Below are 49,030 nucleotides of genomic sequence, written 5' to 3' on the forward strand. Positions count from 1 at the left end.
GGATATCAAACTCATCCCCAAGCGCCTTCTCGGCCTTCGCCCGCAACTCCCGAATCTTGATCTCCCCCATCTTGTAAGACAGCGCCTGGCCCGGCCAGGAGATGTAGCGGTCTACCTCGGCGCGCACGTTGGCTTTTGACAGGGAGGTGTTGTCGGCGAGGAAGTCCAGTGCCTGCTGGCGGGTCCAGCCCTGGGAGTGGATGCCGGTGTCGATTACCAGGCGGGCGGCGCGCCACATTTCGTAGCTCAGGCGGCCGAAGTGCTCGTAGGGTGTGGTGTAGATGCCGTCCATCTCCTTGCCGAGGCGCTCGGAGTAGAGCGCCCAGCCCTCGCCGAAGGCGCTCAGGTACAGGCCCTTGCGGAATTCCGGCACGTTTTCCAGTTCCTGGCTGAGCGCGCCCTGCAGGTGGTGGCCGGGCACGGCCTCGTGCAGGGTCAGGGCCGGCAGTTCGTACAGCGGGCGCTGGTCCAGGGCGTAGGTGTTGACCCAGTAGGCACCGCCGCGGGTACCGCCGATGGCGGCGGGATTGTATGAGGCGGTGGTGTAGTTGGGGGCGATGGCGTCCGGTACCGGCAGCACGCCGTAGGGCAGGCGCGGCAGCTTGCCGAACAGGGCCGGCAGGCGGTAATCGATCTTCTTGGAGATATAGGCCGCTTCCTTCAGCAGCTGTTCCGGGGTCTCGGCATAAAACTGCTTGTCGGTGCGCAGGAATTCGGTGAACTCCTCGAAGCTGCCGTCGAAGCCGCTCTGCTCGATCAGTTCATCCATTTCCGTGCGGATGCGCTTTACTTCCGCCAGGCCGATCTTGTGGATCTCGGCCGGGTCCATATCCAGGGTGACGTAGGTCTTGATGCCGTGGCGGTAGTAGTCCTTGCCGCCGGGCAGCTGCTCGGCGCCGATGCTGTCGGTGGCGGCCTGCATATAGTCGCCCTCCAGCAGGTCGGCCAGGCGGGCGAAGGCCGGGGTGGCCACTTCGTCGATAGCTTCTTTGCCCTCGGCGCGCAGGCGCTTCTGTTCCGCGGCCGGAATGGAGGCCGGCATTTTCTCGAAAGGTTTGTACAGGCGGCTCTCGGTGGGGTCGTCGTACACCTGGGCGCGCACGGTGGGGGCAATGCCCTGCACCACGATCTTGGGCTGCACGAAGCCGTCCTCAATGCCCTGGCGCATATTGGCGATGTTCTCGTCAAAGTAGCGGCCGAAATCGCGGATGCGGGCGATGTAATCCTCGTAGGCTTTGACATCGTTCATGGCCAGGCCATCGTTGGCCTCCACGGCGGAGTTGTAAAAACCGTAAAAGGTATTGAAGGGGATGCGGTCGAGGAACAGCTGGTTGCCCTCGATGGAGTTTTCCAGCACCCAGGCCAGCAGGTCGCGGTTGATGCGCTGGTCCTGGCTGAGTTCGTCGCCTTCAATCTGCTGCAGGCGCTTGAGGAAGTCCTGCTCGGCCTTCAGGCGGCGGGCGCGGTCCTTTGCGGTGACGCCGGGCAGGCGGTCGTTGTAATCCGGCACGCCCATGCGCCCGGCCATGATCGGGTCTTCCCGCAGGCTGTACTGCCAGTGCTCGTCGATGATCGCCTGCAGCTGCTCGCCGGCGTCGGCGGCGCGGGCGCTGGTGGCTGTGGCCAGGAAGAAGGTGGATGCCAGCAGGATGGGCAGGAAGTGCTTCAGACGCGCCCCCAGGATGCTCGCCATAATACGCTCCGCGATTTTTATGCATTGTTGTTATCGAGCCGGCGCCCTTTATTGTGATGCTGCTTTTAAATGCAGCTTTGTGACGCAAGCCACGAAACTCTACCACGTGTGTCGCAGGAGTGAACCGTTGGTCGGCAGTTTTCGATTACACGACATTGCACCGGCGTGCCGGTTTAATGACGCGCCATTGGGCGGCAACGCCGGCGGGGCCGTTGGCGCGTAACTCTCTATTTGCGAGCAACCCCACGCCGGCAATGCCGCAGTTCGCGGTTGGCACACGGGTACGAACTAGACTTTCCTGAGTATCTCGCCACGGTATGTGGGTCAGTGCCCACATACCGGCGGTGAAAGAAACGACGGGCAAGGAAGTCGGGGAAAGTGGTATGCAGGGAATTAGCGGTAAAGCTTGTGCGTTGGTTGCCGGCACCCGCCGGGGCGCGGTTTTGTGGCGCCTGTGGGCGGCGCTGGCATTGCTGTTGGCGTCCGGCGCCGGCCACGCCACCGAGGGCGGTATCGGTTACTACGTGCCCGGCTCCATGGCCACCATGATCGACCGGGCGCCGGTGCAGGAGGGCTGGGTGATCAAGCCGCAGTACATGCACTACAGCGGCGATTTCGCCGCCGGGGCGGAAACCCCCATCGCCGGCCTGGTGGCGCTGGGGCTGGATGTGGAACTCGATGCCTTTGTGCCGGGCCTGCTGTATACCTTCGAGAAGAAAGTGCTGGGTGCCGACTACACCCTGGGCGCCTTCCCCTCCTGGGTGGATGTCACCGTCACCGGTACGGTGGAGACCCCGCTGGGCAATTTCAGCCGGCGGGATTCCGTGTCCGGGCTGGGCGACACCACCCTGGTGCCGGCGCTGATGGCCTGGGAGGACGACTGCTGGCAATACAATTTTGCCGCCTTTGCCCACGCGCCCACCGGCGACTACGAGGCCGGCCGGCTGGCGAACGAGGGGCTGAACTACTGGGCGCTGGACCTGGTGGGCGGCGCCGCCTACACCAACCCCGCCGCGGGCTTTAATTTCTCGGCGTTTGCCGGGGTGATGTTCAACGAGGAGAACGACGATACCAATTACCGCAGCGGCCGGCTGTTCCACCTGGACGCCAGTATCCAGCAGATGATCAAGGCCGGCAGCGGTTTCCTGACCCTGGGCCTGAACGGTTTCTGGGCCGACCAGATCAGCGACGACCGCAAGCCGGGCATCATTATCCAGGGGGACTTCAAGCAGCGCACGGCGGGCATCGGCCCGGTGATTGGTTATATGGTGCCCAAGGGCAGCGAGAATTTCCTGGTGGAACTCAGCTGGCTGCCGGAACTGGATACCGAGAACACCCCGGAGGGGGATTATTTCTGGCTGAAGGTGGTGTACCAGTTCCAGCCGGGGGCAAACCGTTGAGGATGCGGGCACAATAGGCGCAGTGCCCAATCCATCAACGGGGAATGAATAAAAGCATGAAGAATATCTGTGTTTACTGCGGTTCCAGCCCCGGGCGCCTGCCCGAATACCGCCAGGCGGCCGAGGCGCTGGCGGCGGAGCTGGTGGCGCGGGATATCGGGCTGGTGTACGGCGGGGCCAGTATCGGCGTGATGGGCGCGGTGGCCGATGCGGTGCTGGCCGGCGGCGGCCGCGTGACCGGCGTGATCCCCGAGGCCCTGGCGGTGCGCGAGGTGCCCCACCCCAATGTCACCCAGATGCATGTGGTGGGCTCCATGCACGAGCGCAAGGCGATGATGGAGCAGCTCTCCGATGGCTTTATCGCCCTGCCCGGCGGCCTGGGCACCTTGGAAGAACTGTTCGAGATCCTCACCTGGGCGCAACTGGGCTTCCACCGCAAACCCTGCGGCCTGCTGGATGTGGCCGGCTACTTCCAGCACCTGGCCAGTTTCCTGGATCACTGCGTCAATGAACAGCTGCTGCAGCCCCAGTACCGCAATATGCTGCTGGAGGCGGACACCCCCGCGGGCCTGCTGGCGAGGATGAACGACTACCAGCCGCCGGCGATGGACCAGCGCCTGACCCGCGACGAACTCTAGCCTGTGTTTAAAATTCCCGGGCGGCCGCAACAGCGGGGCATGCCCGGGAAAATTCCCGCTCGCTGGTAGCCCCGCTTATACACAGCTTTATGTGGGAGGGATTTTTACGCCCCAACTGCCTTGTGGTGTGGCAGGTTAGAAAGCACTTACTTCACAATCCCCCACAGGCCCCGCCGGCCCGGCAACCATGAAGGTTCGGTTACTAACACATTCGTTGGATAGATCTGTGAATAAGTTTTGAGTATCCCCCCGGAACCGCGTGGTTACTGGGCCGGGAAAAAACGTGTGAAAAAACAACGATTTGCGGGTGACCCACGACAAGCACACCTACACAGCTAGCCGAACGAATGGACAAGAAAAGACCTTATAGCTCTGCTTGCAACATTCTTGCAGCGCTCAAAATTTGACCGGAAAATCAAAATCGAATCTAGCTATGTGTGCGGAAGCAACTGATTGTAAGCGCGGAGCCGAGCTCTATGTAGATCAATAGTCACTCCGCCTGCCCTCCCTAGTGATACGCCCCCTAGACTAACTTCAATAAGTTACTTATATAAGAGTGAAGTACAGTGCCAAGTCACTCAACCGATAAGCAAGCAATCTATTAATCTGGAAACTTGTCCGGGGCTCAGGCCCAGGAGTAGATAAAAACCTGCAGCGTGTACATCCAGTCCAACAGCTAATTAAAGGTTCAAGATTCATTTTCATAGCATCTTCTCAGCCTACCGCCGCTAACACAAACACCCTCGCTTGACCCGAAAATTTCAAATTATCTCCAAGATAAATTCATGATTATCTTAAACGAAGAAAAGAATTTTTACTTAAGAAATAAACTTACATTTTTTCGCGCCAACTTCTAGTCAAAGTAGTTTGCAGGCATTGCCTGGAAAAGTTTCGATTGATAATTTCCAATCACCATCGGAGGTATTTATTAGTAACAACTAAAGCAAGGATGCTACATGTTTTACTTAAAAATATTTTTCACCTACAGGTTAAAAAATTCCAAAATACACTATCTAACCACATCTTCCGAAAGATTCCGCTTGCCTCTATCCGCCTGCATAATTTTATCAATTTTTTCCTTTCCCTCTGAGTCACTGGCCAACAATCATGAATGTGCTCCGCCAAAAATTATGGAGTGCATCAATGTTACCGGTTATCCCTTGCCTGCCTACGCACCACCAGCTTATTCTCCACCAGCTGGACCGATCGCCCCCTTCCCCAGACCACCGGCACGACCTATCTATCCTAAAAATAAAGATCAAAAAAACAAAAATAAAACCCGCAAGAAGGAGTGTATAAAAAAATATAGGAAGGCCGAAAGGAATTGCAAAAGAACTTATAAAGTATATGGTACAGGGTTGTGCCTTTATCCTTTTATTCAATTTGGAATCGGCGCATCCGGGAGACTACCAAAAGCATTTGTTGGAAGTGCAGAGACCGCATCAGGGGTCGGCGCAGCAGCATTCTGCACGACGCTATATGATAAAGCAGCTAATTGGTGCCAGAGACAAGCTAAACTTGCTATTAAGAGATGCAAGTAATCACTGAAGGAGTAGCAAATTGAGAGATCAGCAAGTTGATTTTACCGAATTTCCAGCTGGCAAAGTCGGGAGTGAATCAGGCTCAAAGCAAACTGGCAGAAAAAAGGGGTATTACCTATTTATTATCCTATGGATAATAACGGTGCTTAGCTGGCTAATAATTGACCACTATATCGCAAGCAGTGAAACTTTCAAATCTGAGGACAATTTTTTCCGCTATTTAAATGCTGCAATACACCTTATAACTCTTGGTTTTAATTTACGCGCTCAGCTATCGAGTTTGGATTAATGGATCCGACATCAGGGAATCGAAGCCCACGGGCATTTTAGTAATCTTATAGATAAACGTTCATAAGTAAGCTAAATAGGGAAGAGCCAGGAAGGCTATGCTTTTTAATAGAATCGAGTTACTCAAGAAACGTGATTACGCACGTTATTTATCTCTTTTAGCTCTTCTTTTGGCACTGCTGTACACCATTAGTGCTACCTATTTAAAGCGACCCCACATTAATAGCACCCCTGAGAAAGCAGTCGAAGCCAATCATGTCCGCTCCGGTTTGGAACCTAGCCGCTCCTTAGACAACAAGACTATTGACGAAAGAAAGCATTCCCCTATCGAAATTCTTGATGCGCAAGAGTTATCAGTTCTAGAAGCCGACTCGCAGCAGTGGAGGAGAAAACGGGGATACTTCAGCGAAGAGGAGCTGGGTCCCTATATGAGTTATGACCGGAAGACCCTTTGGAAACTCGCGAATCAGGGAGATTTAATCGCACTGGATCTTTGGGCGGAGACCCTTGACAGGGAGGGGTACGAAGAAGAAGCGATAGAAACCCGGCTTTTATCTGCCGCTTATGGAGCGACTGAACCACTGACAGAAATGGTCTCTATCTTCCGTACAAACCTCTGGTCCAATGACTTAAATGAAGATGATAGGGTGGTCAACCTTAAGTCAATGCTTGTCTACTCTGAAGTTGCCGCTATGCGAGGGGATCCGGAGGGAATTCTAGTGAGCCTGCATGAACTCCATAGAAGTGGCATTTCTCTTAGTGAGTCAGAGAAAAGGAATATTTCTTCTTCCGCGAAAGAAATTTACGACAGCCTTACCAAACAGAGAGAAGCGATTGGCCTCCCATCATTCGATAATTACACCGACCCTTTTGTTGAGCTTCAGTTTAGCTTTATGGTCCACCCGATACCGAACCCGAGTCAGTGGGCATCTAGCTATATCAATGAGGCCCCCCAGATGGTAATTACCAATCCGGGGGAGTGATTCACTGGGGGAAAACCTACTACCAGATAACACGTCGTGGTAGCTGTTCAGTTAACAATATTTGTCAATCTGCTTTTTCGGCTTTCCTTTCACTGTCCCCAGCATCATTATCTGTTGCCGTTTCATACGGCATCTGATCCGCATAGACATCCCAGTTATCCACCAGGGTGTTCACCACGCGGCTGCCCACGCGGTAGGCGCTTTCCAGCGCGATAGGCAGGCCGGCGTAGTCCTCGCCCTCGCTCAGCAGGCTCTCGGCGGCGGACATGCCCGGGTGCGGCACGGTGAAGTTGCTGGCGGTGCGCAGCACCATCAGGCGGTCGTAGTCGGCCTTGCCGGCGCGGTCCAGATAGAACAGGCTCTGCGCGGTGCCGGTGTCTTCCATGGCGGAGGAGACGAAGCTGCCCTGCCCCTCGGTCCAGTAGTCCACCCACTTGTTCGCCCACTGGTTCAGGTGCTCGCCGTGCCAGAAGGTCATGCCGGCCAGGTTGTCCCCTTTCATGACGAACGGCTTGCGCTGTGCCGCGGGGTACTCGTCCAGGTGCTCGCGGTTGGCGGCGATGGTGGGGTCGTCAGGCAGCTCGACGTCCCTGGTGAGCTGGTAGGCCCACTCGGTGAGTTCACCGTTGATATGGAATACCTCGCCCTGGTTGGGGGGACGCTTTTCCGGGTAGGGGCCCTTGCTGAAGAGCGGGAAGATGCCGGTGCTCCAGTCGGCCGGGATTTCGCGGCTGTCGATCTCGTGCATCAGGTCGCCGTCTACCAGCCACTCGGCCCAGGCGGCGGAGCCGATGGAGCCGTCGGCCGGGTCAAAGCCGGAAATGCCGGCCACCAACCAGTAGGCCTTGGTCAGGTCGAAGCGCGGGTCCAGGCCCAGCGCCATCACCGCCGAGGAGGCGCGGTTGGTGCCCATGCCGGTCACCATGCCCAGCACGCCGGTCTCCGGGTTCAGGTACAGGTCGTGGTGCGACTGCGGGAAGGGGAAGCGCTGGGTCAGTTGCTGGCGCTCTTTCCACAGCTGGAACTCGCCGGCGGTATCGCCCTGGTCCTCGCCGATCTCGAACATGTTCACCACCACCACCTTGACCGGGATGGGTTCCTGCGCACTGGCGTCAGCAACCGAGCCGGCATCGCGCTGTTCGCAGGCGGCCAGGAACAGCAGGCCCAGCAGCAGCGGGATCAGTACCAGGGGTGATCGGATCGCCGTGTGGGCGAAACGGGCCGGGGAAAACTTTTTCAACATCTTTTTCTCTTCTTGTGGTTGCATGCCGGGATCAGGATGCATAGGGGCTCTCTATTCAGCAGTTCAGTTGGCGGCGGTGACCGGGGTGGTGAATTCACACAGGCCATACCGTTTGCAGGTGAAGCTGTGGCTGCGGGGCACGACATCGCTGAGCGCGTGCACGCCGCGCTGCTCGAAGCGCTTGCGGAAGGCGTCGATGCGCACTTCGTAGTCCCGCAGCAGGCGGTCCCTGGTCTCCTTGTCCACGAAGCTGTGGGCGAGGGAATTGCGGCCCAGGGCGACCAGCTCTTCCCAGGACAGGTTGAACTCCTTCACGGCGACGAAGTATTCGTCGGTCATGTTGGAATCCCACATGCCGCGGTCGTCGGTGGACAGCGCCACCGGGATGCCGGTGCGCAGGTACTCAGGAAACGGGTGCTGGCTGTAGTCGTCGACGTAATCCAGCAGCAGGTTGCTGATCAGGTTGATTTCCACCAGGTAGTCGCTGTTGCGCATCAGCAGCATGGTGTCCGGGTCGCTGATCAGGTTGACGCCGTGGCCGATGCGGCTGGCGCCCAGCAGCAGGGTGTCGCGCACGTGCTGGTTGGGCTCGTCCACCTCGCCGGCGTGGATGGCCAGCGGGATACCGGGAATCTCGCGGCGCAGCTTGCGCAGGGTGGGCAGGAAGCGCAGCGGGTGGCCCTTGTCGTTATCCTCGCGGCCGACAAAGTTGATGCCCACGAACAGGTCGCGGTGGCGGTCGACGAATTTGTAGATCCACTCCAGGTCCTGCTCGGCGTTGTCGGTAAAGCGCAGCAGGTAGTACTGCATGCGCACGGTGACGCCGGTGGCGCGGGCATCCGGTTCCGCCAGCCGCGCGCGGAAGATATCGGCCACCGCGTCCGGCGCGTAGCTGCTGCCGTCGGGTTTCTGGTAATAGCGCGTGCCTTCCATGGTCTCCAGGTAGGCCAGGCCCTCGCGGGCGAAGGCCTGCATGTTGCGCACCAGCATCTCGGCGTTGATATGCGGGTTGCGGCCCAGGTCGTTGAGGCGCTGCCAGTGGGTCTGGAAGAATTCCTCGCGGCCCTCGTGCGCCTTGTCCAGGCGGATGCTGTCCAGCCAGGCGGCCTTCTCTTTCGCGTCGAGCGCTTCCAGCTTCTTGTACTCGCCCTGCTCGCACTCGGACAGCTGCCGGTAGCTGGACTCCTGCAGGTTGCGGAAGTACATCAGGTAGGGCGCCATGCCGAACATGTTGCTGCCGTAACCGGCGCAATTGTCGATACGCACGCGGGTGTAGTACTGGTAGCCGCCGTTCAGCTTCTGGTTGGTGGCCAGTTCATACCACCATTCGCTGAAGTTGGAGCCGGTGAGGTGGTTGTGCAGGTCGCCGCCCTTGGGCAGCGCATACAGGAAGCGGTAGAGGTCGGCATCGCTGGCCTCGGCCTTGAATTGCTCGAACCAGGTGTCGCTGGCACTGGCGGGCTGCCAGCAGAGGCACAGCAACAGGCTGGCCATCCAGGTCATGGCCGGCTTGCCGCGGCGTGTGGGAAGTTGGCGCTTGGGACTGGTCTTGGGTCGGATCATTCTCGGCCTTTATCGTTCGGGATTGGTCCGGTGCTTACCGGTTGCCACACCCCGCGCACGGCAACTGCCGTGCGGGGGCGTAGCCGGGCCCGCAGTGGATCAGAAATTCTTACTGAATTCCACGCCCAGTACCCGCGGGTCATTGACGAAGCCGGTCAGGTTGTTGAAGTCGATCTGGCCCTTGATGTTCTCCTCGTCGGTGATGTTGCGGCCGAAGAACGCCACTTCATAGTCGTCGGCAAAGCTGCTGTAGCCGATGCGCAGGCCGCCCTCGAACTGGCCGTCGATGGTGTACTCCTTCGCCTCGTACAGCGCCAGGCTGGTCTCACCCTGGTAGGCCCAGTCGGTGTAGAAGAACACCTCGCCGGTGGTGCCCACGGGCTGGCTGTAGCGCAGGGTGAAGTTGTAGATGGTCTCCGGTGCCGACTGGAACGGGTTGCCGTCGATCAGCGCCAGGCCGTCGGCGGTCAGCGGGTCGGTGACGGTGCACTGGCCGGAGCCGCAGGGCGCGGTGGTGAGGTCCGCATCGCGGATCTCGGTATCGGCGAAGCCGGCACCGGCGGTGAGCAGCAGGTTGTCGGTGGCCACCCACTCCAGGTCCACCTCGAAGCCCTGGCCCACACCCTGTTCGGCGTTCAGCAGGCGGTTGAAGTTGCCACCGCCACCCACGGCGGTCAGCTGGATGTCGTCGATCTGGTAGTAGAACACCGAGCTGTTCAGGCGCAGGGTGTTTTCCAGCAGGTCGGCCTTGTAGCCGATCTCGAACGAGGTGATGGTCTCGGAGTCCGCCACCGAGGGGCTGCCCTCGAAGGCCACGTCGCGGGCCTGGATCGACTGCGCGCGGAAGCCTTCGGCCAGGCGCACGTACAGGCTGGAGAAATCGTCCAGCTGGTAGTTCACGCTGGTCTCCCAGCTCAGCTGGCCATCGTCGATCTCCACCGGGTCGTAGTCCTGCACGCTGGCGGCGCCGATCACCAGGGCGAAGCCGTCCACGTTCTGCTGGCCAACCACCAGGCTTTTCTCGTCGTAGGTGTAGCGCAGGCCCACGGTACCGGTCAGCGCGTCGGTGAAGTCGTAGGACGTCTGGCCGAACAGGGACCAGGAGGTGTTGGCGTGGCTGACAGTGGTGGCACCGAAGAAGCCATCGATGCTGGTGACGTCCAGCTCGGAATCGAAATAGAAACCGCCGGCCTGCCACTGCAGCGGGCTGGCGGTGTTGCTGGCCAGGCGCACTTCCTGGGTCAGCTGGGATACGTCCGCCTGGTCTTCGGTAACCGCGTCGAAGGGAATAAAGCCGGGGCCGTCGCCGGCCACACCGCCGTCGATGTCGCCCTTGCTCAGGCCGTCGGCGCCCTCGTAGGCGGAGATGCTGGTGAAGATCACGTCGCCCAGGTCCCACTCCAGTTTCAGGGAGGAGCCGGCGCTCTCGTATTGCTGCGGGTTGTTGTCGCCCTGGTTGTAGTAGACGGAATCCCGGTCGAAGTTATCGCTCAGCTTGCCCTCGGCGCCCTGCTCGAGGATGTTGGCGCGGAAGATGCTGGCGGTGCCGTCGAGGTCGCGCTGGTGCACGTTCAGCAGCGCGGAGAAATCATCGGTGGGAGTCCACAGCAGCTGGGCGCGCCCGGCCAGCTCGGTGAAACCGCCCAGGGCCTCCTCCTCGCCGGTGCCGCTGGGGCCACCTGAATAGGTATTGTCGATCCAGTCGCCGCGCTCCTGGCGCAGGAAGGAAACGCGGGCTGCCAGCTTATCGTCCACCAGGCTGCCGCCCACGGCACCTTCAATATTGGCGGTGCCCAGTTCACCGGCGGCCACCTTGGTGTAGCCCTCGGTCTCCCAGGTGGGCTTGCGGCTGTCGAACTTGACGATACCGGCGGTGGTGTTGCGCCCGAACAGCGTGCCCTGCGGGCCGCGCACCACTTCCACCTGTTCCACGTCGAAAATCGGGAAGCTCTTCAGCACCACGTTTTCCTGCACCACCTCGTCGAAGATGATGGATACCGGCTGGGAGGCGGCCAGGTCGAAATCGGAGTTACCCAGGCCGCGGATATAGAAGCGCGGCGCCGCGCGGCCGTTGGAGGATTCCGCGTAAAGGTTGGGCACCCGCGCTGCCAGCGCGAGGATATCGTCGCCCGCGGAGAAGATGCTGTCGAAACGCTCACCGGACAGGGCCGCCACGGAAATAGGCACGTCCTGCAGGGACTCCGCGCGCTTCTGCGCGGTGACGGTGACTTCTTCCAGGCGCTTGCCGTCGGCGGCCAGCGCCACTGCGGGTACGGTTGCCGCAATGGCAGTGGCCAGCAGGGCCGGACTAAACAGGGCGGCGGTGCGCGAGGAGAGGTTGGTTACCTTGTTCATTGGTGTTTTTCCTTTACGCGACCGCCGGCCGTCCCACAGGGGGCGGCCGGCGGCCATGGGTACTCGTGGTTGGACTGCAGTGTCCCGGTATCCGGTTGCCGCTCTGCTGGCGACTTTCCTGGCGGTGGCGTTGGGGAAGCGCTGCTCCCGGCCACCAATCGGTAACACGATTAAATTCGCATAGGCATGAGCAACGGGCGTGCCAATTTTTGGGGCACAGCAGCGATTATCCCGCTTCGGTGCCTCGCGCCCGTATTCTGTTGTGAATTGCCTGTTTTCCAGTGCCTTCCAGGCCGCGCAGTACCGCCGCTACAGAAACAGCCATGCATTAATGCACACAAAAAGTGCACTGGGGTAAAACGAACAGCAATTAAGCCCCAATATGGGGCGCCGTACAACAGCGACAGCAACGGGATCACCCCGCGCCTGTGACGCAAAACAAAAAGGCCACCCGGAGGTGGCCTTTCTGAAACAACGGGAAGGGGCGGTTACGCCTGCTCCACCGCCTGCTCGATGCGTCCGAAGATGGACTTGCCCTCGCCGTCGAACATCTCGATGGCAATCCTGTCACCGAAGTCCATAAACGAAGTCGCCGGCTTGCCGTCCTGGATCGTCTCGATCATGCGGATCTCGGCGATACAGCTGTAGCCGACACCGCCGGCTGCCACCGGTTTGCCCGGGCCGCCGTCGAGTTTGTTCGACACAGTACCGGAACCGATGATGGTGCCGGCACCCAGCGCGCGGGTCTTGGCCGCATGGGCGATCAGCTGGCCGAAGTGGAAGGTCATGTCCACACCGGCATTCGGCTCACCGAACTTGCTGCCATTCAGTTCAGACACCAGCGGCAGGTGCAGCTTGCCCTCTTTCCAGCTGTCACCCAGCTGGTCCGGGGTGACGCACACCGGCGAGAAGGCGCTGGACGGCTTGGACTGGTAGAACCCGAAGCCCTTGCCCAGTTCACCCGGGATCAGGCCGCGCAGGGACACGTCATTGACCAGCATCACCAGCTTGATGTGCTTGAGCGCATCTTCCGGGGACACCCCCATGGGCACGTCGTCGGTGATGACGGCGATCTCGGCCTCGAAGTCGATTCCGAAACCCTCGCTCTGCGGCATCTTCACCGGCTCGCGCGGGGCCAGGAAGGTGTCGGAACCGCCCTGGTACATCAGCGGGTCGGTCCAGAAGCTCTCGGGCATTTCCGCACCGCGGGCCTTGCGCACCAGTTCCACATGGTTGACGTAGGCACTGCCGTCGGCCCAGTGGTAGGCGCGGGGCAGCGGCGAGTGGCACTGGGCCTGGTCGAAGGCTTCGCCCGCGACCTCACCGCTTTCCAGTTGCGCGTGCAGTTTTTCCAGCTTGCCGGAAACCTGCTCCCAGTTATCCAGCGCGCTCTGCAGGGTCGGTGCGATGTCACCGGCCGGCGCCATGCGGGACAGGTCATCGGAGACCACGACCAACTTGCCGTCGCGGCCGGATTTAAGGCTGGCTAACTTCACTGTGCCTCCCCATTCTTGTTCGGATTGAATTCCCCTTCGCCGTGCATCCACGCGGCGTGGCGGGGCGCTTTCTTGGTGCGCGACCACTCCTCGAGCATGTCTTCGGCCACCCGCTTGAGCTCCTCGTGCATGCCGGGCTCGGCGGTGTTGGCCGCCAGCTCGATACGGTGCCCGTTCGGGTCGAAGAAGTAAATGGACTTGAAGATGGTGTGGTCGGTGGGGCCGAGCACGTCGAGGCCCGCATCTTCCAGCTTCTGCTTCATGGCCAGCAGCTCGTCCATGCTCTCCACTTCCAGCGCGATGTGCTGCACCCACTGCGGGGTGTTCTGGTCGCGGCCCATATCCGGGGAATTGGGCAGCTCGAAGAACGCCAGCACGTTGCCCTGCCCCGCATCCATGAAGATGTGCATGTACGGGTCGGGTTCCCCGGTGGAGGGAACCTTGTTCTCGGCGATGGCCAGCTGGAAGTCCATGCCCAGGAGATCGCGGTAGAATTCCACGGTCTCCTTGGCATCGCGGCAGCGGTAGGCCACGTGGTGAATACGCTTGATGCCCATGGGATCAGCCTTCTTTTGCCTTGTCACCGATCACGCCGCGCTTCAGCTGGTCGCGCTCGATGGATTCAAACAGTGCCTTGAAGTTGCCCTCGCCGAAGCCTTCGTCTTCCTTGCGCTGGATAAACTCGAAGAACACCGGGCCGAGCATGTTGGCGGAGAAGATCTGCAGCAGCAGGCGCGGCTGGCCGCCCTCGGTGGTGCCGTCCAGCAGCAGGCCGCGGGCCTTCAGCTCGTCGGTGGGCTCGCCGTGGCCCGGCAGGCGCTCTTCCAGCATCTCGTAATAGGTTTCCGGGGGCGGGGTCATGAATTCCATGCCCTGCTCTTTCAGACGGTCCCAGCAGGCGATCAGGTCGTCACAGGCAAAGGCGATGTGCTGGATGCCCTCGCCGTTGTACTTCATCAGGAACTCTTCGATCTGGCCGCCGCCACCGGCAGCCTCTTCGTTCAGCGGGATGCGGATCTTGCCGTCCGGCGCGGTCATGGCCTTGGACAGCAGGCCGGTGTACTCGCCCTTGATGTCGAAGTAGCGGATCTCGCGGAAGTTGAACAGGTCCTCGTAGTACTTGGCCCAGTAGTCCATGCGGCCGCGATAGACGTTGTGGGTCAGGTGGTCCAGGGTGTGGAAGCCACAGCCTTCCGGATGCTTGTCCACGCCCTCGATCCACTCGAAGTCGATGTCGTAGATGGACTCGCCTTCCTTATAGCGGTCGATCAGGTACAGGGTGGCACCGCCGATACCCTTGATGGCCGGCAGGCGCAGTTCCATCGGGCCGGTTTCCACTTCCACCGGCTGGGCGCCCTTCTTGATCGCCTCTTCATAGGCGAACTTGGCGTCTTTCACGCGGAAGGCCAGGCCGCAGGCGGACGGGCCGTGCTCGCGGGCGTAGTAGTCGGCGTGGCTGCCCGGCTCGTAGTTGGTGATGAAGTTGATATCGCCCTGGCGCCACAGTTCGACGTCCTTGGAGCGGTGGCGGGCGACTTTCGAGAAGCCCATGGCGGTGAAGACATTCTCGAGAATGCCTTTCTCGGGCGCGGTAAATTCGACGAATTCAAAGCCGTCGAGGCCCATCGGGTTTTCAAACAAATCGGCCATGCGGTCCTCCGTTATCTCTCACTACAGCGCCACCGAGCGGGTGCGGCGGCGGACTCATTAGTTTCAGGTGCAACGAACTTAGTTGCACGTGTAACTAATGTCAAGCCGTGTGTCCGGTGCGATGCTGACGCACAGGGGGCTCGCGGTCACCGGCAGGCAGGATGTCCGCGTGGTTGATGCAAATCGCCCCAGTATCGCCGACTTTAGGCGCCAACTGCCCTGGCGAGCACAGCCGACCACCCTGTTTCCAACCACCTTGTTTCCAATGTGCGACTGGCGATGCCGGGAGGGTGTACAGCCGCTGTGGCGCACTGACCCGCGGGTCCCGGCCCAATGGGACCAGCGCCCGGCGGGCGCAGGGGCTAGAATCGCGGAATCCGTATTTTTACCCTGCCCCGGCTCCGCTGCTGCCGGGGCCGCTGAAACCGGGAGCGCAAGATAATAATGAAGAAGTTCAGCCTGTTCCTGGTGGGCGGTGCCAGCGCCCTGCTGCTGGCGGTCACCCTGCTCGCCCCGCGCCTCCTCGGCTTCTCCGTCACCCAGCTCGGCGACGCGGTGCGCGTGGCCACCGGCATGGGAGCAAAACTTGCCTGTTCGGGGCGATTTGTCTCCGGCTTCGACCGGGCACGGATTATGGGCGACCTGGCTTCCTATTCCCCCGCCACTCACCTGCTGCAACTGGACTACGGCGACAAGCGGGTGACGGCGACGCTGCTGGGACTGGGGCGCACCAGCGCCACCTATCGCGAGGGGCTGGGCTGCACACTGGATATCGGTGACACCGGGCCGCTCGATCGCGTCCGGATAACGCCGGTGGAAACCAGCGGGGAGGAATGGCCGCAGGGCTCTTCGGTCTCCTCTATCGACCCGGCCCTGCAGAAGCGGGTGGAGGCGATGCTGGCCGCGGACAACCGGGCCGGTCTGCAGACACGCGCGTTGCTGGTGGTCCAGGGCGGCAAGCTGGTGGCGGAGGCCTATGGTCCCGGCATTGACACACAGACGCCGCTGCTGGGCTGGTCCATGGGCAAGAGCCTGACCGCGATCATGCTGGGCCGGCTGGAGCACCTGGGCGTGGCGGACACCGGTGCGACCCCGGTATTCAGCCAGTGGCAGGAAGACGAGCGGGCCGGGATCGCCATGGAGGATTTGTTGCAGATGACCTCGGGCCTGGATTTCGACGAGACCTACGCACCGGGCAGCGATGCGACCGAGATGCTGTTCAGCGCGCACAGCGCTTCAGACCTGCCCATGGCCAGCCCGGCGAGGCTCGACCCCGGCAGCCATTTCTCATACTCGTCCGGCACCACCAACCTGGTGGCCCGCTGGATACACGAGCGCCTCGGCGGTACCCAGGCAAGCCTGGATTTTTTCCGCGAGGAAATCCTGCAGCCACTGGGCATGGCACATACGGTGTTCGAAATGGATCCGAGCGGCGTGTTTGTGGGCAGCTCTTATATCTACGCCTCTGCACGGGACTGGGCGCGGCTGGGCCAGCTGATGCTGGACCGGGGCGAGCTGAACGGCCAGCGGTTGCTCAGCGAGGACTGGGTCGAGCGCGCGGCAATGCCAAACAGCAGTGACAACGAGCCGCGCTACGGTTACCAGTTCTGGCTGAACCGCGGCGGCACCTCACCCCGCTACCCGCAACTTCCGGATGACGTTTTCCTGATGCAGGGCAACCGCCGGCAGCGGGTGCTGATTTCGCCGTCCACCGACACGGTGGTGGTGCGGCTGGGCTGGTCGGCCAGCCGCTATCCTACCGGGGAGAATTTCGCCCGGTTGCTGCCGGGCGGCTGATTTCCGGGCCGGGAACTCTCAGGCGGGCACCGGGTGTGGCCGGCCGGGAAATCGCGCCGGCGCCGCGGGCCGCGCCCGGGCCTGGCCGTAAGAAAGGATTTTGGCCGGATTGTCGTACACCAGCAGTCGTGCCTGTTCAGCACCCACCAGCTTTTCCGCGACGACCCGCCCCTCCTCCAGCAGCGGCGGGCGCCGTACCGGGTGGTGGGCATCGGTCGCCAGCACGGTCACCGCCCCGCGCTTCAACAGCTGGCGCGCGCGGCGTTCGGCGCGTTCGCCAAAACGCCCGCACAGGGAACCGGCGGTGACCTGCAGCAGGCAGCCGGCCTCCAGCAGCGGGTCGATTTTTTCCAGTTTCCGCAGGATATCCCGGTTGCGTTCCGGGTGGGCAATCATCGGCCGGACGCCGCCGCGGCGCAGCCACCGCAGCAGGGCCTCGGTGCCCGGGGGGATATGGCTGTGCGGCAGTTCCAGTAACAGCACGCGCTCCCCGTCCCAGCGCCCCAGGTAGGGCACCTGCCGGTTGCGTATCTGTGCCGGCAGTTCATCGGTGAGGCGCACTTCCGCCGCGAGCCCCAGGCGCAAGGGGATACCGGTCCGGCGCACGGCGCTACTGAACTGGCGGAACACCGCCGTCAGCATGTGAATATCGTGGTGGTAGCGGCCGGGGTGGATATGGGGCGTGAGCATGGCAAAGCCGATGCCATCGTCCGCGGCCGCCCGGGCCAGCGCCAGCGCTTCGAGCGTATCCCCAGCGCCGTCATCCACCCCGGGCAGCAGGTGGCAATGCAGGTCGATCAGGCGGCCGGTCGTCATGCCGCCGGCACCCCGGTGGCCGCGCCGTAGTAGCCGCCGTAATAACCCTCGCCATAGGAGGTGAGCCTGCTGGTGTCGAGCTGGTTGAGCACCACGCCGTCCACCGCCAGGCCCAGGGACTGGAGCCTGGCCAGCCCCTGCCGCACCACCCGCGCATGGGTCGCGTCGGCCTTCACCACGTAAAGCACGGCATCGGCCAGCCTGGAAACAACCAGCGGATCGCTTACCGCCAGTACCGGCGGTGTGTCCAGGATCACCCGGTCGTAGCGGTTGGCGAGTTCCGCCAGCAGGGCGCCGAATTGCCGTGAGCCGAGCAGCCGCAACGGGTCATCCGGGAGCTTGCCCGCACCAATCATGGCCAGGCCGGTTTCGCGGTCGGTGGCAATACACTCGTCCAGGGCGAAGCTGCCGCCGAGAATGTCCGCCAGGCCGGGCTTGTTCGGCGGCAGGCCGAAGTGGGCGGACAGGGAGGCACGGCGCAGGTCGGTGTCGACCAGCACCACACGCTCCACCTGGCTCAGGGCCAGCGCCAGGTTTTCGGCCACGGTGCTTTTGCCCTCGGCCGGCGCCGAGGAGGTAATGCTGACAATTTTGGCCGGCTGCGACTCCCGCCCCAGCAGCAGGCCGGTGCGCAATGTGCGAATGGCCTCGGTAAACCCCCGCTGCTCCGGGTTAAAGAACAGCCGGCCCGGCAGGGACCCGTCGTCCCGGGGTTTCACCAGGGGCAGCTGGCCAATCAGGGTCTGCCCCAGTTTTTGCTCGACATCATCGGCGGTGCGGACACCCGCGCGGAAAAACTCCAGGGCCAGGATCGCCAGGGCGGCGAAACCGCCACTCAGGACGAAGGCCGCCAGCACCACCAGGCGTTTCCTGGATTTTACCGGGTACTCCGGCGGCAGCGCCGGCTCCACCAGCTGTGCCGCCGGGGATTCGAAGCCGGTGGCCTCACTGGCCTCGCGAAAGCGGGTGAGGAAAGTGTTGTAGAGCTGGCGGTTTACCTCGACGTCACGCTTCAGTTCGTCGTATTTGATTTCCTTGCCGGCAACGCTCTGGATATCCACCTTGTTTTCCGAGAGGTCCCGTTCCAGCTCCGCGACCTTGCGCTGTGCGGCCCGGTAATCGCCCTCGATACCCTGTACCAGGCTGGAGACTTCCTGCCGGAGCTGGGCCCGGGCGGACTTCAGTTCATCCCGGGCGGCGATCATGCGCGGATGTTTCGGGCCGTAGCGCTGGGCCAGCTCGGAGACACCCAGCGCCGCCGAGATCTCCACACTCTTCACGTTCTGGATCAACGGGTGATTCATCACCTCGGGCAGGTTTTTCAGCGACTCGAAGTCGCCGCCGTTTGCGCGGATATTGCGATAGAGACTGCCCAGCCGCTTGGCCTCGCGCCGCGCTTCCAGCAGTTGGTCCAGGTTGTCATTGAGTTCCTGCTCGGCCAGGCCACGCACCCCCTGCACATCCACCAGCCCTTCCTGCCGCTGGAACGCCTGCAGTCGTCGCTCGGAGTCCTCCAGTTTTTCCCGCAGGCCGGAAAGGCGATCATTGAGCCAGCTGGTGGCCCGCTCGGTCACATCCAGTTTCGCCTCCATCTGCCGCTCGACATAGGCACGGGCCACCGCATTGGGTACCGCTGCGGCCAGCTCGGGCGAAACGGCCTGGTAGCCGATTTCCACCAGCTGGGTATTGCGGATCGGGCGCACGGTCAGGCCGGCCTGTACCACCCGCACCAGATGGTTGCGCTGTTCGGCAGCGTCCACTGGCTCCTCCCCGCCGGCATCCCCCTGGAACAGTGCCGGCAACAACCGCTGCAACAGGTGCGGGCCGCTTTCCCCTTCGTCAAAGGCCTGGTAATTCACCAGGTCCAGTTCATCCACCACCCGCTCGGCAATGCCGCGGGACCGGAGTATTTCCGCCTGGGTCAGGAAGAATTCCCGTCGCTGGGTACCGAAATCGTAGATATCCCGGATCGAGACCAGGTTGGCCTGGTTTGGATCGAACATCAGCCTGGCGGTGGCCTCATAGCGCACCGGCATTTGCCAGGCAAAATAGAAAGCCACGGCGGTAACCGGGATCACCACCAGGGCGATTTTCCACCAGCTGCGCAGGAGCAGCTGGATGTAATACAGGATGTCGATGGATGCCGACTGGCCTGAGTCGGCGTTCATACTGGCTGTTGTCATATTCAGAACAATCCCTGCTCGACCGTGACTACGTCGCCGGGCCGCAACTGTGTATTCAGGTTCGCCTCGATGCGCCTGTCGGCTGTGCCACTCTCACGCACGATAAAAATGCGCCGCTCGGAGGCGCGCTCGGTGAGCCCCTGGGCCAGCGCCGCGGCCTTGCCCACTGTGAGGCCCGGTCGATAGGGATAGCCCCCCGGCACCTGGACTTCCCCATAGATATAGAAAGGCCGGTACTCGACAATGGCGACACTGATACTGGGATTTACCAGGTAGTCTCCCTTGAGGCCCGCCACCAGCAATTCCTCGACTTCTTTCACCGAATGTCCGCCGATGCGGATTTCCCCCAGGAACGGGTAGTTCACCACGCCGCTGTCATTCAGCAGTATTTCCATGGTCAGGTCACTTTCGCCGTAAACCGTCACCTGGATACGGTCGCCGGGCCCCAGGCGATACTCGCCCGGTTCCGTCTGCGCCTGCGCGGTGACTGTCACTGGCACCAGCAGTGGAAATGCCAGCCAGGTTGCAATGACGATCGACCTGAAGCTTCTACTTATCATCACTTCCGTACTCTTGTTTGGGACCTGGTGGCTGCCCTTCCCCGGGCATCTTCAGATCTCCAGGGTGCAGGTAAGGGCCACCTGGTTCCTGTCGATACCCTCCAGGCCATTACCGGGATCCCGCTGTACGCTGTTGGCCGCGAAGCCGAGCACCATATGCCGCCCGACATCCAGGTTCAGCTGCACCCCATAGCGACGGGTATCCAGGCTGCCGCTGTCGGCCCCGCCCTGTGGCGCCTGGGTCGATTCCCCATAAGCCAGCGCACTGTTCAGGCGCGCCGACCACTGGTGATTCCACGACAGCGTGTGGGAGCGCACCTGCAGGAAATCCGCGCTGCCGAAATTCTGGCTCTCCTGCGGCACCTGCGCAGTGGTATAGGCAAAGGTGCTGTAGGACCTGGGCCGCCAGCTCAGTGCGACCCGCCAGAGATCGCCGTTGTAGTCGGACCGCCGCCCATCGTCGAAGTCTTTGTCCACCTGGCCAACACGCAGGTCGAGCGAGGTCCTGCCGGACCGGAACAGGTAACCGACAGTCCGCTCCTGCTGGCTGTTGCTCTGCAGGGGCACCGCTTCGGGTAACAGGTCGTAGTCCTGCCCGCTGCGGGTAACCCCGGCGACCAGGCGACTCGCCGGCGACAGTGCGAGGCCCAGCTCCAGCCCGGCCTCGGTTACGCTGCGATCCCTAAGGTCCTGGGAAAAATCCTCGTCCGCAGCGCGCAGCGTCAGTGCAGCCCCGAGGCGCCGATCATTACCGCCCAGCTCCAGGCGGCCGGTGGCGGATTCACGCTGGTTGCGGCCCGCTTCCACCAGGGGCAGCGCACCCGGCTGCCGGTCATCCGCGAACAGCGCGTCGATTCCCAGTTCTTCATGCAGGTCGCTGTAGTCAAGCCTGAGCGAGGCAGTGAATGCCGGTGCCGGCTGCCACCGCAGGTCACCCGCGGCGACATGATCCAGGTAGCCATCGGTGTCCGGCGTTGCGTACTCGCCGGCGCGCGCCTCGTAGGAGACCCCATAGCTGAGCGCTGATGAATCATCGCGAAGGCGCGCGTAGGGCGAAGCCACGCCCCGAATGCCCTCCACCGAATCGTCCGCCAGGCCCAGCAGGTTGTCGTCGTATATCAGCTGGCCGTGCATCCCGGTGGTCAATGTTGCCCCCCCGCCGAGGTTGATCGCGGCATTGCCCGTGGCACTCTGCAGTGCCAGTGTGATGGCCACCGGGAGCAGCAGGCTTTCTTTCCTTGAACTCATGTTTTTTCTGTTTTCCTGTCAAAACCGCTGTGATTCCCTGCCCCCTGCTGTCCCGCAGCGGGATTCGCGCGGCCTTCAATACGCATTCTTACCGCCAAATCCCTTCATTATTGTCATCAGCACAATGCGCAGGTCGAGCAGCACCGACCAGCGACGGATGTAATCCAGGTCGTGCTCGATCCGCTTACTCATCTTGTCCACTGTGTCGGTTTCGCCGCGCCAGCCATTGACCTGGGCCCAGCCGGTAATGCCCGGCTTGACCTTGTGCCGCAACATATATCCGCTCACCAGGCCGCGGTACTGTTCGTTGTGCGCGACCGCGTGCGGACGGGGACCGACTATCGACATCTGGCCCTGCAAGACATTGAAAAACTGGGGCAATTCATCGAGTGATGTGCGGCGCAGGAAGCGTCCCACGGGAGTCACCCGCCGATCGTTCTGGGTTGCCTGGACAACCTTATCGCCATCATCCTGGACCGTCATCGAACGGAATTTCCATACCATGATGGTTCTGCCATCCAGGCCGTAACGGCGCTGCTTGAAAATCACAGGGCCGGGCGAAGAGAGCTTTACCGCAATCGCTACGGCCAGCAGCAGCGGTGAAACCAGAACCAGGATGGCGGACGCGAGCAACAGGTCCTCGAGCCGCTTGACCCATCCATTGACCCCCTGGATGGGTGTGTCATAGATGCTCAGCAGGCTGGTTGCACCGATACTGTGCAGGCGGGCATGCAACATGTTGGCGACGAAGAAATTCGGGATCATGTGCACGGTTGCGGTGGTATCTGCAAGTGCAGCCAGGATATCGGCGATCTTCTTTTCTTCGTGCATGGGCAGCGCGATGAAAACCAGGTCGCAACGGTTGGCACGCGCCCGCTCGATCGCATCACTGACGTCACCAAGAATCGCGCGGCCGTCGAAATCCTCGCTACCGAAACCGCTTTCCACTGCGCCAGGCACCCGGTAGATGCCCTTGCAGCGGATACCCAGGTGCGGGTTTTCGTCCATTTCCCGCCACAGCCTCAGCCCGGCGTCGGAAAGGCCGATGATGACCGCCGAACGGGTATTCCTGTCATGGGTGCGCAACAGAAATAAAATCCGGCGCAGGGCATAGCGCCACAATGTCAACGCGACAAATGCGGTCAGGAACCAGAGGAGGACAGCCCTGGGCGGGAACTCGGCGTAATAGCCACTGAGATAGCCGGTAAACAGCAGGACGACACAGACGGCTATCCACGCAGCCGCTGTGGTGCCAACAATCCTGAGATAGCTTTCCGACCGCCAGGAGCGGTACAGGTCAACGGACTCGGCAATAAAAGCAAAACAGACCACCGCAAACAGGGCGACGATCAGCCAGTCCTTGCTGGGTGTAATGCCGAGCAACTGGAGCGCCAGCAACAGGCTGGTCTGCACCAATAAAAGATCAAACAAGCGGTACAGCGTGGTGACCCCACGCTGGTGAGTCCTTAACCATCCTTGGTTCACGATATCCCCCTGAGGATTCCTTTACCGGGCACTTCCTGTTGTGCGCCGGCCTGCTGCTGCCCATCCCCGCCAGCGAGGCTTCACTGCCTTCGAATCCGGGGATCGCGTATCGTCCGTCAAAATAGCGTACCAATTCAATCCGCAAACTGGTGCAAATTACGATTTAGTCGCCAAAAATATTTGGCGATAGATTTTAGCGCCAACTTTTTTGGCAGCTTTGTACCAACAAGCTGTGGCAAACATTTTTAACTACAGCGCAGCGTCCCAACTATTTCTTCGCTGCTCGCTGAGTGGAGTTGATTATTACCCAACTAATGATGCCTGCACGGAAAATATTGAGCAGGAAGTGTGCCAGAGAAACATGAATGAACGGGATTTTTTTTATTACGGTTGATCACCACCTAGTACACAGGTGCACACACTGGCACGGCTTTCTTCGCATCATTCGGTAATGATTTCAAAATTGAAAATATTTGAAGGCTTCGATTGTCAACACCGCGATCCCGTGATAAAAATTCGACTCCCGGCAGATCCGCCGGAAATTCCATGACGATACTTTTAAAACTGGGGGACAAGGAATGTCCAAAGTGAATCGCGTAGATCACATCACCTACGCCGTCGCAACCGGCATGATCGAAAAGTGGGGCTGGTACCACACTGAGATCGAAGGCGGCACTGTTTCCAAAATTGTTGCCGATGTGCGACCGGACGATCCCGACAGCAGCATGAAGCTCTGGTGTATTGACTTCGAGAGCTTCGGCGTTGTGCTGGTGGAGGGAATCGATCGGCTCAAGAAGAGCCAGGTCACCGAATTCGTAGATCTCCATGGTGACCATAGCGTCCAGCACATCGCATTCGATACCGATAGTCTTGAAAATTTCGTCACCCGCGCCATGTCCAGGGGAGTCAACTTCCGTGGCCGGCAGCTTGTGAACGACGACGGTTTTGGCAAGCTCAAGCAGCTCTTTGGCAAGGGGTACGCCCCGCTGAAAGCCTCCCAGATGTCATTCCCCGAGTATGTTGAGAGACCCCGCGGTGGTGAGGAAGGGACCGATCTCAATACCGATGTGCCGCAGAATACCGGCAAGAATTTCTACCAGCGTATCGAGGATGCCCGCAACCGGGGAGATGTATCATCGCTGACCGACTTCGCGGCCATGCCTGCTGACTGGCAACCGACCATGGTTCAGCGGGGTTCCCGGAACCTGCAAGAAGCCACAGCAGCCGGCGAAACGACCCTGGCCACCGCCTGAGTTCCACCCGGAAAGGGGCGGAACCACACTCGCGATGTTGCCGCTTCGCATTTTTCCCGCCCCAATGATCGTCCATGTACAGCAACCGGTGCCAGATAACAGACCGGCGGGCATACCGTAATGGATTGTCATCGATGCCGGTGGCGGCGGGCATTACAATGCGACGCAATGTACACAGGCATTCATCAAGGATCCTGATGATTCCTGCAGCACCGGGCGGGCTTTTCCCAACCCCCTGAGCGCCCGGGTATCGGGCGCCCCGAGTCCGGCAAGTGTCGGAGCTACCCGGACTATTTTTACATGGACGTAAGTTATGGCTTACCCGATTAAATCCACAGGCGCTGGAACTGGAGCGATACCCGGGACCGCAACCCCGGCCGACGATTCCCCAGCGCGCAGTTCCGCCGGTACCCAGAGAGATGCTGCGTCGCGAGGCGAGCCATTCACCTTCCTTGAGGCTGGCTGTGCGACGACGCTGCGGAACTGCGTTGCAGGAAAAATGGCGCCTGGACTGGTGCTGTCCGGGCTGGTTTCAGCCGCTTTCCGGCAAACGAGATTCGGACGGCTAGCCATTCGCTGCACTTTTCTGCCCGGGCATCGTACGCGGTCAATCGTGATCGACGACCTGGAGGGAAAGCACTTCCATGATGTGGAGGCGCAGGTAGGCCTTGAATTACAGCGTGCGGCTGAGGGGGAGCGGAACCCGCGAGAGGCGGAAACGACCCCTGTCCCCGTAGATGTCATCATCAGCCCCGAAATGCCATACGGCATGGCCTCCGAGGATCTGCAGAACCTTGTGGCGCCGCTTGGTGAGCAGCCGATTCTGTGGCTTTCCGAACAGGTGGCCGAGGCGTGCTGGCTGCTCCGGCCAGGCGATTCCAGCGCTGACTCCATAGCGCGGCTGGATTCCTACGTAACTGCTTTCGCCCTGAGGAGGCAGGAAAACGAACCCTTTTTACACGAGTCCCTGGACATTGTTTCTGCCGACGAACGGCGGACACAAGCCCGGTTTGGTCGACCCTATTGTGAATCCTCCCACGGTGTATTGCTGTTCGAAGCCGTGGCAGGGCATGCCCAGAGCAGGCCCGATCACACCGCACTTGTCGACAGGTACGGCACTACCTCTTATAGCCAGCTGGACAACCTTGCCAATGCAGCCGCGGCACTTTTGGCAGAATCCGGAGTGCGACGGGAAGACTATGTTGGCCTGTATATTGAACGTTCTCACCTGACAGTCGCCTGCCTGTTAGGCATCCAGAAACTGGGGGCGGTTTATGTACCGCTGGATACCGAGTTTCCCACCTCCAGGCTGGAGGCGGTGTGCAAGCAGCTCGAATTCCGCTGCATCATCTCGAGCCATGAAAGCCGGGCGAAGGTGAGCGCCCTGGTGCAACAGGTGATTCTCACTGAGCAAATCAGCACCCTGGCAGAGAGTGACACCCTGCCGGCGCCCGACACGGTGGTGGACCTTGACGATTGTTCCCATGTGTTTTTCACCTCGGGTACAACCGGGGCGCCGAAGGGAATCCTTGCCACCCACAGGAACCTGGACCACTCCCTTTCGGCTGCGCTGGATCGCTATGAATTCACTGACAGCGATCGATTCGTATCCATGGCGAGAAGCACATTCAGTATCAGCATGTTTGAGATGCTCACTGCGCTCCGAGTTGGTGGCAGTGTAGCCATCCTGGCCAGGGAGGACTTTCTCGACAGTGATCTGTTACTGCGGGCCATATCCGGTGCCAGCGTCATTCACGCGGTGCCTTCCTTACTTGCCCGCATCATGGATTGCCTGGAGACCAGCGCCCGGAGAGCAGTGATCACCAGCGCCGTACGGACCATTATCAGCGGCGGGGACACGGTCCCGCCGGAGTTACTGGAGCGGGCCAAGAAAATTTTTCCGCTGGCCAGGATCTTTGTCTGTTACGGCTCCAGTGAAACCAGCTGTATGGGCTGCACCTATGAGGTACCCCAGGATCGCACAATCGGCCGCACCAAGATCGGCAGGCCACACGCGAATACACACCTGCAAATACTGGATGGTTATGGTAATCCGGTGCCGCTCGGGGCGCCGGGCGAGCTTTATTTTTCCGGCCCGGGGGTAGTGCGGGGCTATATTGACCGGCCAGGCGAAAACCGGGAAAAGTTCCGGGAAATCGACGGCAGGCGGTACTTCGCAACCGGGGATATCGGACGGTTCGACCAGGAGGGATACGTCGAACTACTGGGCCGGAATGATTTCCAGGTTCAGATTGATGGTAATCGCGTCGAGCTGCAGGAAATCGAGCTGCAACTTAAAGCCTGTGACAGCATCCGGCAGGCAGTGGTGTCTGGCTGGGTGCCCGGCAACGGGCAAGCCACACAGCTTGTTGCATACCTGGTAATGACCGGTGATACAGCCCTGTCCCGGCCTGCACTGACAGCTATGCTGGCGGACCATCTGCCCGCCTACATGATCCCTGCGCATTTTGTGGTTCTGACCCACCTGCCAACAAATTTCAACGGCAAGGTCGACAGAAACCGGTTACCGCCACCGTCCCGTCAAAATTCCCTGCCTACCGGTACCGTGGCGGCGCTCCCGGGCTCATCCACCGAGGAGCGCCTCTACCGGATATGGTGTACTTACTTCCCCGAACTGGATTTCAGTATCCACGACAGTTTTTTTGACCTCGGCGGTAATTCCCTGAAAGCCGTACGAATGTTAACCGAGGTCGCCCGTACTTATGGGTTCGCGCCGCCACTGCGGACGCTCCTGACAGCGCCCAGTATTTCTGAACTGGCGAAGGCGATTGACAGCGGCCCTATTACCGATGACCGTCGGGTGGTAACCGCAATCACGAACAATCCGTCCGCTTCAAAGACCCTGTACTGCTGTAATGGTATTTTGCAGTATCGTGACCTCGCCACTGCCCTTGGCAACGAATGGCAGGTCTGCGGTGTGGCGTTGCCAGAGGAGGCCAGCATCATCACCGCCGGGGTTGCGGATGATTGGGACAGCGATATCACCAATTTCGGTCAAATTGTTGAGCGATACGCCGCTGAAATCGCTGCTTACCAGCCCCACGGCCCTTATTATCTCTGCGGGGCCTCATTCGGCGGCCTGGTCGCCGCAGAGGTTGCTCGGGTTTTCAGGAGTCGGGGTGAGGAAGTGGCCATCACGGCCCTTTTTGACAGCTGGTACCCGCGTCAGGTTGATTCCAGCATGGCCCGTGCAGGCGCCGTCAAAAAGCTCAAGTATTACATCCGCAAGTATGTTCTCCGGCGGCTACACACTGCAGGCAACGACCCGCGGGAGCAGGCCCGTCGCCGCGCGCTCGACCACTTCCGTCATGAATATCTCGATCTCGATATCCTCCTGTTCAAGGCACGGGACCGCGAGCAGATTTATGGATATCGGGCGGATCCCTATATTGGATGGGCGGGACGCGCCCGCTCAGTGTCACTTTTTGACGTGCCCGGTAACCATATTGGCATCCTGCTCTCCGGTAATGTCGAGCGCATTGCAGAGGTAATTCGGGAAAAAGCGCGGGATTATGCTGATACCCGGAAGAGCGCCGGCCGTGCCCGCAGAAACCAGCCACCATCAGCGCGGGCCAGCACCTCATGACGCCGAACTCGCCCACTACTGCGCGCCAGTTCTTCCCGGAGCTCGAAGGGCTTCGGGGAGTGGCAATACTGTTAGTGCTGGTCAGTCACTTTGGCCTTGCGTCTGGTGCGCTGGCATTTGTCACCGATCTCGGCCTTGGGCACATAGGAGTCAGGCTGTTCTTTGTACTCAGCGGCTTCCTGATCACTGATATCCTGCTGCGGGACCTGGAAGCCGCCCATGCCAACCGGCTGGGCTGGAACCGGGTTTTCCTCAAGTTCTATACCAGCCGTGTGCTGCGTATTTTTCCGGTCTATTACCTGACGATCACCGCTCTTTACCTGATTGACTTTGAGGGTTTCCGGGAGATCGCCCTGTGGCACTATGCATACCTCTCCAACCTGGACGGCGTGCGCTACGTCACCACTGAGGTAGGCACCGCACTGCGTCATCCATCGACCGCACATTTCTGGTCGCTGGCAATCGAAGAACAGTTCTACCTTATCTATCCGGTATTGGTCCTGTCGTTGAAAAGACGGGCCTTGCTGTTGGTACTCTGTGCAGCAATAGTCACGGCACCGGTATGGAGGCTGCTGTGTATTTTTGTACTGGACCCGCGCTACCCCCACAGTGGCCTGATGCTGCTTCCGGGGCTTATGGATTCTCTCTGCATCGGTGCCCTGGCCGCACTATACAGGAACTCACCTTCCCTATTCCCATCCCTGCCACAGCCCGTCATAAGGGGAGTGAGCCTCCTGGCGGGCGCGCTGGCGGCAGCACTATTTGTACTCAACGCACAGGATGTTGCGGTGCGGGCCTACCTGGCACTGTTTGACAGTACAGTCAGTGTTCTTTGCGCGCTGTTGATCCTGTACTTTATCGGCGCTCCGGGGGTTACACCGGCGGCACGCTTTTTGCGTCTGGCAGCTATGCGACTCGTCGGCAGAATCAGCTATGGCCTGTATATCTATCACGCCTTTGCAACCCACATCCTGTCCTGGCTATATCCCCGGGTTGGGCTCGCGATAGAACCGGAGTCCTCACTGCATACGGGGCTGCTATACATCATGGCTTTTACGATGGCTTACACATCCTGGCATTTGCTGGAGAGGCCACTGCTGGCGCTGAAACCCAGGCTGGCCAAGCGACTGGTGGCATCGACGGGCAAACTCCCGACGAAAGTCACCGTATAGGCTGTCAAGGCCGCATCCATCGGCAACCCCACGGAACCCTGTTAATTCACCATGACGACCCAACCCCTACACGGACGTATTGGCCTTTTCTTTTCTTCGCTACCACCACTGGCCAGTAGTGCCGGGATTGTGCTGGCATCCCAGGGTGCAACCATATTCCTGCGCCTGATCTCGACCATACTGCTGACAAGGCTCCTGGCACCGGAGGCATTTGGTGAGATTCTCGTGGTATCCACCATTACAGGCCTGATAACACTCTGCTCAGAGATTGGCCTGCGTGGCAGCATCATAAACAGCAACCGCGGTTTAGCCGATGCCGCCTATGTCAATACTGTCTGGACACTGCGCATATTGCAGTATGGCCTTGTTGGTGCAGTGCTGCTGGCGGCATCACTCTTCATACACCATATCTATCCAGGCATTAGCAATATTGATGAATACCTGCGTATTTGTGCGCTGACCGCACTCCTGACGGGACTTGCCTCAACCAAGGTCTTTCAACAGGAAAAACAATTGAGGCCAGCAAGGCCCGCCGCCATATTGCTGCTGGAACGGCTCATCTCTCTATTGACCGCAATCCTGTTGTGTTCTCTATGGCCCGATGCGTCATCAGTTTTGTGGGCCAACGCCATCGCCGTAACCGGCACGGTAATACTTTCCCACAAGGTGCTTCCAGGCGTCACGAACCGAATCCACATTGATAGGGCTGCGCTTCATAGCATATTTAATTACGGTAAGTGGATGCTTCCCGCCACAATCGTAACCTGGGGCATCAGGGACGGCTACAAACTGGGGATCAGCTTTATACTCTTGCCCGGGCTGCTTGGTTTTTTTGCCATTGCATCCAATATAGGGCTTGTGCTGGCTACGGTGCTACGCGAATTCAGTGAAAAATGGTTATTCCCGGTTTACTGCCAGAATAAGGGCAGTGCGAATAATGAAGCTTTATCGGCGAAAATACGGCTGGGCATTTTTGCTGTCTCCGCGATCTTCATCCTGGCCCTGAGTTCGCTTTCCGGACCGTTGGTGAGGCTTTTATATACGCCTGAATTTTCCACCGTGGCAGATTTTTTAGCGGTTGTAGTGCTGGGTTCCGGCGGGCTTATCGTTACTGCACTGTACTTGCCGGTACTTAAGGCGCATGCTGATTCACGAAGGGTATTCCTGGTTCGCCTGATCCAATTGGGCACTATCAGTGTCGGCATGTTCCTCGGTTACCTGTATGGGAACAGTGCTTACATCATAGGAGGAACAGCATTCGGCCAGCTGGCAGCAGGGTTGGCGACTGTTGCAGTGGCCCTTCCCTATTTCAATAGAAAAACAATGCTGCTCGATGGAGTTATTTTTTCTGTTCCAATGATTCTATTGTTACCCGGGTATATCAGCGAGCTGGCTGTTTCGCTGTCCACCCATGGATAATGGGGCAAAAATTGCCCCATTATTTCCCCGGATTAAACGGCCTCGTGGTATTTTTTCCCGGAGTCGATGGAAACAACCCGGGCTTGCTCCGCCCAAAGCCAGCTTGAAGGGACAGGACGACCCAGCAGCTCCTGCAGCGCAAGCATTTCTTCCCGATATCGGTCAAAAAGCCAGCTCTGGATTTCCTTTGGCGGCCTTTTCGGTAGCTCGACTGTCCTGGCCTTACGGTCTGCGATCGCCCGCACCCATCTGCTGGAACGGAATGCCTGGCGAATCCTTGACCGCAGGCTGCGAGGCAGCAATCTTTTCAATACCCTGCCCAGCATACTTTTCTCCAGTTCCTGCAACCATGCAGTAACCTTTTTTTCTTTATTCCACTGGCCTGCCGCATTGGCACGCTGGAATGTTCTACCTCGAATGTGCGGCACATTCAGGAACTGGTCCAGCTCTTCACTGTGCCGCTCCGGATCCGCCAGAAGCTCATCCAAAATGAATACTTTTACCTGTTCCCGGGGGAAGTACTCAAGGTAAGCGCGCAGGCACTTGCAATAGAGCCCCGCGTCAATGATATCTGGCAGTTCCCGTACAGCCCGGTCGAAGTCGAGCACCGGCTTCCCCTCAGAGATCCGCTCGTTCATTCGATGGATATAGTGTGACCATGCTCTCTCTACTGGGTTTCTCAGCAGGTAAATAATTTTTGCGCTTGGCACTTGCATGGCAATGCGCTCGGGAATATTGCGCTCGTCCAGGCCACGGGAATAGCCCGTGGAGCAGTCCCCTAAAAGCTGTCCCGGCTTTGCAGCTTCGTAAAGCGCCTGATACCACTTGTAGTCATCTTGCGAAGCGTACCGGAAAGAAAAATACTCTGGCTCCTTTCTAGCCGGGAGAAATATTTGCGGGTGCTGCTCGAGGTAAAAGTAAAGTGAGGTGGACGCAGACTTCATTGCACCGATCACAAAAAAGTCTGGCAACAGCGGATTTTTCTTCTTTTCGCGTCCGGTTCCGCCAGCGTCAACAGAACGGGCTGCAGCAAATCCTTTTGCACGCATAATATTTCCTTCAGTGCTACATCATTGGGTGGTAATGGACTAATTCAGATCTATTGCCCGGTTCAGGTACGAATTCAATATTACTGGCGCCATGCTTTTATTGCGCGTGGATTTACGTTCCAGCAACTACTGGCAGCGTGAGGAAAGCAAACAGCATACAATTCTCATGCCAGACATAAGAATGGCGATGTTGATCACGCGCTGAGTACGCCCTGTCAGTTCGGTCCACAGTCCGCCTGGCAACTGCCAGACCCTGCTCCAATTCAAGCCCCGAATGTCAGCGACCAGACTTTTCCGATTTCGGTACCCCGGATACCAGCTGTATTTTATGCCAAGCAGGCCGGCCATGCATCGAAAACGCTCTGTTTTGCATGACTGACCGTCGGCAGAAATTTCGCTCTGGTTCCGGGAATTCGCTTTTCGATCTTGCCCAATCCGCCCGGATTGACCCGATGCCATTTTCAGCCAAACAGCGCACATTCCTGCACTCCTGTTTCGGTTAAGGCTCCTGTTTCTGCACCTTTGTGCCATTATCCGCATTCATGCAGCCCCCACTAACTTTGACTGAACCGTATCAGCGGGTTTGACGCCGTTTGCGGCAGTAAACGAATGTGCCAAATAGAACGTGTTAGTTAGCCTGCTGTACCAGCTGTTTCCTGGTTATCGTTCGTATTAGCCGTTTCGTGAATTTCTTCCGGTTCTCTATGAGGCGCGGGGTGACATGTAAAAGGTATAATCGTGTTCATGCTGTTCATGCCCCTGGTTCCCGGTTGTGGATCGATAATTCCATAATGCTCAGCGCCAGATTTTTCCTGCGGTGAAGGCATGTAGCCTCCACGCCCGTGTCCGTCCGCTGTAGGAATTGTGTTTGAGTTTTTTCCAGGCGGGTTAGCGCTTCAATTATTGCCCGGCAATGTCCAGGCTGTTCAGTTGCACTTTTCGCTTTTATTGGTTCTTTGTGACAGCTGGTCAATGTACGGGCACCAATATCAGTTTGGAACCACGTTTACAATTACGCTGTCCATCCATGACAGCTTATCTAATACGGATATTAACGATGTTCAGGCTTGCTCTTTCGATTTTCGTGCTGACGTTACTCACAGGCTGTGGAGGCGGAGGATCGAACGATAATGACGGGGCTTCGGGCAGGACATCCCTGACGAATTCGCCCCCCGTCATTACGCTGTCAGGTAGTTCCCGTATAGTGCTTACTTATGGCACCGCCTATAAAGAGCCTGGCGCAACAGCGGAGGATAATGAAGACGGGGACATCAGCGACCAGATCGTTATTGGCGGGGATGAAGTCGATCCATTTTCACCTGCCACCTATATCGTGACCTATTCTGTTGAGGATTCCGCCGGGGCCTCGGATAAGCGATCTCGCGAGGTCGTGGTGAATGATAACTCAGCTCCGGTGATATCGCTTAAAGGCAGTAGACGGGTGGTAATCCCTGTGGGCTCGGATTACGAAGATGCCGGGGCAACGGCTGAGGACCCGGAGGACGGTGACCTGACGGGACAACTTGTCAGCACCTCCAACGTTGATACGAGTGCTCCTGGCCACTACTGGGTACGCTACTCTGCCAGGGACTCCGGCGGGGTGGAAAGCACCAGAGAGCGTACCGTACTTGTTGGTCATGGAGGAGTTCAGTCAGACGATATCACCGCAAGACTGCGTTCACTCACCAGAACAGAGGCCGTTTCGCCGGAGACAATCTACTTTTCTGCCCAGGAGTCCACAGATGCCGCCTGTAGTGACCTGAGCGGCGGTTCGGATTCCGAGGCCTGTGCTACGGGTCAATGGTTTCGATACCACTTCGACTTTGATGATCCGGATTCAGGCAACTTCTCAACCACTGGTATTAGCCGGAACTCCCAGGTGGGCCCGTCTCCCCGCGCCCTGCACACTTTCACCTGCAAACCTGAAAGCAGCAACTACCAGGATGGTGCCTGTGAATATCGGGTGGGCGTTCGCGTCCAGTCGCCAGACCAGGCGTATGGCGAGGACTTCATCACCATCCGCGTACTCGCTCAGGAAAGTGCCTACGCCGCTGAGGATGTGATTTGCGTTTCTCCCACCAGCAACTTCTCCGGGTGCCCCCAGGGTGCAAGTAGACACGTATCCGTGCCGCAGCCAGGTGAGTTCAGCGGCAAGCGGGTCCTGCTGCATGCCGGGGAGCGGTTCGGCGATATCTGTATAGGCTATCAGGAACGGGACGTTACCGTGGCAAGTTATGGCGACGGTAAGCGCCCTGTTGTTCCGCTTGTCCAGGTCGGCGTTGTGGATCGCTGCCTGGACGTGCCGCGGACAGAGGACGCGCGGAGTTACCCCATGCTTGCGAAAGACGCACAGGGCCATATTACCCAGGGCTGGGCCTATGGAATTACGGTAACCGGACTCAAAGTGGGCCGGGCAATTACGGGGACGTCCGCCACTCTGGTCACCATGCACGACCTGGATATGGACTGGTCGGAGACCGGTGAGTTTCCCGGGTTTTTCGCCTTCGGTGACTCAACCAATTACTGCATGAACAATCCGAACGAGCTGGACTGTGACCAGGTACCTTTATCGTATGGGATTTTCTTTACCGACTCTGTGCAACGTGCGAGGAGCGACAACCTGCCTAATGTCAATATAGGCTGTATGAATAACTGCCTGATGGTGAACGGCGGCATTGCCGGCGTTGACACCAAGACGGCTATCGAGCATAACGCCCGGTTTATGGGAGCCTGGGGCCTGGTCGTTTCGAATGTCTGGTTCAGGGGGAACCATATCGGCCAGCGGGGAGGCAAACACCGGCTGACCCTTCGGCAGTCAGATGCTTTTGATCGGGTAGATATTAGCAAGGATCCTGAGGATTTCAGTCTCCGCGCGAATTACACTCGCCCAAGGACATTGTCAGGACATTTTACGCCCCATTTCAATTTTGTCTTTGACAGCATTTTCAACGATACAGAGATGGATCCCCAGCACGACTCAGCATCTTTTACTGAACTCGAGTCCGGTCACCTGTACTCCGGCTTTTTCAACAATGAGTACCTGCTGGACCAGGTGGATCAGAACCAGGCCCAGATGCGCCTCGGTGGGGTAAATATCATGGCCACGGACAACGTCTTCAACTCTGTCAATATGGAGTGCATCCTTGATAGCGATCACCCAGACGGCTCTGCGCTCCAGGATAATGACAGAATATTTACTGATGTAGCTGGTTGTGGTGCCACAATTGGTCGCGACTATGCGATACCGCTGAAGCCGGGCACTTAACAAAAGCGCCGGCTTATTCTTAAGCCCGGCCAAAGCGCCGGGCGGCCCTCCCTCACAGTCATCCTGGTACCGGCGGTTCCCCCCTGGAATAAGTGTTCCCAGCAGTATGCAATGTGTCACGGGCAGTGACGCGGTTATAGGTTACTCCGCCTATACAACCGAACAAAAACCAGAGCCAGGAGTACAGGGAACTGTTTGGTAGCTGGTTCATCATCATTAACGCGCCCAGCAGCGCCGCCCCGGCAAACAGTGACCGGCGCCGGGGGTCACTGGCCATTTTTGCAGCTTTCAGGGCGCGGAAAATACTGCCGGACATCAGCCCAAAGAGCCCGGCAAACATCACGAGCCCATAAGTCCCCAGCTGGATAATCCAGAAACCGTCTGTGACCGAGTCTGCCAGGCGATTCCTGCCCCATGCCCCCCAGCCCAGCAGAAGCTTCTCCCGTGCATGTTCCAGGAGGCGTTCCTCATGGTAAAAGCGGAAATCCAGGGACTGGGCACGGCCCTCCCCGAACAGCGCAGCAAAGTCGACAAATTCCCGATGTGGAAACAGGTCAAGAATGCAGAGCATTGGGTAGGCGATGACAATCGTACATATTGTTCGTGTTAACAGGCTGGTAAGGAATGCCGGCATGAACATGATTGTGCAAAAGCCGACGATTCCTATCAGCCAGGCCGCAACGGACTTGCATACGACAAGAATCAGAGCCAGGTAAAACGAAAAAAACACGGTTGGTACAGGCGAAATGCGCTGGCGTGCCCTGGACAGGATGGCGGTAATAATAAACGGGACCGTATAGAAAACGGCGAGAAGAAGGCCGTGGCCGATAAACACTACCGGCCTGAAGCCGCCGAAACGGACTTGCTGGGCAAAACTGTGCGGAAAGAACCCATAAAGCATCGTGTGGAGCTGTGGGCTCATCCGCGCCTCATACAGTACAAGCGGCGTATATACCAAAGCCAACAACACCAGAAGACGAAAGACCCTGATCAGGTCCTGATCCGTTCTCACCAGCGCGAGACCCAGGATGAAAGGCAAAATCATCAGGTACGTCTCTACGATGGCTGTCAGGCTGTCTTTTACCGTAAGTCCGCGGATAAAAATTTCACCATTGAAATAGGGCTCACCATTGGTGAGCACAGTGGCAACGGGTGAAAGCAATAGGAGGACAACGATAAAGCGCTCTATGCCGCGCGGTGGTATTCCAACGAACCCCGTCCCCTTGACCAGTAGGCACGCTACTGCTGCTGTAATGACTGGAATGGTCTCCTGGTCAAGGGGCGGCAATAATGGAAGGTCAAATTCAACCTTTACCGGCAAAAAAAGGTAACCACCGACGATGGTGATAAAAGTGGCGGTAATAGCCGGTAACCGGCTGTAGAGCAATGCCGCCAGCGCCGGCCAGAGGAGTAATACCAGGTAAGCGCTGGGGCTCGGCATGTTAGCTTACCGCCATTCCGGTGTGGCCCGAGCCGGGCTGGCTCCTGCTCGCCCGGGCTGCATCGATCAGGTCCATCAGGTGCATAGTGTTCCGATGGATATCGAACTCATCCGCCACAAGTTTTCTTGCCGCCCAGATCCGTGTATCGGTTATCTCTGGTCGTTCTTCGATCAACGCATGCATGGCATCCGCAATCGATTGCGCTTCAGGCTCTGCCACCAGGCCGGTTTGCTGGTCGATCACCAGTTCGGGCACACCGGATACCGACGTGGATATGACGGGAACTCCGCTGAGCATGGCTTCCATCAGTACAACCGGGATACCATCCATGTCTCCCGCGCTATCCTTCCTACAGGGCAATACGAGACAATCGAGCTGCCCGAGCCATTCGCCCACATGGCAATTCTGCATTGCGCCGAGAAAACGGACCTCGGTTTCCAGTCCCGCCGTAACAGCCTGTCGCTGTACCTGTGCCTGCAGCGGGCCGTCCCCGGCCACGTCGAGACGGAACCGTAAGCCCCGGGCCTTGAGCAATGCACAGGCGTCGACTAACAGGTCCAGGCCTTTCTTTTCGACAATCCTGGCCAGAAAACCAAAACGGACTGGTTTGTTACGTGGGCTGTGTGGCCGCGGAGCGAATTCCCGGCTATCAACACCACAGCGGACCAGTCGAAGCTTACCTGCCGCCACCCCCCGCTCCTGCAGCCAGCGGAGATTGAACCTGGATATTGTGGCAAGAAATGCTGCGCGATCCGCCTTCCGGTCGAGTAGATAGCCCCGCTGGAACAGGTCGTTGGCATGCGCGGTGATCGAGAAAGGAATGCCGGTCAGCATAGATGCATACATTCCGATGTCCGTACTCACGTGGGCAAAGTGTACATGGAGGTGAGTAACCTTCCTGCGCATCATTTCCCGTGCCAGCACCGGTGCGAGTACCGCACGGTAACACAGGCCCCAGGCGACCCTGGCACCGCCCTCTGCGGAACGGGCGTCACCAAGCACTGTTCGTAGCGTCCGCCAGTAGCGCCGCGGGTTGCTGAGCAGTAAGGAGAGATGGCTCCGCACCAGACGCCCGATGCCCTGTCCGTAAATAAGGAATGTGCGCCCCGCGAGGCTCTCGAGCTTCTCATTTCCGTTCGGCACGGCTGTCGGGTGAATCGAGAAGGGCTCGACCTTAATTCCGGTTTCCTCCAGAAGGAATATTTCCTTGTAGACAAAGGTACTGGATAGCCCCGGGATCTCCGGTGCAAGGTACGCAATAGGAGCCTCAGGCATTGGCGGCTGCCCCGGTAGACGGTTGCGGGTCCTCTGGCCCACGCGTTGATTGCCAGCGCTCTCGCCCCGCAGCCTCGAATTGGTCGATTGCGCGCCGTTTTCCCTGTATGAGCGCTGTGTGCTGGAAAGCCCGTAAATAACGGATGAATTCCCGATCATTGATCCTCGGCCTGCCAGCAACCCAGCTGCGCAGGTAACCCCATAGTACTGCCAGGCTGCCGGCAAACGCCGGGTAATCAAGCACGCGGAAAATTGCCGTGGCGCTCAGGTACAGAAAACCGGTACCCATATAGTACTGGCCATACCCGTGGCGCATTTTTCCGGTGAGGATGCCCTGCTGGCTGGACCCCATGATCCTCAAGTGAATGAATCGCAGGTCCGGCTCGTCCCAGCTCCTTGCCTTCCACCCCAGCATCCTCGCCCGGTGGCAATCGATCGCGTCCCACATGACTTCACGGACAATACCCCCGATTTCCCGGAAGCACTGTGTTCGGTAGAACTTCGTCATTCCGACGGACATCTCATCCCCCCGGCGTTCACTCACCAGTGCTCCATCGCGCAGGTTGTAGGGCTTGCCACTGGCACACCCAAGGCGGGGATCCGCGGCCATCTTGGTCAGCAGGGTTTCAAAGTAGCGGCTTGGGAGCTCTAGATCCAGGTCGAGCTTGCAGAGGAAATTGAATTGATCAAGATCGATCAGTTCCAGCCCGGCATAGAAGGCATCGACCACCCCGGGACCAACATTGCGATAGCCACGGTTATCCCGGCGGTGTACGCGGATAAACTCATACTTTTCCGCATAGCGTGCGAGGATTTCCGGGGTCCGGTCCGAGGAACCATCATCGACAATTATCCAGAGCGCCGGGGGTAGTGTCTGGTTGATGACACTGTGCAGAGTGTGTTCGAGGTATTCCTCTTCATCACGACACGGAGAGATTACAACATACTGTTTGTCTTTTATTGCCAACATAAGTATCAGGCCTGATTTCCAGTCGCTGCCAGGGGGTGCCGGTCTTCTCGCCGGATATTGCGATAGATGGCCCGTAGCGAAAGCAGGTTCTTGAAGTAGCGCGGTGCGAGACGGCGCGGGCTGGTAAGCATCCGGTGCAGCCACTCCAGCGACAGCCGCTGGAGCCATAGTGGGGCGCGCTGTTGTTGGCCGGACAGGAACAATAGGGATGCCCCTATGCAGAGCGTCACGCCCCGCGACTCGGGCACGGCGGCGAGACGATTTGCCAGCAGCTCCTGCTGTGGCGAGCCGAGTGCCAGGAAGATATAGTGAGCCCGCTGGCGCAGGATAAATTGCGTCAACGTGTTGACCTCGTCCTCCCGGTCAATAAACCCCATGCTGGGATTATGGTGTACCAGATTCAGGTGAGGATACTGGGAGCGTATACGAAGAAACACGCTCTCCTCGCCACCAATCAGCAGTATCCGGTCGCTCGATGTCAGCACTGTGTCAAACAGTGCTTTTGTCAGCGCGCTGCCCGGAACCACCTCGGGTATGCTCATACCCTTAAGGCGAAGGAGATGCGCGAGGATACGGCTGTCGCACAGTGAAAGACCGGCCCGGCGATAGATTTCCCTCAGCTGTTCATGGTTAACGCCGCTGACCAGTCTCTGTAGGTGGTCAATGTTGGGTGTCACTACAAATTTATTGGGCAGTTGCCGACTCATCGACCGGATGCTTTCAAGTGCCGATGACATGGTTATGCGGTCTATATTACAGATGCCAATGCTGCGCTGCTGGCTCATGCTGGGGACTCCCTTCCCGCGAATATGCTATTTATACTCGATCAGCTCCATTGCTTTATGTCGCCGCCGGCTTGTGTGGAACTCGATAACACCAGCCATTTGGGCAAACTTTCCCACGACGACGGAAAGTGCGTAGAGCCATGACGCACGCCTGCTTTCTTTTTTCCCCTCTGCTCGCCGACCACGATATACACGGATAGCCAGTAGTGCATAGGCCAGTGGTAACATGGGCAGGACTGCGGGGCCGATAAACAGGCTCAATACCAGCAGCGCAGTCGGCAACGCAGCGCCATAAACAACAATACTGCGGACTTCCCGCTGGCGGAATCCGGAGCCATCACCGGCATGCAGAAATGCGCCGTGCGCGTAGGCGTGGCCGGCACGTTTAGCCCGCAACCAGAACTGGCTAAAGCGGGAGATATCCGCATCATGGAGAGTCATTGCATACGGCAGGCGCTGTATTTTCCAGCCCGCGGCACGAATCCGGTAACACAGCTCCGGCTCCTCACCGGCAATCATTTCACTGTTAAAGCCCTCCACAGACCGGAAAGCCTCCACGCGAACCATAAAGTCACCACCGCTTGAGGCCGCCTCCCCTACCGGGGTGTCCCACTCCATGTCGCAGAGCTGGTTATATATCGAAGCTTCCGGTCGAATTTCACGGCGACGGCCACAGACAATCGCTAACCCGGGCTTTTCGTCCATTTCAGCGGATGCCCGTTCCAGCCAGCCAGGATCAAGCACACAGTCACCGTCGACAAACTGGATCCTGGAGAGGTCGGGATAGCGGTCCAGTAACCGCGCGGCGCCCTCGTTACGGGCACGGGCGGCGGTGAATGGCCGATCCGGGCTGAGGCGCACCACTGACTCAACCAGTTTTCCTGCCAGCTCTGCGCTGCCGTCACTGGAGCCCGAATCCACATAGACCACCGGGAGGCCGGTCGCACACAGGGATTCCAGGCAGGAGGACAATCGCGCACCTTCATTCCTGCCAATAGCGACAATACCCAGTGAGGGCGTGCCATGGTTTTCAGCTGGCATGCGTCACCTGCCCACGGCCTATTCCCAGCCTTTTGGCCATGGCCCGGCGAACCCTGGCCACCAGCCCCCGTGGCTGTCCTGACAATTCCTCTTCCCGACCGTCCGGGCGCAGGAAAATAGTGCTGTGTAACGCTTTTTTCTGCTCACCCCGGTCACCGGCGGTATAGTAGTAAAGAGCCAACGAAACCCGGTGTCTATCCTCCGGGCAATTCAGCGGATGTGGATGGCCGTGGTAGCTTTTGGAAGTGGTCGAGAAAATTGCCATCCGATTGAATAAAGGTGGTATAGATTTTTTGCAGGCTTTTTCCTTCGCACACCACAACTCAAAATCCCCACCCCAGTCTTCCTGCCAGTCTTTGTTCAGGTAAATAAGTACGTTGATACGGCGATAGACATTCATCCGCCGATGTCCGTTGAAGTCCACGTGTACGCCAAGCTTCCCGCCGCGGGGTATTTTATGTAACCCGGCACCGTGCAGGTATGGGTCGGGGATCAGGCCCTGGATACCGGTCAGTTGCTCCAGGAATTCCAGAAATGGCGCTGAGTTCAGGGTATGGATCAAGTTTCGGGTAACTGGCCCCATGCTGAGATCCGAACTCATCTGCAATTTTTTTTCATACTTTGAATTGAACTCACGCCAATATTTCTTACCCCGCTCGAATTCATCGAGGACGGCGTCGAGTAGTTCCGGGGAGAAAACGCCGTCATACACACCATGGGCAAACGGCCGGGCATTGCGATAGGCTTCGGCATTTTCCTGTACGAGTGCCTTCAGGCGCTCGCTGGGAAGGTAGTCCCGGTAAGTAAATTCCTTCATACTTTTCATTTCGTATTTGATCTAAAGGGGCAAAGACGGACTTTTCGATGGGCAGCCGGGGTGGTTGGCTGGAATATGCTGCGGACAGGTGTCGCGGCAATGCAGGATATCCCAGGCCATACCCATACCCGTGGGAACGAAATGCAAAGCGCCTTTACCGGACACAGGGAAAGTCGTCGAGCCGGGGACGCAGACCTGCCCAGGAGCCAGAAAAGTCGCTGGAAAGAGGAAATGGCAGATACCTGCACGCCAGACGGGTACAGTGAAGTAATGGAGATCATGTTGTCGCGCTCCCTGCGCAGCTTTCCAGTGGCTTTCCTTTAGCGCACCGGTGGGTTTCCCCAATCGCACCCCAGCTGATCAGCGACATTACCAAGGGCAATGCCAGCAGGTGTGGTCTTTAAAATCGGGCGGCCGATTTTCCGCAAGAACGGATCGGGGGGCTACTGTACCAATTTAAGGGTTAGCAGGAGCCTCTCGCGGGCAGCTTGCCCGGCATTACCGAAACCTGCTCCATTGTCGCTGCACCGACCTGGCAGCTTCCGGACGTCCCGCCACGAGCAATCCTGTTCTTGCTTTCGCTTGTTGTATCGCTTTTTTACGAGCAGACAGGTTAGTAATGAGTACGTCGCAACCCGAAGTAAGGCTGTGGAAATTTCTACCCCTACCAGTGCCTCTGATTATTGATAAATTTTTTTTCACTGTAAATGGGCGGGGGAAACAATGAACCACGTATAAGTGTCTTTGCCGTCGTGACTGGTACAAAACCGCTTATTTAGTGTTATTAACTGGCTCGATCGTGTTAACTTAAATAAGTCAACTGACAGGGCCCGACCGCCAATAGCCTGGATCGGCATTGAGCGGTTCATTTCAGTTCCACCAGCCTGGCATCCATCAGCCCTGGCACCCGCTCGGTGAGCCCGGGCTGGGCGCGACAGGACGCATAATGTCCGTACCGCGCTTCCTGTCCGCATCAATGGTTGATTGCCCGGTACGCAGGCGGCTCAGCAAGTCCCGATGTGCCTCGTCGTCGAGGATCCGGGCCAGGCGTCCGACGATATTCTTCCGCGCTGATTCCCCGACCAGGCGATCCGGCTGTGCGGCCAAAGAGGCGGCGCACTATAGCTTCGAGCCCCGTAGCCACCGCCCTGCTGTATCTGCCGCCCGGTGATTTCCGCCGGTACTGCGGCACTCCCCGGGCTGCCCGGTGTAGGGGATGAACTGCCACCATCAGGTGCGGGAACCCGGGAAAGGCCCGGCAGCTGAACCGCGGGCGCCTGGCGGGTCTCTTATAAAGGAGGGGACGCCTGCACCGATCAGGTGCACCAGGGATCACCTTGTTGCGCATGCAGAATGACGTTTTGGCCCCGGGGAGACTTCTACTTTGATGAAGTAACCGGGCGCCTCTCCGGGCCGGAACCGTAGCCCTGGCCATCACCGCCAGGGCAAAAGGGGTTCCCCAAAGCGCTGCAGCTTGTAAAATCTGCCGCCCACCGGCCGCCGCCGGCCGTTTGTGTACCCCTGGTTCCGAGGTTCCCCAGGACCCATCCGAACCCGACAACTGGAAAACTTATGTTGCTTGCCCTGATCGCCATCGTCGCTGGATTTGCTTTACTGGTCTGGAGTGCCGACCGCTTCGTCGAGGGTGCAGCCGCAACCGCCCAGCATGCCGGCATGCCGCCATTGCTGATCGGCATGGTGATCGTTGGCTTCGGCACCTCGGCGCCGGAAATGGTGGTCTCCGCGATGGCAGCCCTGGACGGCAGCCCCGGGCTGGCGCTGGGCAATGCCTACGGCTCCAATATTGCCAATACCGGCCTGATCCTGGGCCTGACCGCGCTGATGATACCGCTGGCGGTTCACTCCAAGATCGTCCGCAAGGAGCTCCCGCTGTTGCTTGCCATCAGCTGCCTGACCGGAGCATTCCTCTGGGACGGCGGCCTGGCGCGCTGGGAGGCAGGGATACTGCTGGCCGGCTTCTTCGGCCTCATCGGGTGGTCCATTTTTTCCGCCCTGCGGGGCAAGGGCGACAAGCTCGAGGGCGAGATGGAGAGCGAGCTGGAGGTGCATGCCATGCCTCTTGGCCGCGCCATTTTCTGGGTGGTGGCGGGCCTGGTGCTGCTGATCATCAGCTCGCGGGTCCTGGTCTGGGGGGCGGTCACGATTGCCGAATCGCTGGGCGTCAGCGACCTGATCATCGGCCTGACGATCGTCGCGCTGGGCACCTCCCTGCCGGAGCTCGCAGCCACCGTGGTAGCGGCGCGCAAGGGCGAGCACGATATCGCCATCGGTAACGTCGTGGGCTCCAATATGTTCAACCTGCTGGCGGTGGTGGGGATCGCCGGCGTGATTGCGCCCATGTCGGACGTGCCGGCGGAGGTGCTGTCGCGCGACTGGCCGATGGTGGTGGGATTGACTGTGGCGCTGTTTGTGTTCGGCTACGGTTTCCGCGGCCAGGGCCGCATTAACCGCCTCGAGGGTGCCGGCCTGCTGCTGGCCTATATCGTCTACAACGCCTACCTGGCGATGACCATTACCCGCGCCGCGGGCATGTGAGCCCCGGCACTACCGGCGGCCCCGCTCCCGCTCCAGGCGCGCCAGCCGCGCCTGGAGCCGCTCGACTTCTTCCAGCAGCTCCAGCGCCAGGGCCGCGCCGGCGAGGTTGAGCCCCAGGTCCCGCTCGAGACTGTACACCCGGCGAACCTTCCTGACGCAGATACCACTGAAGCGCCAGCGGGTGCGGCTACGACCGCGCGGTTCAATCACTCCCTCTTCCACCAGCGCCAGCACTTCCTCGGCGGCAATATCGCAGGCGCGGCAGAGTTCTCCCAGGGTCAGCTCACTCTCCTCATCCAGGATGGCGCCGCTGATTTCCTCCCGTTGGCCCGGTTTCATAGCCACTCTCCTCTACTCAGCTGCCCAGCCCACTGCGGGGATCGAAAGTGAAGGCCTGGCTGAACGCGCGATAGGCCTCTTTTTCCGCCTCTGTCCCGGCCGGCGGTGCCACCACCTGCAATACCACGAACATGTCGCCCGGCGTCTTGGCGGGTATGCCGCGGCCTTTCAGGCGCAGCCTGCTGCCATTGCCACTGTCGGCGGGGATGGTCAGGTTGATGGCACCTTCCGGTGTGGGCACCTTGACCTTGGCACCCAGGGCTGCCTCCCAGGGCGCCACCGGCAGGTTCAGGTAGACGGTCGTACCCTCGACCGAATACAGCGGATGCGGATTGAAGGCGATTTCCAGGTACAGGTCGCCGGGCTTGCCTTCGCCGAAGCCGGGCTCGCCCTGCCCCGCCAGGCGGATTTGCTGGCCCTCGGTCACGCCTTTGGGGATCTTTACATTGAGCTTGCGCTCCTTGAGCTGTGGCCGCCCGTCGGGCCCCAGCTCGGAATGCTTGAGGGCAATCTGCCGGGTGCCGCCGTGATAGCTGTCCTCCAGGTCAACGGCAATCTTCGCGTAGGTATTCTCACCGTGCGCATGGTAGTGGCGCTGGCGGGCGCCCCCGAAGCCATGGCTGAAGCCGCCGCGACCAAACAGGCTCTCGAAGAAATCGCTGAACACCTCCGGATCGGCCGCGGTATACCCCCCGCCGTGGAACTCGAAGCCCTCATCCCAGTTGGGTGGCGGGCGGAACTCCTGGCCGGCATGGTAGCCACTGCCGAGCTGGTCATAGGCGGCGCGCTTCTCCGGGTCTTTCAGAACCTCGTAGGCTTCGCCCACTTCCTTGAAGCGATCCTCGGCGCCGGCCTCCTTGCTGATATCCGGATGGTATTTGCGCGCCAGCTTGCGATAGGCGCGCTTGATCTCGTCCTGGCTGGCATCGCGCTCAAGACCGAGGATCTGGTAGTAGTCCTTGTATTCCATGACGCTCCGGAGTCCTACTGAATCCGTCGCCCGGTGTTCCCAGTCGCAACCGGGCGCTGGTATGCCGGGCCGGGGATTTTTATAGTAGCGGCTTTCCCTAACTCTACAACAAGGGTTTCCTTCATGCTGCGGCTTCTCTCGATCACAGCCCTGCTGCTGTCAGGCTGGGTGACGGCAATTGCATCTCCCCGCGCCGCCGCGGCTGCATCAGTCACCGTGCATGAGGATATCCTGTGGGCCGAGCCCGGCGGCGTGCCGCTGACCCTGGATATCTATGTGCCATCCACGGCGCGCGCGAGCTATCCGGTGGTAGTCATATACCACGGCGGCGGCTGGCTGTTGAATGACAACAGCATCATGGATTCCGCCGCCCGCTACCTGGCGGAAGAGGGGGAATTTGTGGTGGCCAATATGAACTACCGGCTGCTGGGAGATAATGGCAACACCACCCGCATGAACGAAATCATCGAGGATGCCCTCGGCGGCCTGCTCTGGGTAAAGGCACATATCGAAGACTATGGCGGAGATCCCCGGCGCGTGGCAGTCACAGGCGACAGCGCCGGAGCTCACCTTGCCGCCATGATACTGATGGCCGGACAGAACCTGAGCGGTGCCGGTTTCGGCGCGGGCAAGCCCGGCTTCGACCCCACTTATTTGCCCGACGGGAAAACGGTCGGACAGGTGCAGGAGGAAGACGGGCTGGCGGTACAGGCGGCGGTGCTGAGCTATGGTGCCTTCGACCTGTACCGGGAAGCGCTCGACGGCTTCGAGACCAGCAGCAATGGTTTCTGGGAGTGGTCCAGCACGGCCCCGCGCAGTATTTTTGGCGGCGATGTCACGCCGAGCGGGCATCCGGAGCTCTACCGGGCTGTGTCACCGATTTACCTGGTTCCGCCAGCCACCGAGCGCAGGCTGCCGCCAACCTTTGTACACGTGGGCAGCGAGGACCGCGTCACGCCACCGGCAGCGATCCAGAAATTCGTGGACAGGATGCGCGCGGCGGGCCAGCCCATCGAGTTCAGGATCTATGACGGCAAGCGCCACGCTTTCCTCGACTCGGGTTGCAATGAATACCTGGGGAACTGTTTTGACAAGGATGCGCCGGACACGCTGGACGATATAATCGCATTTTTGAGGGAGCATCTTCGCTCCACTTGATCCGGGGTCCAGTCCAGTTTCTGCGACCGGTGGTGTCTACTAAACGTGGGTAAGTCTTGCACTTAACGCCGCCGGCAGGGGCAGCTTACCTTGTGCACGTTTTGTGCAAACATGGGAGCGTAGCGACCCGCGCAAAAGGTGCACAGGATAAGACGTCCCGCGAAGGGCCGTAGCATACTGCCTAGATTTGTTACACATCTGCTACGCAAAAGCCAAAAAATTAGAAAAGCCTATGTAGACTAACCAGACGCCACCAGCAAGGCCAGCCAGTAGCTCAAGCTTAAAATTAGAGGGGTACTTCTCTCTCGGAGTGAAATTAAAAGGTAAATGGAAAAAAATTCCAGTAACGGCCATTTTGTGACATAAAAAGAGCAAAGATGCACCTAATATGACTGGCCATACGACGCCAAAACTGTTTTTTCCAGACATAAAAAAGTAAGAAAAGTAAACGAAGAATAGACTGATACAAAAAAACTGCGAATGGTCGAAATTTCTCAACTCTTTCCCTTATCTCTTTATCTTCTCTTTTCCATTCCTCTCGTTGCGCTATTGCATCCTCTTTGATGATCTCAATTTTAGAATAAGCAATACCGCACGCAGGGCATTGCCAGTCAGGCGCCCTTTCATATGCATTTCTTTTATACTCACATTTCGGACAAATCATCATAATGTGTAACATCCGCAAAAGGGGCGACCAATGCTAGACACCTCGTGTGCAAAAATGGGAGCGCGGTGACCAGCACAAATGGTGCATAGTGTTGGGCGCCCCTCGGAGGCCCAACGGGCCGGAGCAGATTCCTTGCGCTTGTTATGCATATGTTTTGGCACTCTTTATCAGCTTATCCAGTTCTTTCTTCAAGCTCCTTCTTGCAAAAAATCTTATTATAACTTTTAGAAAACCAGGCAAAGATTGAAGACCCAAATCAAGTTGGACGTTAACACTAAGCAAAGTTTGATCATTAATCCCCTTTAGATCGGAGTCAATGAGCGCCTTGATCTTCTGATCTTCTGTGGATGCCACGAATTGGATTGAATCGGGCGGTTTAGATTCAGAGACTTTTACGGCAATTGTCTTATGTAAATGGTTTGATTGAATCCGAAAGGATTGCTAGAACTATGACTTACCTGAAAGCCATCAAGTGCATTTCTTTTTATGTACTCGATGTCAGTAATAAGCTTAAAGGTCATATCTTTGCTTAGCGGGACAACTATTTCTTCTGCGACTTCTATCAAAGACTACGATTCCTTGCATGCATAGCGCCCGCCGCACAGGCGATCAACTTGTTGCGAGTCCAAAGCGTGAAGCGTGTATTTGTGCCGACGTTTGTTATGCATTACCACCAGATTCCATTTTGGACTCTATGATTGCGATTAAATCTTCCAGGTTTTCGGTATGAGTAGAGATATATACCTTGCCATGCTTTCCAGCGCTCGCTACGACTGCCTCAATGCCGTTATTACTAAACGGGTAGAGTTCATTAATCTCTGAAAGAGGGATGCTATTTTTAAAAAACCAGTAGTTCCGGCCAACTAGATTTCCATTTTCAATTTTTACATAAGCAAATTTGAATGCTGCCGCTATTAAAAATCCGAATACAGCTGAGAAAGCAACTATACCCAAGAAAAATAACGGTAGCTGCCATATTGCGACATGCTCAAATGTCTTTTCTAAATTGAAATCTGAAGAGAAAAGCCTTGCTATAAAAACAAATGCAACAGGTATGGATATCGCCATACTCATAAACTTCGTAAGCTTCTTCCCTAATCCTATCCAGTTTACTTGGTATTTCACTAAATCTCCTTGGATGCATAACGCTTTTGTTTAGCGGCGCCCATGTAGCGCAGCGAAATGGGCACCCGGTGTAGGGCCGGAGGCCCGGAACGAACTACAACGATTGGTTAGATTACTCACGACGAAGCACCACCTGGATAGCCGCTCTAATGTATAGAAACAGGCGGTATAAACCCCCCCATAGCACTCCCCACCACAGCGATCCCAGCAAGAGCGAGCCGTAGGTGACAGAGTAATTGCTTCCCGAATATAAGGAAGAAACTGGAATATCCAAAACGATTAATGACCAGCATTCAGAGTCTGCGCATAGCCATTGGTCATCGAAGCCGATCAACAGAAACCAGAGCAATACATGCGCAACCAAGCCGCAAAAGAAAGCAATAACATAGGTTTTATGACTACTGTTTTTTGAGGCCATCAAAATCTAACGCTTTTGCTTTGCGGCGCACCGAAGCGCCAGCGTAGGTGCGTCCGACAACAGTCATTTGTTAGGCGATTTCATTCCAGCCATCCTGCTACCTTGAAAACAGAAATGATCAACACGAAAAAACCAAATAGTGACGCATTCAATATCCACTGCCGTTTTTTCGTAGCTGTTTTGATCTTCTTGGTTTCAACTCGCTCCAACTCTCGGAGCTCTTTATCATCAGGATGCGCATAGATCTGCGAAACGGAGGAGTATGTTTCAGATTCATCACCTCGAACTCGGGCTTTCAACCTTCTCGCAAGCACAAGCATCTCTTGAAGTTGGCTTTCACCAGGATTCTGCAACCAAAGCTCACCTTGGCTAAACTGCAAAAATGGCTGACCGCCGCGACTTAACATTACTCCATCGAACGAGTAGTCGGAATCAGCCCGCAGTGCTGTGTTGATTTCCGATTCGTTCAGCACCGAGTTCGCTGAACCTTCTGTCTTCACAATAGCGACGTGATATCCCATTCCTTTTTATGCCTAACGCCCGCAGCATGCGCGGTGATCTGCTACCAGTTTCGTGGACACTTTATGCCGCCAGTTTTTCATATTCGGACGGTGATTGGTAGCCGAGACTGGAGTGAAGCCGATCTCGGTTGTAGAACTCTATATACTCGATGATATGTGCCACTGAATCGATTTCATTTTCGAACATTCGCTGATGAACGAGCTCTGCCTTCATGCTATGGAAGAAGGATTCAACGATAGCA

Annotated in this window: 37 protein-coding genes (1 of these 37 running past the window's edge); 13 read left to right on the forward strand and 24 right to left on the reverse strand. The window is 58.4% G+C overall.

Annotated features, from left to right (window positions below; translation table 11 throughout):
* On the reverse strand, positions 1-1,693 hold the 5' portion of the coding sequence (locus tag LVD11_RS14940; protein WP_237060329.1) for a DUF885 domain-containing protein. Its footprint begins 86 nt before the window's first position; 1,693 of the gene's 1,779 nt are visible here — the first part of the coding sequence; it begins with the start codon at positions 1,691-1,693; its stop codon lies beyond the left edge, outside the window.
* Positions 1,694-2,076: 383 nt separating this feature from the next.
* Between LVD11_RS14940 and LVD11_RS14945 the strand changes: the two genes are divergently transcribed.
* From LVD11_RS14945 to LVD11_RS14960, 4 genes are all read left to right on the forward strand, one after another.
* Positions 2,077-3,093, forward strand: coding sequence for a SphA family protein (locus LVD11_RS14945; protein ID WP_237060330.1), 1,017 nt, complete (start codon positions 2,077-2,079; stop codon positions 3,091-3,093).
* 56 nt (positions 3,094-3,149) lie between these two features.
* The gene (locus LVD11_RS14950; protein WP_237060331.1) at positions 3,150-3,731 is read left to right on the forward strand and encodes an LOG family protein; all 582 of its coding nucleotides are present in this window, start codon (positions 3,150-3,152) and stop codon (positions 3,729-3,731) included.
* 956 nt (positions 3,732-4,687) lie between these two features.
* The gene (locus tag LVD11_RS14955; protein WP_237060332.1) at positions 4,688-5,272 is read left to right on the forward strand and encodes a hypothetical protein; all 585 of its coding nucleotides are present in this window, start codon (positions 4,688-4,690) and stop codon (positions 5,270-5,272) included.
* A gap of 386 nt (positions 5,273-5,658) precedes the next feature.
* Positions 5,659-6,543, forward strand: a complete 885-nt coding sequence (locus tag LVD11_RS14960; protein WP_237060333.1) for a hypothetical protein — start codon at positions 5,659-5,661, stop codon at positions 6,541-6,543.
* Positions 6,544-6,607: 64 nt separating this feature from the next.
* Here LVD11_RS14960 and LVD11_RS14965 read toward each other — a convergent pair whose 3' ends face one another.
* The 6 genes from LVD11_RS14965 to hppD all read right to left on the reverse strand — a co-directional run bounded on the left by LVD11_RS14965 (position 6,608) and on the right by hppD (position 14,850).
* Positions 6,608-7,609, reverse strand: a complete 1,002-nt coding sequence (locus LVD11_RS14965) for a purine-nucleoside phosphorylase (RefSeq protein ID WP_237060380.1) — start codon at positions 7,607-7,609, stop codon at positions 6,608-6,610.
* A 240-nt stretch (positions 7,610-7,849) separates the two neighbouring features.
* The gene (locus LVD11_RS14970) at positions 7,850-9,349 is read right to left on the reverse strand and encodes an adenosine deaminase family protein (RefSeq protein WP_237060334.1); all 1,500 of its coding nucleotides are present in this window, start codon (positions 9,347-9,349) and stop codon (positions 7,850-7,852) included.
* 99 nt (positions 9,350-9,448) lie between these two features.
* A complete protein-coding gene (locus LVD11_RS14975) occupies positions 9,449-11,704 on the reverse strand; it encodes a TonB-dependent receptor (protein ID WP_237060335.1) in 2,256 nt (751 codons plus the stop codon).
* Between the two features lie 488 nt (positions 11,705-12,192).
* The gene (locus LVD11_RS14980) at positions 12,193-13,200 is read right to left on the reverse strand and encodes a fumarylacetoacetate hydrolase family protein (protein WP_237060336.1); all 1,008 of its coding nucleotides are present in this window, start codon (positions 13,198-13,200) and stop codon (positions 12,193-12,195) included.
* Positions 13,197-13,757, reverse strand: a complete 561-nt coding sequence (locus tag LVD11_RS14985) for a VOC family protein (protein WP_237060338.1) — start codon at positions 13,755-13,757, stop codon at positions 13,197-13,199. Before LVD11_RS14985 ends, LVD11_RS14980 begins: the two co-directional genes overlap by 4 nt.
* Before the next feature lie 4 nt (positions 13,758-13,761).
* Positions 13,762-14,850 carry a 4-hydroxyphenylpyruvate dioxygenase gene (hppD, locus tag LVD11_RS14990; RefSeq protein ID WP_237060341.1) on the reverse strand — a complete coding sequence of 363 codons (1,089 nt, stop codon included), beginning with the start codon at positions 14,848-14,850 and terminating at the stop codon, positions 13,762-13,764.
* A 444-nt stretch (positions 14,851-15,294) separates the two neighbouring features.
* On the opposite strand from hppD, the gene LVD11_RS14995 reads away from it, so the two are divergent.
* Positions 15,295-16,647: a serine hydrolase domain-containing protein gene (locus LVD11_RS14995; protein WP_237060342.1), complete on the forward strand. Its 1,353-nt coding sequence runs from the start codon at positions 15,295-15,297 to the stop codon at positions 16,645-16,647.
* Between the two features lie 18 nt (positions 16,648-16,665).
* Here the strand turns inward: LVD11_RS14995 and LVD11_RS15000 are convergent, their stop codons facing one another.
* The 5 genes from LVD11_RS15000 to LVD11_RS15025 all read right to left on the reverse strand — a co-directional run bounded on the left by LVD11_RS15000 (position 16,666) and on the right by LVD11_RS15025 (position 22,939).
* On the reverse strand, positions 16,666-17,463 hold the full coding sequence (locus LVD11_RS15000; RefSeq protein WP_237060343.1) for a tyrosine-protein phosphatase: 798 nt from the start codon (positions 17,461-17,463) through the stop codon (positions 16,666-16,668).
* A complete protein-coding gene (locus LVD11_RS15005; RefSeq protein WP_237060344.1) occupies positions 17,460-19,646 on the reverse strand; it encodes a GumC family protein in 2,187 nt (728 codons plus the stop codon). The genes LVD11_RS15000 and LVD11_RS15005 overlap by 4 nt, the downstream gene beginning before the upstream one ends.
* Positions 19,647-19,648: 2 nt before the next feature.
* Positions 19,649-20,206: a polysaccharide biosynthesis/export family protein gene (locus LVD11_RS16940; RefSeq protein WP_255775742.1), complete on the reverse strand. Its 558-nt coding sequence runs from the start codon at positions 20,204-20,206 to the stop codon at positions 19,649-19,651.
* A gap of 51 nt (positions 20,207-20,257) precedes the next feature.
* Positions 20,258-21,454 (reverse strand): outer membrane beta-barrel protein, encoded by a 1,197-nt coding sequence (locus tag LVD11_RS15020; protein ID WP_237060345.1) that lies wholly within the window; start codon positions 21,452-21,454, stop codon positions 20,258-20,260.
* Between the two features lie 75 nt (positions 21,455-21,529).
* Complete coding sequence (locus LVD11_RS15025) at positions 21,530-22,939, reverse strand: undecaprenyl-phosphate glucose phosphotransferase (RefSeq protein WP_237060346.1); 1,410 nt, start codon at positions 22,937-22,939, stop codon at positions 21,530-21,532.
* 587 nt (positions 22,940-23,526) lie between these two features.
* Between LVD11_RS15025 and LVD11_RS15030 the strand changes: the two genes are divergently transcribed.
* The 4 genes from LVD11_RS15030 (at position 23,527) to LVD11_RS15045 (ending at position 30,390) form a co-directional block, all read left to right on the forward strand.
* The gene (locus LVD11_RS15030; protein WP_237060347.1) at positions 23,527-24,192 is read left to right on the forward strand and encodes a VOC family protein; all 666 of its coding nucleotides are present in this window, start codon (positions 23,527-23,529) and stop codon (positions 24,190-24,192) included.
* A gap of 613 nt (positions 24,193-24,805) precedes the next feature.
* Positions 24,806-27,799, forward strand: a complete 2,994-nt coding sequence (locus LVD11_RS15035) for an amino acid adenylation domain-containing protein (RefSeq protein WP_237060348.1) — start codon at positions 24,806-24,808, stop codon at positions 27,797-27,799.
* Positions 27,796-28,971 (forward strand): acyltransferase family protein, encoded by a 1,176-nt coding sequence (locus tag LVD11_RS15040; RefSeq protein WP_255775744.1) that lies wholly within the window; start codon positions 27,796-27,798, stop codon positions 28,969-28,971. The genes LVD11_RS15035 and LVD11_RS15040 overlap by 4 nt, the downstream gene beginning before the upstream one ends.
* Positions 28,972-29,022: 51 nt before the next feature.
* Positions 29,023-30,390, forward strand: coding sequence for an oligosaccharide flippase family protein (locus tag LVD11_RS15045; RefSeq protein WP_237060352.1), 1,368 nt, complete (start codon positions 29,023-29,025; stop codon positions 30,388-30,390).
* 32 nt (positions 30,391-30,422) lie between these two features.
* Here LVD11_RS15045 and LVD11_RS15050 read toward each other — a convergent pair whose 3' ends face one another.
* Positions 30,423-31,439: a sulfotransferase family protein gene (locus tag LVD11_RS15050; protein ID WP_237060354.1), complete on the reverse strand. Its 1,017-nt coding sequence runs from the start codon at positions 31,437-31,439 to the stop codon at positions 30,423-30,425.
* 1,057 nt (positions 31,440-32,496) lie between these two features.
* On the opposite strand from LVD11_RS15050, the gene LVD11_RS15055 reads away from it, so the two are divergent.
* Positions 32,497-34,704: a DUF5011 domain-containing protein gene (locus tag LVD11_RS15055; protein ID WP_255775760.1), complete on the forward strand. Its 2,208-nt coding sequence runs from the start codon at positions 32,497-32,499 to the stop codon at positions 34,702-34,704.
* 58 nt (positions 34,705-34,762) lie between these two features.
* Here LVD11_RS15055 and LVD11_RS15060 read toward each other — a convergent pair whose 3' ends face one another.
* From LVD11_RS15060 to LVD11_RS15085, 6 genes are read right to left on the reverse strand one after another with little or no spacing between them, the layout of a single operon-like run.
* Positions 34,763-36,091 (reverse strand): O-antigen ligase family protein, encoded by a 1,329-nt coding sequence (locus LVD11_RS15060; protein ID WP_237060358.1) that lies wholly within the window; start codon positions 36,089-36,091, stop codon positions 34,763-34,765.
* 55 nt (positions 36,092-36,146) lie between these two features.
* Positions 36,147-37,421, reverse strand: a complete 1,275-nt coding sequence (locus tag LVD11_RS15065) for a glycosyltransferase (RefSeq protein ID WP_237060360.1) — start codon at positions 37,419-37,421, stop codon at positions 36,147-36,149.
* Positions 37,414-38,391, reverse strand: a complete 978-nt coding sequence (locus LVD11_RS15070) for a glycosyltransferase family 2 protein (RefSeq protein ID WP_237060362.1) — start codon at positions 38,389-38,391, stop codon at positions 37,414-37,416. The genes LVD11_RS15065 and LVD11_RS15070 overlap by 8 nt, the downstream gene beginning before the upstream one ends.
* A gap of 5 nt (positions 38,392-38,396) precedes the next feature.
* Positions 38,397-39,176 (reverse strand): WecB/TagA/CpsF family glycosyltransferase, encoded by a 780-nt coding sequence (locus LVD11_RS15075; RefSeq protein WP_237060363.1) that lies wholly within the window; start codon positions 39,174-39,176, stop codon positions 38,397-38,399.
* 27 nt (positions 39,177-39,203) lie between these two features.
* The gene (locus LVD11_RS15080) at positions 39,204-40,217 is read right to left on the reverse strand and encodes a glycosyltransferase family 2 protein (protein WP_237060364.1); all 1,014 of its coding nucleotides are present in this window, start codon (positions 40,215-40,217) and stop codon (positions 39,204-39,206) included.
* Complete coding sequence (locus LVD11_RS15085; RefSeq protein ID WP_237060365.1) at positions 40,207-41,034, reverse strand: 2OG-Fe(II) oxygenase; 828 nt, start codon at positions 41,032-41,034, stop codon at positions 40,207-40,209. The genes LVD11_RS15080 and LVD11_RS15085 overlap by 11 nt, the downstream gene beginning before the upstream one ends.
* Before the next feature lie 99 nt (positions 41,035-41,133).
* On the opposite strand from LVD11_RS15085, the gene LVD11_RS15090 reads away from it, so the two are divergent.
* Together LVD11_RS15090 and LVD11_RS15095 are read left to right on the forward strand one after the other, a co-directional pair.
* Positions 41,134-41,358: a hypothetical protein gene (locus LVD11_RS15090; RefSeq protein ID WP_237060366.1), complete on the forward strand. Its 225-nt coding sequence runs from the start codon at positions 41,134-41,136 to the stop codon at positions 41,356-41,358.
* 1,248 nt (positions 41,359-42,606) lie between these two features.
* Entirely contained in the window at positions 42,607-43,590 is a 984-nt protein-coding gene (locus LVD11_RS15095; protein ID WP_237060367.1) for a calcium/sodium antiporter, read from the forward strand.
* A gap of 9 nt (positions 43,591-43,599) precedes the next feature.
* Here LVD11_RS15095 and LVD11_RS15100 read toward each other — a convergent pair whose 3' ends face one another.
* Both LVD11_RS15100 and LVD11_RS15105 read right to left on the reverse strand, forming a co-directional pair.
* Positions 43,600-43,929, reverse strand: coding sequence for a chaperone modulator CbpM (locus tag LVD11_RS15100; protein WP_237060368.1), 330 nt, complete (start codon positions 43,927-43,929; stop codon positions 43,600-43,602).
* A 16-nt stretch (positions 43,930-43,945) separates the two neighbouring features.
* Positions 43,946-44,899 carry a DnaJ C-terminal domain-containing protein gene (locus tag LVD11_RS15105; protein ID WP_237060369.1) on the reverse strand — a complete coding sequence of 318 codons (954 nt, stop codon included), beginning with the start codon at positions 44,897-44,899 and terminating at the stop codon, positions 43,946-43,948.
* A 123-nt stretch (positions 44,900-45,022) separates the two neighbouring features.
* Between LVD11_RS15105 and LVD11_RS15110 the strand changes: the two genes are divergently transcribed.
* The gene (locus LVD11_RS15110; RefSeq protein ID WP_237060371.1) at positions 45,023-46,057 is read left to right on the forward strand and encodes an alpha/beta hydrolase; all 1,035 of its coding nucleotides are present in this window, start codon (positions 45,023-45,025) and stop codon (positions 46,055-46,057) included.
* Positions 46,058-47,384: 1,327 nt separating this feature from the next.
* Here the strand turns inward: LVD11_RS15110 and LVD11_RS15115 are convergent.
* The 3 genes from LVD11_RS15115 to LVD11_RS15125 all read right to left on the reverse strand — a co-directional run.
* On the reverse strand, positions 47,385-47,849 hold the full coding sequence (locus tag LVD11_RS15115; protein WP_237060373.1) for a hypothetical protein: 465 nt from the start codon (positions 47,847-47,849) through the stop codon (positions 47,385-47,387).
* A gap of 498 nt (positions 47,850-48,347) precedes the next feature.
* Entirely contained in the window at positions 48,348-48,788 is a 441-nt protein-coding gene (locus tag LVD11_RS15120; RefSeq protein ID WP_237060375.1) for a hypothetical protein, read from the reverse strand.
* 61 nt (positions 48,789-48,849) lie between these two features.
* Positions 48,850-49,030 (reverse strand): IS3 family transposase (locus tag LVD11_RS15125; RefSeq protein WP_237060376.1); only part of this gene is annotated, 181 nt, incomplete at its 5' end.

The organism is Microbulbifer sediminum, from assembly GCF_021729035.1.
Taxonomy (GTDB): domain Bacteria; phylum Pseudomonadota; class Gammaproteobacteria; order Pseudomonadales; family Cellvibrionaceae; genus Microbulbifer; species Microbulbifer sediminum.

What these genes read in the sequence shown, in the direction of transcription:
- LVD11_RS15005 (WP_237060344.1), bottom strand. Translation starts at nt 19,646, where the DNA reads ATGACAACAGCCAGTATGAACGCCGACTCAGGCCAGTCGGCATCCATC.
- LVD11_RS14975 (WP_237060335.1), bottom strand. Translation starts at nt 11,704, where the DNA reads ATGAACAAGGTAACCAACCTCTCCTCGCGCACCGCCGCCCTGTTTAGT.
- LVD11_RS14985 (WP_237060338.1), bottom strand. Translation starts at nt 13,757, where the DNA reads ATGGGCATCAAGCGTATTCACCACGTGGCCTACCGCTGCCGCGATGCC.
- LVD11_RS15090 (WP_237060366.1), top strand. Translation starts at nt 41,134, where the DNA reads ATGCAGGATATCCCAGGCCATACCCATACCCGTGGGAACGAAATGCAA.
- LVD11_RS15075 (WP_237060363.1), bottom strand. Translation starts at nt 39,176, where the DNA reads ATGAGCCAGCAGCGCAGCATTGGCATCTGTAATATAGACCGCATAACC.
- LVD11_RS15065 (WP_237060360.1), bottom strand. Translation starts at nt 37,421, where the DNA reads ATGCCTGAGGCTCCTATTGCGTACCTTGCACCGGAGATCCCGGGGCTA.
- LVD11_RS14950 (WP_237060331.1), top strand. Translation starts at nt 3,150, where the DNA reads ATGAAGAATATCTGTGTTTACTGCGGTTCCAGCCCCGGGCGCCTGCCC.
- LVD11_RS15050 (WP_237060354.1), bottom strand. Translation starts at nt 31,439, where the DNA reads ATGCGTGCAAAAGGATTTGCTGCAGCCCGTTCTGTTGACGCTGGCGGA.
- LVD11_RS16940 (WP_255775742.1), bottom strand. Translation starts at nt 20,206, where the DNA reads ATGATAAGTAGAAGCTTCAGGTCGATCGTCATTGCAACCTGGCTGGCA.
- LVD11_RS15080 (WP_237060364.1), bottom strand. Translation starts at nt 40,217, where the DNA reads ATGCCAGCTGAAAACCATGGCACGCCCTCACTGGGTATTGTCGCTATT.
- LVD11_RS14955 (WP_237060332.1), top strand. Translation starts at nt 4,688, where the DNA reads ATGTTTTACTTAAAAATATTTTTCACCTACAGGTTAAAAAATTCCAAA.
- hppD (WP_237060341.1), bottom strand. Translation starts at nt 14,850, where the DNA reads ATGGCCGATTTGTTTGAAAACCCGATGGGCCTCGACGGCTTTGAATTC.
- LVD11_RS15085 (WP_237060365.1), bottom strand. Translation starts at nt 41,034, where the DNA reads ATGAAGGAATTTACTTACCGGGACTACCTTCCCAGCGAGCGCCTGAAG.
- LVD11_RS15055 (WP_255775760.1), top strand. Translation starts at nt 32,497, where the DNA reads ATGTTCAGGCTTGCTCTTTCGATTTTCGTGCTGACGTTACTCACAGGC.
- LVD11_RS14995 (WP_237060342.1), top strand. Translation starts at nt 15,295, where the DNA reads ATGAAGAAGTTCAGCCTGTTCCTGGTGGGCGGTGCCAGCGCCCTGCTG.
- LVD11_RS15070 (WP_237060362.1), bottom strand. Translation starts at nt 38,391, where the DNA reads ATGTTGGCAATAAAAGACAAACAGTATGTTGTAATCTCTCCGTGTCGT.
- LVD11_RS15040 (WP_255775744.1), top strand. Translation starts at nt 27,796, where the DNA reads ATGACGCCGAACTCGCCCACTACTGCGCGCCAGTTCTTCCCGGAGCTC.
- LVD11_RS14970 (WP_237060334.1), bottom strand. Translation starts at nt 9,349, where the DNA reads ATGATCCGACCCAAGACCAGTCCCAAGCGCCAACTTCCCACACGCCGC.
- LVD11_RS15020 (WP_237060345.1), bottom strand. Translation starts at nt 21,454, where the DNA reads ATGAGTTCAAGGAAAGAAAGCCTGCTGCTCCCGGTGGCCATCACACTG.
- LVD11_RS14945 (WP_237060330.1), top strand. Translation starts at nt 2,077, where the DNA reads ATGCAGGGAATTAGCGGTAAAGCTTGTGCGTTGGTTGCCGGCACCCGC.
- LVD11_RS15110 (WP_237060371.1), top strand. Translation starts at nt 45,023, where the DNA reads ATGCTGCGGCTTCTCTCGATCACAGCCCTGCTGCTGTCAGGCTGGGTG.
- LVD11_RS14965 (WP_237060380.1), bottom strand. Translation starts at nt 7,609, where the DNA reads ATGTTCGAGATCGGCGAGGACCAGGGCGATACCGCCGGCGAGTTCCAG.
- LVD11_RS15120 (WP_237060375.1), bottom strand. Translation starts at nt 48,788, where the DNA reads ATGGGATATCACGTCGCTATTGTGAAGACAGAAGGTTCAGCGAACTCG.
- LVD11_RS14960 (WP_237060333.1), top strand. Translation starts at nt 5,659, where the DNA reads ATGCTTTTTAATAGAATCGAGTTACTCAAGAAACGTGATTACGCACGT.
- LVD11_RS15095 (WP_237060367.1), top strand. Translation starts at nt 42,607, where the DNA reads ATGTTGCTTGCCCTGATCGCCATCGTCGCTGGATTTGCTTTACTGGTC.
- LVD11_RS15045 (WP_237060352.1), top strand. Translation starts at nt 29,023, where the DNA reads ATGACGACCCAACCCCTACACGGACGTATTGGCCTTTTCTTTTCTTCG.
- LVD11_RS15100 (WP_237060368.1), bottom strand. Translation starts at nt 43,929, where the DNA reads ATGAAACCGGGCCAACGGGAGGAAATCAGCGGCGCCATCCTGGATGAG.
- LVD11_RS15000 (WP_237060343.1), bottom strand. Translation starts at nt 17,463, where the DNA reads ATGACGACCGGCCGCCTGATCGACCTGCATTGCCACCTGCTGCCCGGG.
- LVD11_RS15105 (WP_237060369.1), bottom strand. Translation starts at nt 44,899, where the DNA reads ATGGAATACAAGGACTACTACCAGATCCTCGGTCTTGAGCGCGATGCC.